A 46,403-nucleotide genomic window follows, 5' to 3' on the forward strand; every position below is an offset into this window, starting at 1 on the left:
TACCAAAACGATGGCTAGTTTAACTTAGTAAAGTAGAACTAATCTATCAATTCATTGCAGCGTTTAGAAAATTCAACAAATAGCCGAGGCTGACCAAGGAGTAGGTTATCAGGTGGATTTGATGTCTGCCAACCCCCAACAGACCATGCTCTAATGATGACCGCACCCTTGGTGCCTATTTACTTATCAGCACCAAAGGTGCAAAATCATTAGCCTTGGGCAACGCCCAAGGAAGCATGCGGATACGCCACCCAAGCGCCAAAGGCGCGGAATCAACAGCTTAAGACATCACCCGAACACCTTTCCGCTTTGGAAATCCATAATATCCAGCGCTTCCATTGAAATTTTGATGCATCTCGAACCGATTTAAACTAAGTTGGGATTTTTTTTCAGAAAAGTAATTTTATGGAACCCATGAATTTAGTACCTTAAATTCATGATTGACAAGATGTATCACTGCCGAATATTCCTGCTGGTTTTCACGTTGCTGACCAGTTCCATGCCTGTAATCGGCCAGCAGGCCCCGCTAATAGATCCGGAAGTGGAAACGGCCCGTACCGATGCCTATGAACAACAACTGGAAAACTACCTCCGCCATTACCTGGTAGAAGCATACGAAGACCGCACCGCGGATCAGTGGAATCGGGACTACAGTAGCCCTGCCGCCCTTGAGCGCAGTGTGATCCCCAATCGCATGCGTTGGGCAGCTGTGCTTAGCCCTCCGGCACTTCACAAGACAGGCCAACTCGAACGCAGGCCCCACCCCCTCGGGAATATACAGGCCGAATGGGTTACACTGCCCTTGGGCATGCTCACTGCGGAAGCGGTACTCGCATTTCCACAAGGGGCTAGCGAACAACATCCGGTCCCGCTGATCATTGTACAGCACGGCATCGCCAGTACACCGGAAACCCCGTTCTCAACAGGTGCCTACCACGAATACGCCAAGGGATTATTGGATGCCGGGTTTGCGGTGCTGCTGCCCATGAACCTTCGCTCTGTGGAGCGGCGCAATAACGTGGAACGGTATGCCCGGTTGGCAGGTACTTCCCTGCCCGGAATTGAACTGGTACGGGTACAGCATTTGCTGGACGTTGTACTTGCAGACCCACGTGTGCACGCGGAACAGGTAGGCATGTGGGGCATCTCGCTGGGCGGGATGGCTACCATGTTTTGGATGCCCTTGGAGCCCCGCATCAAAGCGGGTGTGGTTTCCGCTTGGTTTAATGAGCGAAGAAACAAAATGGCTGTGCCGGATGAGCGGTATTCAAGTTTTTCTCCCCGGGAAGACCACGCTTTCTTCAACGGGTGGTTGACCGAATTTGCCGACGAAGACCTTGTTTCCCTGATCCTGCCCCGACCGTTGATGATACAGCATGGAAAAAAGGACAACATCGCCCACTGGCCGCAGGTAGTGGACGCATACGAAAAAGCGGCCCTTCACTACCAGCGCTTGCGGATGCCTGAAAGGATTGATTTGATCCTTCACGAGGGAGCGCACGAGACTATCGTGGACGAAGGGGTGCAATTTCTGACCATTTGGCTGAAAAATTCAGGCAACGGAAATTAGTGCCCCCGACAGGTGTAGACTCGGCTAACCCCTCCTATTCCTACCCTCCCCTGCAGTCGTAGTCCCTTTTATGCCATTTGCAATGGCTTACTAAAGAACATCTTAGTAAAAATAAAACCATTTTTTGAGATCAGTCTGGATTAAAAATGAAAAGGCAGGCTAACCAAACGTCCGTTAACAAATTACAGTCTTTTTAACTAATTCGGGAATGCTACGCGGATACCCTATTTTCAGCTATGGGAGACAACATGTGTTCGAGCGCGAGAAATTATGCGGGATTAGGTGGTCTGATAGCCGTGTATTATTGGTAATTCCGTCCATTTCCAATTACAAATTGGAATTAATAGAAGGGTGTAGTTGCAAACTACACCCAGCTGCCGAAAGTATATACAACACCGAGTGGGGATTATTTGTGAATTTAGGATATATTCAAATCCATCCACGCTATCGGGATGGTTAGAATAAAGGGTGTAGTTTCAAACTACATCCAAGCTTCCGCCGGAAGCCTGAACTACACCTAGAGGATCAAACTGGCAATAACCTGAAGCAGTGGACTAAAGGAATTTTCTTCCAACATATTGGGAGGCTTTAGCAAGTTCTTATCCCAAATGGGAAAAATGGGTATTGCCTATGCTGTATTCCAAAAGCAGTTATTAAGCTTTAATCCTGTTACCAGTTTGGCTGCTTCTGCTGCATTAGATGCCATAGGTGGTGCCATGTCAGCACTTAGTTCAAATGTGGGTTCATATATGAACGGTTCAACCAGCGGTACTTATTCAGGTGGGGGAAGTGGTGCAGGAAACTATTCCGATTCCTTTATTGAAAGACGGATTAGAGGGGTTAACAGAAATGTTGGGCAACAGCCACAGGAAGTGGAATTTAAAATCAAGGGTGGCACCTTGGTTGGTGTATTGCAGACCAATAGCAGATTCAGACAAAGATTTTGAAAATTGACACATTTTGGCTCAAAAAGTGACTGATTTATTCTTATATTTCAAGCTGTTTCACATTTCAAAACACCAAATTCAAACTAGATATTTTTAACTATTTCAAGATTGTTAATACAAGCATGAAAAATTTAATTAAATATATCGCATTTATTTGTTTGATAATATTATTTTTATCTGAGTTTTGTATATTTTTCATGCTATTTAACGAAATAATCAAATTAATTTGGTTTATAATTATCCAATTATTAATATTTTTATTTTTTTCATATATAATTATGACAAAATTAGGAAGTGATTATTCTATCAGTAGAGAACTTTCAAAGAACTTTGCTGCGGGTGCCGTAGTAATTGTAATTTCAATAATGATGGCTTTGGTTTTTGAATGGAAGGATAATGTAAAGAAAAGAGAAATTAATTTTATAAAGGCTGCTTTAGAAGAACCAATAAGTTTAGGAAAAAGCATAATCCATGATGTTGAGTTTACCCTAAAAATGAAGCTTGAAAATGAAAATTTACAATACATTTTAATCGGTAAATTTCTTTCCGATCCATCTACCTTTGATGAAATCACCATTGAATTATTTGATAAAGATGGATTTAATATTGCGGAAATTTATGTTTATGATTGGAGCATGATAATTGACCGTACAAATAAGCCTATAGGTATTGAAAAGAATGGATATTTTGAATGGGATGACTACGAATCTTATCAGCAAATTAAATCATTTCGAATGAAAGTCAGCTATTGACAGATTGAAATAAAAGTATGGAATCAAAGACTGGGGTGGGTTTTTACTTTCCCTTTTTTTTGGATGCATTGACAATTTTTTAATTATCTATATGAAACACAACGTAGAATACAGGCTGGAATACACTTCCAAAGGCAACTATACCACTAAGATTGAAATATTGGGAAAGGCTTTGAAGGAAGCCCAATAGAGCTTACAGGGCAAGGAAATACCCCTGTTGAACTGGTCTATGAAAGTTCTGATAGCAAACAATTTTCAACCTTCATCAACAGTTATGCAACCCTGACTGTAAGGGAAACCCAACTGCTGACAAGGCCACAACCTGAACGCAAACACACTTTCAAGGAAGGGATTACCATAAACTACAACATTACCAACGTAAGAAGCTTTTGTGTAGACCTTGAACGCTGTGGTGGAATTACCTATCTGAAACCGGACATTGACAATATCTTGGAGGTGTGAAACAAAGCCAAATAGGAAATCTGAAGAATTTTAAGTAACTTTAATTCTAACTAACCAAACCAAAATTATGAAAAAAAGCAAAACTGAAATTGATGAATTTATTGACAGGTTAATATACCAAATAAAAAATGGTATAGAAAATTACAATTGGGAACTTACCAAAAGTGACATAAACTTAGAAATGTGGGATTTTGATATACTAGAAGGTGATTCTAACAAATATTATTTTTCGAAATACCCATTTGAAAAAACAAACAACAATGATAAGTCAAATATCAAACTGATATTTTTCAAAGAAAAACATGTTTTGGTTTTGATCCATGAAAGTAAATCCACTTTGGCCATTAAGGTTTTTGAATCTTGGACTATTGATGAGATTTATCAATTCATAGGAAAACACACAATGGATGTCCATTTTACGGATGAACATTTTCTACCATTTGGAAAGTGGCTGGTAAATCAAGTAAATGAAATAAAAAATTTTATTGAAAATTAAGGCACAAAACCAGATTAGATTTTGTGACTCATTTGTGACTACCCTAAAGAAAAAGCCCTGTAAAAGTTTGATTTACAGGGCTTTAATAACGTATTAGTAGAGAGTGGGGGATTCGAACCCCCGGTACGCTTTGACACGTACGACAGTTTAGCAAACTGCTGGTTTAAGCCACTCACCCAACTCTCTGTATCCACAGGCGGATTTGCGCTTAAGCGTTGCAAATATAAACCAATAATCCGCACTTAAACAAAACCGCCATCCAATAAATTTTGGGAACAGAACCGCCTTTCTTTACCCTCAACGATAAGCTTCTGTACATCAGCAGGAATTTTGGCGACCCAAAAACCCTGCCCTCCCCTACACCGGCTCGTTTTTTCGGAAAAATTCCCGCACAAAGGCCAAAAGCTGATTTGGGGTCATCTTGTCGCTGTTTTCCACGGCAACCCAGGCAGACCGGAAAGCCTTGTTTTCCTTCAGCCGGTTTCTTAACTGCTCCTTGGCCTTGCCCGGACCAAAAATAAGCACCTCGCGGTACCGTACCAGCTCCTGCTCCAACTGCTTCAGGTATTCTGTCGTCTCCTGCTGCTCGGTTTGGTGTTTGCGGTACTCATTGTTGGAGGTGTGCTCATGGTTGGGTGTAAAGCGGGTGCTGTCGTTACCCTCTCCCTCTTCCCGCCGGCCCTTCCCCAAGGGCGACGTGATGCGTTCCAACTCCCAGGCCTCACCCCCTGCATAGCCAATCAGAATGGCCTGCCCGTAATCTACCCATACTCCCAGTTGCGCTGCTTTTTCCATGGTCATCTTTTTGGTTTATCGTAATCGGTATACCCAAGATACAGACTTTATCCATAAATGTAAAATCCCTTTTTAAATCCCGGCCTATTCGGTTTATTTGCAGCCAAACAACCCGTTTCCATGAAGATTATCGCCATAGGCAGAAACTACGCCGCCCACATCGAAGAACTTAACAACGAACGCCCGTCCGAGCCGGTTGTGTTTATGAAACCGGATACCGCCCTGCTCAAAAACGGCGCACCGTTTTACCATCCGGAGTTTTCCGAGGACATCCACCACGAGGTCGAACTGGTACTGAAAATCAACCGGGAAGGAAAGTATATCAAAAAGGAGTTTGCCCACAAGTATTACGATGAAATAGGTCTCGGCATAGACTTTACGGCCCGCGACCTGCAGCAAAAATGCAAGCAAAAGGGCCTGCCGTGGGAGATCGCCAAGGCCTTCAACGGCTCCGCACCCATTGGAGACTTCCTGCCGGTGAGCGAGTTTCCAGACCAGGCGAATATCAATTTTCACCTAGATATCAACGGGGAAACCCGCCAAAAAGGCAACACCTCCCTCCTGCTCTTTGACTTTGGGGTCATCATCGAATACGTATCCCAGTTCTTTACCCTCAAGACAGGCGACCTTATCTTTACAGGCACACCCGCAGGCGTAGGAAGGGTAGCCATTGGGGATCACCTCGAGGGATACATTGAAGGGAAAAAGATGTTGGATGTTGAAGTTAAGTAAAAAGGTTCTCTGGGTCTTGCTCCTTGGCCTTTTGACACAGCTATCCCTGCTCGCCCAAGTGAATCCGGGCTATTTCCTCTTTCCCATCAAGCCCGGGGAACGAAATTTTTTGGCGGGCACCATGGGGGAAATCCGACCCAACCACTTCCACAGCGGGGTAGATATCAAAACAGACGGAAGGGAGGGGCTGCCCGTATATGCCGCGGCAGATGGCTATGTGCACCGAATGAAAATCTCCTCGTTTGGCTATGGGAACGTACTCTATATCAAGCACCCCAGCGGTAACTATACGGTATATGCGCACCTTCGGGAGTTTGCAGCCCCGATTGGTGATTACATGCGCACCAAGATGTATGCCTCCAAAAAAAACGAACTGGAATACTCCCCCTCACCAGAAGAGTTGCCCGTAAAAAAAGGCGAAATCATCGCTTATTCGGGGAATACGGGTTCTTCGATGGGGCCACATCTACATTTTGAAATCCGCGATTCGCTGGACAGGGCACTGGATCCCCTTCATTTTGGCTTTTCGGAAATCATCGACCGCACCCCCCCCTTTGCGCAGCGGGTAGCCGTAACACCTCTCGACATGGAAAGCCGCGTGCAGGGCATCTATGCGCGGCGGGAGTATCCCCTGGTCTACGCGGGAGAGGCCTACCACGTGATTACGCCCATCCCCGTAAGTGGCAAAGTGGGCGTTGAAGTACTGGCTTACGATCAGCTGGACGATATGTACAACCGCAACGGCTTTCCCACCTACGAAATTTTTGAGGGCGATACGCGGATTTTCCGCAGCACAGTGAACCCCATTGATTTTTCCATTGGCCGCTATATCCTGTCCCACACCTACCGAAACCGGTTCACCCGCCTATACAAACTGCCCAACAACCGCTTTGATTTTTACGAACCGGACACCGCGTGGGCCGGTGCCCTGCGACTGGCTCCTGAAGAAGAGCGGACACTTCGAGTTCAGCTCCGTGACACCTACGACAACGTGCGCTCGCTGCACCTCACGCTGACGGGAGAGATCGCATCCGAGCGCCTGTCCGGGGTGAATACCACCTCCGGGAATACCTCGATGGCCTACGAGGGCCATGTTCTCCTGCTGCACGATACAGGCAGTGGCGAAGGTGATTTGGCAACCTTTTTTGTGAACGGGTACCAAATGGAAATGCCCTACGCCTACAAAGGCTCGAACAGACGTACGTACCTCTGGGATATGCGTTTTGGACTTCCTGACTCGGTGCGGCTGTGCTCCCATACGATGTATCCACAGGTAAATGCCCTGATCATCAAAGGGCAGGAAACGCTGTACGCAGATGCCCACGCGGAAATCCTGTTTGAAAAAAACTCCCTGCTGGACAACCTATACCTGCGGGTCAATCCTCTGCGGGACGATACGATCCCGGGCATTGTGGTAAACGATCCCACGGAATACCTACGGGAACCGATTCGGATAGCTTTTGAAGCGGGTTCGTTTTCGGGAGACAGGGCACGAACACACGTGTACCTACGGCATGAAAATGGCTTCCGAAGCTTTCAGGGCGGGACATGGGACGGCAGCCGTATCCGATTCAACACCCGCAGCCTGGGCACCTTTGTGCTGGCCACCGACTCTGTGCCCCCTCGCATACAGCCCATGCGGGTAAACAGCTCCGAACTGCGCTTTTCGATCCGCGATGACTTGTCGGGTATTCGGGATTTTGAAGCCTATGTGGACGGGGAATGGATCCTGATGCGGTACGAACACAAGCAGTCCATGATATGGTCTGAAAAAGCAGTGGGCAGGCCGCTTCGGGGGGAAGTTCTTCTGAAAGTCCGGGACATGGCAAATAACGAGGCCATTTATAGGGGAAAAATTTAATTTATTGCGATATTTATGGCCCTAACCGAAACAAAGAACCAAACCATTTGACATTATGGCAATAGAAGTAGGTCAAGAAGCACCTGATTTCGAAACAAAAGACCAAAACGGCAATACCGTCCGGCTCAGTGACTTTAAAGGAAAAAAGGTTGTCCTTTATTTTTACCCCAAAGACAATACCCCCGGCTGTACCGCACAGGCCTGTGACCTTCGGAATAACTACGAGGCACTTCAAAAAGCCGGCTATGTGGTGCTAGGCGTAAGTTCCGATTCGGAAAAGTCCCATCAGAAGTTCATCCAAAAATACGAGCTGCCCTTTTCCCTCCTGGCCGATGAAGACAAGTCGGTGCACGAAAAATACGGCACCTGGGTAGAAAAATCCATGTATGGACGCTCGTATATGGGCACGGCCAGAACCACCTTTATCATTGACGAAACGGGTAAAATCAGTCAGATTATCGATAAGGTAAAAACAAAAGAACACACCAACCAAATTATCAACTAATTCCTATTCATGGAAAAGCTTTCAACGGAACAACTGCAAAACATCTGTTCACAGGTACGCCGTGACATCCTCCGGATGGTTCACGGGGTCAATTCCGGGCATCCCGGAGCTTCACTGGGCTGTACGGAATTTTTCGTAGCCCTGTACTTCCATCAGATGGCGCATAACAACGCATTTCAGATGGATGGCGTAGGCGAGGACCTCTTTTTTCTTTCCAACGGCCACATCTCACCGGTATGGTACAGTGTGTTGGCACGATCCGGTTACTTTTCTACCGAAGAACTGGCCACATTTCGTAAGATAAACAGCCGTTTGCAGGGCCATCCGGCTACCCACGAAAAGCTGCCCGGCATCCGCATTGCCTCGGGTTCATTGGGACAGGGGCTTTCGGTAGCTATTGGAGCGGCTTTGGCGAAAAAAATCAACGGTGACGACCACACCGTCTATGTTCTCATGGGAGATGGAGAGCAACAGGAAGGGCAAATCTGGGAAGCAGCCATGGCTGCCCCCCACCATAAAGTGGATAACCTCATCGCCACCATTGACCTGAACCGTCAGCAAATAGACGGCCCTACGGAGAAAATCATGAACCTACTGGATCTGAAAGCCAAATGGGAGGCGTTCGGCTGGCAGGTCATCGAAACCAAAGACGGAAACGACATGGCTGCTGTAATTGCGGGACTGGAAAAAGCGAAAAGTCTACTTGGCAACGGCAAACCAGTCCTCAACCTGCTGCATACCGAAATGGGATATGGCGTGGACTTTATGGTAGGCACCCACAAGTGGCACGGCGTAGCTCCCAACGACGAGCAGTTGGCGTCGGCACTGGGCCAACTGGAAGAAACCCTGGGAGATTATTAAGCAGATGCGCCACCCGCTTGGAGGGCTGACAAAAAGAAACAGATCATGGAAAAGACATTGGATTTAAAATTCACATATACTGAAAAGAAAGACACCCGATCCGGTTTTGGAGACGGTTTTTTGGAAGTAGGGCGTAAAAACCCGAACGTCGTCGGGCTTTGTGCCGACCTAATCGGCTCGTTAAAGATGGGCGCATTTCAAAAAGAGTTCCCGGACAGATTTTTTCAGGTGGGCATCGCAGAGGCCAATATGATGGGAATAGCCGCGGGAATGACCATCGGAGGCAAAATCCCCTACACCGGCACCTTTGCCAACTTCTCTACCGGAAGGGTGTATGACCAGATACGGCAATCCATCGCCTACTCGGATAAAAACGTGAAGATCTGCGCCTCGCATGCAGGCCTTACCTTAGGTGAAGATGGAGCTACCCACCAAATATTGGAGGACGTGGGCATGATGAAAATGCTGCCCCACATGACCGTAATCAATCCCTGCGATTACAATCAGACCAAAGCCGCGACCATTGCCATTGCAGACCATCAAGGGCCTGTATATCTCCGTTTTGGGCGGCCCAACTGGCCCATTTTCACACCGGCCGACCAAAAGTTTGAAATCGGAAAGGCATGGAAAATGATCGACGGAAAAGACGTCACCATCTTCGCTACCGGACACCTCGTGTGGGAGGCGGTAGTGGCTGAAGCCATGCTAAGAGAAGAAGGCATATCCGCCGAAGTGATCAACATCCACACGATCAAGCCGCTAGATACCGAAGCTGTGTTGGAATCCCTAGCGAAAACCGGCTGTGCCGTATCCGCAGAGGAGCACCAGTACAATGGTGGCTTAGGCGACAGCATAGCCCAGACCCTCAGCCGTTTCCACCCTGCTCCAATGGAATTTATCGGTGTAGATGACTCTTTCGGAGAATCCGGCACCCCTACCCAGTTATTGGAAAAATACGGCCTGAATGCCGCCAACATTGTGAAGGCCGCCAAAAAGGCCATTGCCCGAAAATAAGCATAAACCACGTGATTAAAAACCCTTGGACTGTAAACAGTTCAGGGGTTTTTTTATGTTTTTTTTCCTGTGCTGACAATTTTTCGGAAAATTTTATGTTAATTAGAAGGGTTTGTAAAAAAAAGCAACCAACCAATCCCACTGGTAGGCGAATGATTGCCACGACATTTCGCCACCTGTCCTACTATCCAACCTGTAACCTACACCGATGATTGAACCGACATTCCGTCACAAAGACCTCCTTGCATCCCTGTTAATTGGAATTTTATATTGCCTCAATTCCCCTTGCCTGATAGCCCAACAGTTAAGCTGGACAGCCGATGATCAAGGTTACGAATTGACGGAAAATGGAGAAACCCGCCTTTTTTACCAGCGTGCCACCAAAGATAAAGACGGCCAATACCCCCGCGCCAATTACATACACCCCCTTTACGACCTAAATGGAGATGTGATAACCGAGGATTTTCCGGAAGACCATCTCCATCACCGGGGGATTTTTTGGACCTGGCATCAACTCCTGGTGGACGGAAAACGGGTGGCGGATCCTTGGATCAGCGATGGGATCGTTTGGGAAGTAACACGGGTGGAAACCTCGGTACTATCGGAAGAGATGGCGGCACTGGATGCTCAAATCAACTGGGTGGTGGACGGTGAACCGGTAGTAGAGGAATCCCTTCGGCTTCATTACGAGCGGGTGGATCCGGAGTTGTACCGACTTACTGTAGAAGTATGGTTAAAACCGCTGGCGAAAAAGGTGCAAATCGGAGGGTCGGAAGATCCGAAGGGGTATGGCGGTTTTTCGCCGCGTATACGTCTCACCGAAACGACAGGCTTCTTCGACCAAAATGGACCAGTTACCCCGCAGGAGCTACCCGTAGCAGGAGGCCCTTGGATGAACATTACCCAACAGGGCCCGGAAGATCCCGGTGTCGTGATACTGGGTGAACCAGACCGGCTACCCTCTTACCAAGGGTGGATACTGCGCCGGAAAAACAGCATGCAAAACATGGCTTTCCCTGGGCGCGAGCCTATTACGCTGTCCGAGAAAGAACCTTACCTCCACTTCAGAAACCAACTGCTGGTACATCAAGGCCTACAAACGGCTGAAATAGACTTGTTTTACCGGGATTTTATCCAAACTGAGCCAACGACCGATCAGGCCTTGGCAGACTGAATTACCCGGAAGGTTAGGTTGATGCGCGGAGCTGTGCTGGCAGATACCTTCGGAAGTTGGTGTTCCCAGGCCTGCTGGCTTTCGCCTTTCATCAGCAGGAGACTTCCTGATGCCAGCATAAGGTCTATCTTGGGAGCTTTATTCATGTAATGGCGAAACTGAAACCTACGCTCCGCTCCCAAACTTATCGAAGCTATGACGGGATTATTTCCCAGTGACTTTTCATTGTCCCGATGCCAGCCCATGCTATCCCCTCCGTTCCGATAAAAATTCAACAAGACGTGTGAAAACGAAACACCGGCGAAAACATCCAGCCGTTGCTTCAATTCCAGGAGCTCGGGGGTAAAGGGGTAAGGCTGCATGGAAATGCCCGAATACCCATAGGGGATCGCCGGGTCGCCATAAAGTGCGGTTAACCTAGGCTGCATAACCCGTTTACCAAACATCCAAATAGTCTCTTGGTTCCAGCGTATACCCGACGAAAATTTTGAAAAAAAACGACTGCTTTCCTCGGAAGACAAAAACGAGGGGACATAAAGGGCTTCCCCTTCGTGGGGCAGTAGGTTTACAGGCGAGAAAATCTGCTTAGACAACATACCACGCTAACCACAAAAAATAAGCCTCTGTTTGAAAAAACCAGGAACAAACACGCATGGGGACCCAGGGTTGCCTATTTTTGCAAAAAAAACCATGCCCGCACCCAAGTTGTTTCATTTCGAAAAAAACTTTGAGATTCTCTCCTTTCAGGTAGACCCAGAGGGGAAACTCCGGTGGAGTGCTCTGGGAAATCTCTTTCAGGAAATCGCCTGGCAACATGCTGACAGCGGGAATTTTGGGCAAAACCTGTTCGATCTGGGCTTTCATTGGGTACTGTCCCGGTTCCATATTGAAGTTCAGAAACTTCCACATTGGGGAGAAGTCATTCGGATGAAAACAGCGGCCCGTGGCATTGATAGCCTGTTTGCCCTTCGAGAATTCGAAATGACAAGCCTATCTGCTGAAGTGTTGGCGCGCGGGATGTCCTCATGGCTCTTGCTGGACAGCAAAAGCAAGCGGCCAAAGCGACCCAATCAGTTTCTCCCGGGGGATTTATTTCCCGAAGTCGCCAAGGGAACCCTTCTGCCTGCCAAACTGCCTGTACCGACGGAAACCTCCCATACCAAGCTCTTCACGGTACAGCCATCCGACTTGGATATGAACAACCACGTCAATAACGTGACCTATATCCGGTGGATAGAAGACTACAGCCATGCGTTTGGGTTGGCATTTAGCCGACTGGAGATCAATTTCCTGGCCGAGGCTATTTTGCATCAGGATGTGGAAGTAACTGCCCAAAATTCCGAGGCGGGTTGGATCTTAGTTGGTAGGGTTAATAATGCTCCCATTTTTTTGGCACGGACCAGCGGATAAATCGGGCCCACTCCTCCGTTCCACAGGCCTCTGGCCTTTGCCAATCCTGAAACACAGGCCAAATTGGTTATGTTTACCCTTGACGAGGGAGAGATTAGTATACATTTTGTTACTTTTAAGAGAAGGACAAATCTACCATTGCCTTTTTTGAATAAAAATGCACCGTCCTAGCGATATAAAACCTGCCAGACGGTTCCAAACCGTCAGGCCGATGAACCTCTAAAAATCAATTATAGACACATGAAAGCATCCGACCTATTTATCAAAGCCCTGGAAAACGAGGGCGTGGAATACATATTTGGTGTACCGGGAGAAGAAAATCTTGACTTTCTGGAGTCGCTGAGTAATTCAACCATCGAGTTGATCGTCACCCGCCACGAGCAAGGGGCTGGGTTTATGGCAGCCACCTATGGACGCCTCACCGGCAAACCCGGCGTATGCCTCTCCACCCTCGGCCCCGGAGCCACCAATTTGGTCACCCCCGCTGCCTACGCCCAATTAGGGGCCATGCCCATGATGATGATAACAGGGCAGAAGCCCATCAAAAAAAGTAAACAGGCCCGCTTTCAGATCATAGACGTGGTAGACATGATGCGCCCACTGACCAAGTACACCAAGCAGATTGTCAACAGCAACGTCATCGCATCGCAAATCAGGGAGGCATTTCGCCTCGCCACGGAGGAACGCCCGGGAGCGGTCCATTTGGAATTTCCGGAGGATATCGCCCAAGAAGATTGCTCGGAAGAGCTCTTCGATGTGGTAGATTATATCATGCCCAAAGCAGATAGCAAAGCCATCGATGCAGCGGTGAAGATGATCGAGGAGGCCAAAAACCCCCTCCTACTGATCGGGGCAGGTGCCAACCGCAAAATTACCTGCCAGGCCTTGGCCCGCTTCGTGGACGAGACCGGCATCTACTTTTTTACCACGCAAATGGGCAAGGGCGTCATCGACGAACGCCACGAGAGGTACCTCGGCACTGCCGCGCTTTCCAGCAACGACTTTGTGCATGCCGCCATTGACGAGGCAGACCTGATCATCAATGTGGGCCACGACGTAATCGAGAAACCGCCCTTTTTCATGAACAAAGGTGGAAAAAAGGTCATCCACGTAAATTTTGCGCCAGCCGAGGTGGATCCGGTATATTTCCCCCAGCTAAATGTAGTGGGAGATATTACCAGTTCGGTCAACCTACTGGCCGATGAGCTTAAACCCCAGCCGCATTGGGATTTTTCCTTTTATGCCAAAGTGCGCGAAGAGGTACGTGGCCACCTTAGCACCTACTTTAAAGATGAGCGCTTCCCCATGCTTCCGCAGCGATTGGTACATATTTTACGGGAAAATCTGGGCGACAAGGATGTAATCACGCTGGATAATGGCATCTATAAAATCTGGTTTGCCCGCAACTATACGTGCTACCAACCCAATACCCTCTTGCTGGACAATGCATTGGCCTCCATGGGGGCCGGACTGCCCTCGGCGATGGCCGTAAACCTGCTCTATCCCGACCGAAAAGTGGTGGCTGTCTGTGGGGATGGGGGCTTTATGATGAACTCCCAGGAACTGGAGACAGCCGTAAGGCTAAAACTTAATCTGACTGTCGTTATCCTTAATGATTCGGCCTACGGCATGATCAAATGGAAACAGGAAGATATGGGCTTCAGGGATTTTGGCCTAGACTATAATAACCCGGATTTTGTGAAATATGCCCAAAGCTACGGCGCACAGGGATACAGGCCCGAAAACGATGCCGATTTCATAAAAATCCTGAACCAAACCCTTCACAGCGATGGCGTCCACGTGATAGATTTACCGGTGGACTATTCGCTAAACCACCCCATTTTGAACGTAAAATTGAAACAAAAAACCTCAGAACTATGAGCAATATGCTAAAAGTCACCTCCCCCTATGACCATCACCTCATCCGGGAACTCCCGATGATCGATGGCCGGGAGTTGGAAGCTACCATTCGAACCGCCTATACCTTATTTACAGATAGCTCCTCTTGGATTCCCGCCCACAGGCGGATAGCCCTACTTGAAAAAGTCCGCAACATCATGGAATCACGCGTGGAAGAACTCACCATGTTAGCAGCTGAGGAAGGCGGCAAGCCCTATCAGGATTCCAAAGTGGAAGTCCTGCGGGCCATCAATGGGGTGAAGATAGCCACCGAAGAAATCGCCCAACTGGCTGGCAAACAAATCCTTATGGGCCTTACGGAGGCATCTTCAAATCGTATCGCCTTTACCATCCGGGAACCCATCGGCGTGGTGGCATCCATTTCCGCATTCAACCACCCCCTTAACCTGATCGTCCATCAGACTATCACGGCATTTGCGGCAGGATGTCCGGTGATCGTCAAACCCGCGGGAACTACCCCTCTTTCCTGCCTAGCCCTAATGGAAATCCTCGACGAAGCCGGCATTCCGGAAGGCTGGGTCCAATCCATCATTTGCGATAATGAGCTTGCCGAAAAACTGGCCACTGATACGCGTATCAACTACCTTTCCTTTATAGGATCCGCAAAAGTAGGCTGGTACCTGAAATCAAAACTGGCCCCGGGCACGCGCTGCGCACTGGAGCATGGTGGTGCGGCCCCCGTCATAGTAGAAAGCGATGTGGCACTGGATATCATTGTCCCGTCGCTGGTAAAGGGTGCTTTCTATCATGCAGGTCAAGTCTGCGTGTCTGTTCAGAAAGTGTTTGTTCAGGAATCCCTCGCGAAGAGCTTGGTGGAGAAAATGGCGGAACAAGCCCAAAAGCTGAAGGTAGGCGATCCCCTGGAGAAGGACACGGAAGTGGGACCTCTGATCAAGACTTCCGAAGTAGACCGTGTACATGAATGGGTTAAAGAAGCGGTGTCCAAAGGAGCCGAATTGCTTTGTGGGGGCAAAAAAATAAGAGACACTTGCTACGAACCTACTGTCCTTTTCAACCCGCCCCACGACGCCAAGGTGTCCACAGAGGAAATATTTGGACCTGTGGTATGCATCTACTCCTACAAGGATCGCGAGGAAGCCATCCGCTTGGCCAACAGCCTGGATTACCATTTTCAGGCGGCTGTATTTACCAAAAACCTGGATATTGCCTTGGATACCGTGAGAAAACTGAACGCTACGGCTGTCATGGTCAACGACCATACGGCCTTTCGGGTGGACTGGATGCCCTTTGGTGGCCGAGATGCATCCGGTGAAGGCTTGGGAGGCATCCCCTACTCCATGCATGAGATGACGAGAGAAAAGCTTATGGTGATCAAAAGTAGGCTGCTGCCATAGACCAAGCAGCTCCTTCCCGGCCATAGGTAATGGCCAGGGATCTTTTTAGCCTTATTTGAAGGAAAAAAACCTCTTACGTCCGGAAAATTTTACCAAGGATTGATTAGATTTAACTGTGGAAAAAGAAAAAACCAAAGCCATAGTAAAGGAACCCGATCTGAGTTATGGGCATTATTCCTACGCCGACTACCTAGCTTGGGAAATGGAAGAAGTGGTGGAGTTGATAAAAGGTAAGATATTCAAACGTGCCGCAGCCGCTCCAAGTCGCATCCATCAAAGGCTGGCAGGGGATCTATACACCGAACTAAATCTGTTCCTAAAAGGTAAACAGTGCCAAGCTTATATAGCTCCTTTTGATGTGCGGCTGCCAGTCAAGTCCACCAAAAACGAAAAAATACATACGGTCGTACAACCCGACATCTGTGTCGTTTGCGACCTCGGAAAGCTTGACGACAGGGGTTGCATCGGTGCTCCTGATCTGGTGATAGAAGTACTTTCCCCCGGAAATAAGCAGCTGGAACTGCAACACAAATACGAAGTATATGAGGAATCCGGCGTGAAAGAGTATTGGCTGATGGATGCGCTGGGACAGACCCTCTTGATTTACACGCTGGTTGGAGGGCGGTATCAAAGTTCCCGATTGATGACTTGCGGAGATACGGCTAAGTCGACGGCAGTAGTAGCCTTCGAACTGGACTTAGCTACCTTTTTTGCTGACATCAAATGAATCCTATGTGCCTCAGGCATCGCTATAAACTGAACAAGCCCAAAGCGTATACCTAGGGCTTGTTTAGATTATACAAAGAACTGATAATTGATTAGCGTTACGCGTTATCTTTTTTCTTAATCACCAAGGTCATAATACCCTCGGGGGTATTAACCTTTCCGGTCAGCTGGGCACCCTTTTTTTCCAAGACGGTTTTGACCACACTTCCCTCCACATAGACATCAAACGATAAATTCCCATCCTTAATGGCTACATTTTTTCCCGAAACCGACTGCCCATTTTTAAGCGTTATTGTTACTAGCGTCTCCTTTTCCTTGCTAACGATAAGTACCGCTCCCTCGTGGTATGGATAGGGAGCATCATAGCATTCATACGTCCAACTTCCATCAAATTCCGAAGCAAAATCAACCGCAATTGCGGGAATGGTATATAGTGGGACAATAAATAAAAGGAACAAAACTAAGCTTAATTTTTTCATAACATTACGTTTTTAGGTTAAACATGATATTTCGAAAGTATAGCCTAAAAACCAAACATGGTAAAAAAAGGGGTGAATTTCCTTAAATAGGGCCGAATAACCGCGGCTAGGCGAATAGGTGGTCAAACTCAGGGATAAACTTACGTGATACCGGGACAACGGTGGTGGTACACTCCAGAATTAGGCTTACCTTTCCCGACGTCTTTTTCACCATCTTGACATTTTGTGTGTTAACCAGGTAAGATCTGTGGCACCGTTTTATCGGCAAATCCTTCAATTGCTCTGAGAGTCCTTTTAAGGAATTTCGCAATATTTCCTTTTTGACGGTACCGTCGTCTGCATAGTATATCGTGGAATAATTGTCCGCCGCTTCGATAAACAAAATACTGGAGAGCTTCAATGCCAACCTATTGTTTCCATACTCATCCTTAAAATGTATTAGACTACTGGAGAAAACCGGAGATTTTGGTTCGTTTTTTTCCTCTTCTTTCTTTCTGAAAATCCAAATAAAACATAAGGCCAACGTGTAAGGAATCAGCAATCCCAGAAAAGTATATTTAAAACTTATAAAATACTCCCGGAAAAAACCAGAATCACCGCTACCATATAGCACATGGAAAAGGAGTGCCAACAAGGTCACCTCGCAAAGCACCCAATACACAAAATGGATAATTCTAGTATTGCCTTTTACCAGCAACGGTTTAACAAGTAACTGTGAGAATGCCAGAAAAACACCTCCGATTACCCCAAAACCAGACAGACGCAAAAACTGGCTAAACCCCTGATCTGGCTCCCACTGATCGATGTTAAATGGGGTATACAGGTTAATAAAAAGTATGGTAAAAGCCGCACAAGCACCAATTAAAAGCACCTTTTCCCGGGTATTCTGAAGCAAATCAAAAGGCAAGGACAGGAATTTACTGATTTGATACATAAACCTAAAATTAAGAAAATACGAATTAGAACCAGGCATACACGCTGCCTAACCCTATCTGTATTCTCCAGACTGTATTTTTTGGCTAATTTAATCAATGGACTCCAAACCACCGCCGCTGTTGGCTTGCCGCTAAATAATTCAACCATTTTTCAAACGGAAAGCCTTGAAGGTGCCAAAATCAAAAAAGCATGAAGACTCTTGCTTTGTTCTTGAAGGCACGTATTCTTCTTAAAACCAATGGTTTAAAACATCCTAATCTTTCGTACACAGAAACGGGGGCACCCCAAACTATCTCTCCCAAATCCAGTCTAATCCAGCTTAAAATCCCTACTGGTAGATTTTTCGGCACTAGGGAAATCAGCAGGTATGGGAATGGTAACTTCCCCGGTCGCGGCCCATTCAGCACCCCTTACAAAAGAAACGATAAATCCCACGCTTTCGATGGAATAGTCATCGTGCCCGAGGGTGGTATGAAAAATCCTCCCCTCACCGTAGTCTATCACCATCAACACGGGTTCATGCCGATCGGTAGGCGCATTGCCCGAAATATCCTTTCCCGTAGCCAAAATGGTCATATTTTCCGCCGGCCCCCGCAATTTGGCATAGCATTCATCCTTGGTGGTCAACCACACTTCCGGCATTCCGGTGGTGATGGGGTGATCGTTTTCACGCACGGTAACGGGAAAAATATGGCTGGGTCCATGCGCACCACTTTTTCCGGGAGAGTGATCCCGTACCAGTTCCCCTTCGTTGGTATAGTAGACATAAGGCCCGTCCTTTTCGGTGCGGTCACCCCAGCCACCCAGGCCAATCATCTTGTTGTATGCCAGCCAATCGGGAAAGGAATTGTCAGCCGCATGCACGGACACAAAGCCTCCGCCAGAAGCAATGTATGCTTCAAATGCTTGCTGTGTACTCTCCGGCCAAGCAGCTGCCTTCCAGCCAAAATTGGAAATCACCACATCGTAATTACCAAAAATAGGCGAAAAATCCGGATCATGTTGCGGATCCTGCAGGTCGGTTGTTTCGCCGCCCCCCGCCAACGGCAGGTAGTCCGCTTCCCTTTTAGCGTTCCAAGTATACTTGGTTCTATGGATGTCCACCTCAAAAAGACCGGTTTCTTCCAGGTACTGCTTCATCATAATGGTAGATTTGGGCCAAACCTCGTGGTTGTTTTGGCCATCCACGATCAACGCCTTCAATTGGGGCGTACGCGTAGGCAAAGAACCATCGTTTGAGTCGGCTGTGCGAAGGTTATTCTGACGGTCGGATTGGGTGCCTGGGCAGCCACCCAACCCCAGAGAAACCAGTACCAATACAATAAAGGAGCGCGTTTTCATTTTTTTATTTCAAAGATGCCAGTATTATTTAATATCACTAAAAAACTCCTCGAGATCCAACTTAAACCCGGGAAGGACACGTGACTCCACCACATCCCCGGAAGTAAGCAGCCTAGAAGGGACATAGCGGCCATTTTCCAGCGTGTAGATCAGCAGGTCATGGGTTTCGGCATGAATGATCCAATATTCCCGAACCCCGTGCGACTCGTAAAGCTCGTACTTGTGCTTCAGTTCTGTTTTACTGTTACCCGGAGAAAGGATCTCTACGATCAGGTCCGGTACCCCCAGGCAACCCCGGTCATCCAGCTTTGCGGGATCGCATATCACGCAGATATCCGGCTGCACCACGTCAACTATTTGCTTGTCTTCCCTGGATGTTTTTGGAAACCGGACATCGAACGGGGCATCGTACACCTGACAGAGCGATCCTTCCAGAAAATTATAGAGTTTGGCGGCCAATTTAATTGAAATCTGCTGATGGATACGTCTCGGGGCAGCGGCCGCTTTCTTGAATACCTTCCCCTTTATCAGTTCTACGACTTCGTCCATATTCCAAGTAAGGTAGTCGGCATAAGAATACTGGCCGTACGCCATATCGGGTTCTTTGACGATTTCGGGCTTCGGATCATCCATAAGGTAAATATACTCATTTTGTTTCCGTTAAAAAAGTCAAAAGAACAGGCTATACTACTCAGATTCAGCCACAGACTAAACATCCCGCTCAATGGCATCCCTGTCCTGATAGCTACGTTTCCCCAAAAAGCATCCCGTTTACACCAACTATTGGTCAGAAAACGGTAAAGGGTCTAGATAAAGACAAATGCCTTTATTTCCAACAGACGTATGTTAGTTGATATGCGAAAAAAACTCTTCCAAATCCAGTTTAAGCCCGGGAAGGACACGTGACTCCACCACATCCCCGGAAGTAAGCAGCCTAGAAGGGACATAGCGGCCATTTTCCAGCGTGTAGATCAGCAGGTCATGGGTTTCGGCGTGAATGATCCAATATTCCCGAACCCCGTGCGACTCGTAAAGCTCGTACTTGTGCTTCAGTTCTGTTTTACTGTTTCCGGGCGAAAGGATCTCTACGATCAGGTCCGGTGCCCCCAGGCAACCCCGGTCATCCAGCTTTGCGGGATCGCATATCACGCAGATATCCGGCTGCACCACGTCAACTATTTGCTTGTCTTCCGTGGATGTTTTTGGAAATCGGACATCAAATGGCGCGTTATATACCTCACAGGTCATGCCCTTCAGAAAGCCAGCTATTCTAAGGGACAATTCGATAGAAACCTTTTGGTGAATCCTTCTGGGTGCTGCCGCAGCCTTTTTAAAAATTCTCCCCTTGATCAGCTCGACCACTTCGTCCATCTGCCAAGTGAGGTAGTCGGCATAAGAATACTGGCCGTAGGCCAGATCCGGTTCTTGAACGGTATCCTCTTCTTTCCTTTCCATGTATCAAATTTACCCATTTTGATAACCAATTCCCAGCTAAACAACCCAAAACCAACTCGGTAATGATCAAGCTAATCGTTATCGGCATTCTCGGGCTGGCGCTGCTCATTCCCACGGCTTTTGTCCAGGAAATCATCCACGAACGGCAAAGCTACAGCCAAGAGGTGGTGCAGGAAATCCAACGTCAGTGGGCCAACCGTCAAATCCTCGCCGGCCCGGTATGGTCTGTGCCTGTTTCGGCCACCGATTCGGAACTAGCCACTGCAAAACCTATTACAAAAAAGTACCTGAACCTAGCTCCCAAGACCCTAAGCATCCAAGGAACCGTGGAACCCCAAACCCTAAAAAGAGGGATTTATGAAACCGCCGTGTACAGCTCCCAGTGGGTGCTGACGGGGGTTATCCCCAAACCAGACATCGCCGGAGGTGGACGGTCCTTTGTACCGGACACTCCTTCCATGCTTTCCTTCGGTATCAGTGACCTAAGAGGTATTGAAGGCAACGTGGCCATTCAGGTGGATGGCATTTCCTACGAGGTAGAACCGGGATCCATGGTGCCCGAAGTACATGAAAGCGGATTTCATGTACCTTTGACCCAATTGGATATCTCTCAGACGACGGAAATCCCCTTTACCATTTCCTTTCGTCTCCGAGGCAGTGATCGTGTCAGGATCCTTCCGCTGGGAGCCACCACCGAAGCGTCTATCCAATCACCCTGGCAAGACCCCAAGTTTACGGGTGCTTTCTTGCCCCTGAAACGACACGTAGATGAAAAGGGATTTCAGGCCACCTGGCATATCGCAGAACTAAACCGAAATCTACCCAAATCCTGGATCAGTGGCGACCTCCAACTAAACCCCACCGATACGGAGTTTGGGGTGGATTTCCTCAGCCCCATCGATCACTACCGCAAGGCAATCCGGTCTGCCAAGTACGCCATACTCACCATTGGCCTGACCTTTCTCATGCTCTTTTTGGTGGAGACCGTCGGAGGCAAACCCATTCACCCCATCCAATATGGTATGGTAGGCTTTGCCATTTGCCTATTCTACCTACTCTTGGTATCCCTATCAGAGCATACCGCCTTCAATACTGCCTACCTTATTTCGGCCCTGTCGGTCATACTAACCATTACGTTTTACTCCCTTACGTTATTCAAAAACCGCCTGCTCTCAGTCGTATTGGGAACCGTACTGGCGTTAAGCTACGGATTTGTCTTCGTTACGCTGCAATCCCAGGACTATGCCCTGCTGATCGGAAGTTTGGGACTAACCATTGCGCTTATCATCACGATGGTGCTTACCAGAAACGTAAACTGGTATGCCGCATCCGAAACGGCATAAATCAATCGGGGAGCGGTAACTGGCTTTTCCCCAGCCTGCTGCCCCTCATTAACACCAAAAGTTGGTTGATTTCTCGGACACTCACCACTTACGTATGCCCGGGCAAACCATAAGCTACACTACCGGCAGTTTCCACCCACGGTGGTACTCCGGCACGATCAAGCTGTTTGCGGCTGCGTTGGACAAAAATTGTTGCCGGGAGGCATTCCATTCGAGCGAGCCGGATGCTGTTCGGGCCAATAGGTTCCCAAAATGGGCGTAAAGCGCTACGTTCCTGCCTAGCCCCACCGAACAGTTCGGCTTATCTCTGCTAAGCACACAGTCTATGAAATTATTGGCATGGAGCTCCATATCACTGCGGCCGCTTCGCCGTTTAAAGGCATAGGCCTGCTCGGTTTCTCCTTCTTTCCCCTCTACATACAGCGTCCAATCCTCCCGGTCCGCGACGACGGTTCCCTTGTCACAAACATATTCCACGCCATAGGATTTCCCATAGGGACCCCGCTCGATCCCTCCATTCTGCTGCCATTGGATAAGGAAGTCATCCATTTGGTACAAAACCGATTGGGTATCGTAGGTCTCACGGGCGCGGTCCAGTCCGCTGAGGTTCATGCCAAAACCGGTCACCTTGGTTGGTTCGTGGGTGACCTCCTTGGCCCACAGAGCCATGTCCAAGAGATGCACCCCCCAGTCGGTCATCAGGCCCCCGCCATAATCCCAAAAATGCCGCCAGTTGCCGTGAAAACGAGACGCATTGAAGGTCCGGTCGGGCGCGGGGCCCAGCCAAAGCCTAAAATCCACCCCCTCCGGCACGGCTGAGTCGGGAACCTTCGGTGCTCCTGCTCCATAGGCAAAATTCGCCCAGCAATTGACCCTGCGAAGGCCTCCCAGCGCGCCCGATTTTAGGTAATCCATCAACCCATTCCAAACATCTCCACTTCGCTGCTGTTGGCCCACCTGAACAACCCGGCCGTAACGCGCTGCGGCAGCGGCTATCAGGTTACATTCGTGGATTGAATTGGCCAGGGGTTTTTCCACGTACACGTCCTTGCCAGCCTCCATCGCATAGACGGCATGCAGGCAGTGCCAGTGATCGGGACTGCCCACAATCACCGCATCGATTTCCGGGTTTTCCAGCATTTTTCGGAAATCAACGTACAGTTTGGGTGATTGGCCCGTGTCCTTCTTTAATTCGGCAGCACGGCGTTGCAGGACCTCATCGTCCACATCACACATGCCAAGACACACTGCCCTACCCGTCCGCAGGATCTCCCGCAGCACGTTGTACCCCTTGTTGCGGCAGCCAATTACGCCGACCCGAATCCGGTCATTGGTGGATATCGTCGAACCGGCCCAAGCGACGGCACTACCGGCTTCCAAGGCCAGATACCCCAGCCCGGAGGCCTTTAAAAATGATCTCCTTGTAACTCCCATCGTATTTTATTTTTATATAGTCGGCCTCCCATACAGTATCTGGTCTACCTACCACCCAAACAGAGGCAATTCAGGCTATTCCCTTCTACGGTTCCAATGTAAAAAAGCCTTCGAACATCTTTACAGCGTTCCCCTTTAGGAGCACCCGGTCGTCCATTTTGGAAAGCCCAAGTACCCCACCCCGGCTACTTGCCTGGAAGGCCGTAAAATGCTCCCGCCCAGTTTTCCGGTGCCAATAATCTACCAAGGCACAGTGTGCAAAACCGGTTACCGGATCTTCCGGGATCCCGAGGTTAGGTGCAAAGTACCGAGAAACCATATCATACCCCCCTGCGGAAGCCGCCGTGACGATTAGCCCCTCCTCGCTGTGGTGGGTAAGCTCTGACCATACGGGCGTCACATATTCGACAGCCTTGGGGTTTGCCAATTCCAACAGCCAGTTACGGGCCAATTTGGCCGATCCAATCACCTGCTGTCCAAAAAACATATCCGAAAAGTAGGGGTGTACCGCCTCCTGGGTTGGAATTAGCGGAAAATCCAAGGCGATCGCATATTCTCCTTCCTGCCAGGAGGCCTTTAAGGTGCCACTTTTCGAGGAAAAAACAATTTCCTTTCCCTTGTCTGCAAGCTCTGCGGTATACAGCAAAAAGGCCGACGCCAGCGTAGCATGGCCGCATAAGTCCACCTCCTTCTCCGGCGTGAACCAACGGATGTGATAATTCTGCTCGTCGATGGTCTCCAGAAAAGCCGTTTCGCTCAGATTTACTTCGGCCGCGATACGCTGCATCCATTCCGGCGAAAGGGAACCCGGAAGTAAACAAATGCCGGCGGGGTTGCCACTAAATGGCTTATCGGAGAATGCATCGACGGTAACGAGAGGAAGTTCCATGAGATGTAGGTTTTTAGCTGGGCAGGATCGCACTGCTGCTTAGCGTAAGTTGGTGATTTTTTTGTTGAATTCCTATGCCCAAACGGTAATCGTAGGTTTTACCAACGGTAGTTATCTGTAACAACAGCATTTCTGAGCCAAAAAAATGGCAGACACAAATGGCCGGAACACGAAAAAATGACGGCCAAATTGCCACAACCATCTTGCTTGAAAGCCCCTCCCTTATTACCTTTCCGACTAATCATCTCGATTAAGGCCATGTACTTATCCCGCCATTCACTTTTGCTGCTTTGTGCGCTGTTCCTTTTCCCAAGCTTCTCGCAGGGCCAAACGCTCATAGAAACCCTCAAAAGGGAGCTCGCTGGCTTTAAGGGCACAGCAGGGCTTTATGCGCTGAACCTCCAAACCGGAGAAGAAATCGCTATAAACGCCGACACGCTGTTTCCCACCGCCAGCATCATCAAAGTCCCTATCTTAGTGGGCGTGTTCGATAAGATCGAGCAGGGGGAGCTGACCTACAACCAACCGCTCATGTACCGCGATTCCTTAAAATACGGTGGGTCGGGACTTATGCAGTTTTTTCAGGACTCCACCGAAACAGACCTGAGCGTATTGGTTTCCCTAATGATCACCTATTCCGACAACACCACGTCCCTATGGTGCCAGGCACTCGCAGGTGGAGGAGTCGCCATCAATGCCCTCATGGAAAACCTAGGATTGGTGCATACCCGGGTAAACTCTCGAACACCTGGACGGGAAGCCAATCGGGAGCAGTTTGGATGGGGACAGACCACCCCGAGGGAAATGGCCCAGCTGCTGGTAAAAATCCGAAAGGGTGAAGTAGTAAGCCCCAAGGCATCCGAACGCATGTACCGGTTGATGACCAATATCTATTATGATGAAAACGCACTTTCTGCCATTCCACCTTACATCCAGACCGCCTCAAAGCAGGGCATGGTCAATGCCTCCCGATCCGAACTGGTGATGGTGAACGCCCCTGGCGGCGATTACGTGTTTTACATCGCCACCAAAGACAACGAAGACCAACGCTGGGAAGAGGACAACGAATCCTATGTGCTCAAGCGAACGGTATCCCGGTTGTTATGGGAAGCTTGGCAATAGCCGCTTGGACATCGTCAATGTACTTCCTTCACCAAGCGGTTTAAGCCCGGGCTGCCTGATTTACATGAATGCCGGGATTCAGTGCAAGTAGGTCACGGACAAGCTCTTCGGTATTCATAGGAGCTACGAACAAATCGTCATACCGGTTGTATTTGATAAGTATGCCCCGGGTGGCAAGCGCAGCCCGCTCACCTACCCAACGGGTTATTCCAACATCAATTGATTTGATTGAATCAACGTCCACTTCCCCCTTCATAAAACCTGATCGGTAGAAAAATGTCCGGTCCTGAATCCAATACGTGGTGTTTAGTATATAAAATACAAGATAGGCACAGGGAAACAACAAAAAAGAGGATGATCCCAGAATATGTGGAAAATCATGATCGGAAAAATGCCACCGAACGAAAAAATATGCTAAAAAGCCCGACAACATCAAATAGACTAATACACCTTTTTTGGGTTTGTACTGCTTTTTCATAATGTTAGTATAAATGATGCAAACTTTCTACTAAAAATAACCACACTTTAGCTAGAAAACAATCTCACACAGCGCTAATTTACACCATTATACCATATTAATGATTAAAGAAATATTCTATTAAACCAAACCAAGACAAAACCTACCTCCCTTTGTCAAAGTAGAACGTATTCAACAGGAACGAACCCCAAATATCGACTCCTGTATCTGTCTGAAAAACCAAGTACAGATCCGTCACATCTTGAGCGTCATCTATGGGAATGGAAATCTCAAACCATTTACCAGCCTCACTTTCTGGTCTGAGTTTATCACTAAGAACTTCACTTTTACCTATAAGTGGCCCTTCGGGACTGTCCTTTCTGATTTCAAACCGGCCGGTTCTCCTGTTTGGATCAATGGACAAACGAATCTTTCCGATTTGGTTCAGATCAATTGCTTCAAAACCCACATAGGAACTGTTTTCCGTGAATTTAACCATCCTGGAATTTGCCAAATTCGCTTTGGCTGTACCCCGAAAAAAATCCGCATCAGCGGCAAGAACCAATGGATGTCTAAGAACCAACTGCTCTCTCCGCACTATCGGAGCAATCCCATTTGCACCCCTGTCTTTGTAGCTGATGGTAAGCAGATAGGTCCCTCTGTTCGTATGCCGATCCAAAAGGACATTACCGGAAGAGGGTAGCCGGTTTTTCCGGCTGGATAGTGAATTAGGGTTCAGCGAAAGGATATAATCTACCATTTGGGCGATGTCGGTGGATTTTAGGTGTGCATGGGAGGGCATTAGCCTTTCACCCCATACTCCCCCACCCCCATGTATCACTTTTTGGATCAAAGCCCCGGAAGCCTCGGTATCGGTGACGTATCGCTCAGCAATGGCCTGATAGCTAGGGCCTACGGAGGCGTTTTCCATGCCGTGACATGCATTGCAGCCACTTTTCACCAAGAGGTTCTGCCCCAAAAGCTGGGCACTGTTTTCCGTCTGTTGGTGGCCCATCTCTGAAATGGCCTTATCAAACCCTTCTTCCAAAAAATCCCAAGTAACCACCACATCGCTTTCTGAAATGTCCCCCGCCTCAAGGCTTCCGTCTTCCTTATCATCCACATCGGCTTTATAGGCAACGGAGGGCCTACCCCAATAGAAGCTCCTGTTTCCTTCCCAACGAAGATGGATTACCGGAGGCTCGTTCCCCACGGCTATAGGAATAACCGATCGGCTTTCTAGGCCCTGATTGTCCCTTACCGTCAGCACGGTATTGAATTCACCTACCCGTTCGAAAACAAATGCCGGATCGGCCTGATTCGACAGACTGGTCCCATCCCCGTAAAAATCCCATTCGTAGGTAAGTCTATCTCCATCCAAGTCCTCGCTTCCTGCACTGCTGAACAGAACCCGAAGGGGTGCCGCGCCCTGCCGGACGCTGGCAGTGGACCGGGCAATAGGCCTTCTGTTTCCGGGGTTAAATTCGATGCGGTAGATTCCGGAGTCATCGTTTTGGGAACCCCAATAGGTGCCATATTCCAGTACATAAAGGGCCCCATCGGCTCCAAACTGCATATCGATGGGCTTGTCAAATTTGGTGTTTGGCATAAACTCCTCCAAGCCCGCAAAATCTCCGTCCTCTCCGAATTTTACGGTAAATACCCAGTTTCTCATCCAGTCATAGATAAAAAGCTTCCCGTGGTAGTATTTGGGGAACTTGACATCAGAATCCGGGAAGAGGTTGTGATAGTACACTGGACCAGCCATGGCATTCCTACCGCCGGAACCAAGTGCTGGAAACTCCTCTGAATCTGCATATGGATACCAGATCATAGCCTTCTGCGCGGGTGGCAACACATTTATCCCTGTATTGTTGGGGGAATTATTGACCGGAGCACTCGGATCATAGGCAAAGGAGCTTTCCTGGCTCTCAAAATCATAATACCAATACGGCTTGTTATCGCCCACAAAATAGGGCCAGCCAAAAAATCCGGCCTTCTTTGCCTGGTTGACCTCATCGTGCCCTCTGGGACCCCTGCCCAGGCTATCAGAATGCGCATCCGGCCCCACCTCTCCCCAATACAGAAACCCATTTTGGGGATCCACGGAAATCCGAAAGGGGTTTCGGTTGCCCATCACGTAAATCTCTGGTCGGGTATTGGGTGTGCCTACCGGAAAAAGATTACCCGCCGGAATGGTATAAGTGCCGTCCTGCTGTGGGGTAATCCGAAGGATCGCGCCCCTGAGATCATTTGAATTGGAGGAACTTCGCTGGGCGTCCACGTTTTCAGGTCGTCCGGGCCGCTCGTCTATGGGATTATAATTGTCCGATTCGAAGGGCGTGGTATCATCTCCCAGGGATAGAAAAAGGTTGCCCTGACCATCAAATTCGATGGATCCTCCACTATGGCAACAGCCCCTGAAATGGGGGATTTCCAGCAAAACGACCTCTGACTCCGGATCCATGATGTCTGACACCAGCGTAAACCTGGATAGCCTGTTGATGCTTTCATCCCCGGCGGGAGAGTAATACAAGTAGATCCATTGGTTGTCGTAAAAACCGGGATCCTTGGCCAGACCAAGCAAGCCGTCCTCGGCCTCAAAATAAACCGGAAGAAAGCCTACTTCCTTGACCAGCCCCGTTGTAGGCTCAAACATCCTGATTTTGCCCTTCCGCTCGATAAACAGTATTTTGCCATCCCGTAAAACCTCCAGTTCCATCGGTTCATCCAATCGCTCCACGAGGGTGACTTTGGTGAACCTGGTCTCCTCGGGTTTATCAGAAACAAACTTCTCCGGTTCCGTTGTGCACGAAACAAGAACAATGCCCAGAAGGCAGATGGTAAAACGGTTAAGGTTCATGTCTTTTGAAGTGCTGGAAAGATAACAAAAAAAGCTAATGAATGGAAAATGAAACCTCCAAATACAACTTGCAAGAAGTGAGAGTCACTCTCGGTTTCGTCGTTCTTATCTGCCTTCGCATCGCGCTATTTCATCTCTCGATATTGTTCAAAAAATGTCATATTCGGTTCATAAATGGTTTTTGGAATGACCCCTAGTTCTACCTTTTCAAACATTTCAACTAGTTTCTCACCATCAATTAACTCAAGTTTAATATTAGCTTTTTCAATTTCATGCGAATTTTTTGCAAACGAACCTGTTGTAATCATCAAACCTTTTTCTACGCTTCTTCGGTTGGTTTCCATCACGCCAATAAAAGCCTGTACTTTCTCGGTTGGTACTGTTCCTTGGTACCTTTTACATTGAAAAAACACACTTAGACTCACAAACGGGTTAAGTTTTAATGTCGCGTATCCATCAATTCCACCATCATTTGATCTTTGGGTAATCTCCACATTCTCAAAATTATATTCCTTCAATAATCTACCACAAAGATGCTCGAATCCTGTTGGAGAAATACTTTGCAAAACTTCAATTAATGAAGGTTTAACTAAAGCCTGTCCTTCTTCTGGCTCCGTAGATTCCAAAGCACTTACAACTTTTTCCGCTTCACCTTCTGTTGAATGCTTATTTTCCCTCAGATCCTGAAAAATCCTAACCCATTTAAGAAATATTTCTCTAGACTGCTTGTCATTTAATTTAGTTGACCAACCTTTCGTTGTCAATGCCCATACTCCATGTTTTGACGAATCCAATAATTCTTCCCAAACGAGATATTGTCTTGCCCAGGCTATCTGATTAGGAAATTTCAACTGGCCTGATTTCTCATATCTAAAATTTAATATTTCGTCAGGAATACTAAGATTTTCACCAATCTTCTCTGCTATTTCTCTGGGTTTGGCAGAACCTCCCAAATCTCTTAATGCATCAAGCACAGGCCCAAACCATTTAACAAACTCAGCCTGTCCATTCTTTTTCTTGCTCATTGATTTCCTATAAGTCCAAATAACAATTACCTGCTAGCAACCACGCCCGATGGAGTTTAGCTGCCATGTATTCCCGGAAGAATGTTAAATGACCTTTCCTAAAAGGTGTGGCCCAAACCATTTTCCAAACGCCCAAGTTTTTCTACTTCCTAAAACTAACTCTTTCCATTTTATAAAAAAACTTTTACCCCCATCCCTAGTTCCTACCAAAATGGAACAGGTCAATATTGTTTGGTTCAAGCGTGATTTGAGGCTGGGCGACCATGCGCCGCTCAAAGTGGCCATAGAAGACGGATTGCCGGTCATTTTGGTCTATTGCGTTGAACCTGAGCTCATAGCGTCTCCGAAACACGACCTAAGGCATTGGCGGTTTGTATGGCAAAGCTTGATGGACCTAACCGCTCAATTGGAACCCTTCCAAGCCAAACTCCATATTTTATACGTGGATCCTGTGCTGCTTTTTCAAAAATTATCCCAATCCTACCGGATAAAAACCGTGTTTTCCCACCAGGAAACGGGAATCCAACTTACCTACCAACGGGATAAGCGGGTAGCGGCGTTTTTCAAGGCCAATGGAATTCTCTGGCGGGAGTTTCCCCAACAGGGCGTAAAACGCGGCAGAAAAGACCGAAAAAACTGGTCGCAGGACTGGTATGCCCTGATGGCCTCACCACAGGAAAACCCGGATTTACGGAAAGGGGATTTTTACGCTCTCTCCAATAGGTTCCTGGAAAGCTTACCCTCTCAGCGAATACCCGAGGAATGGAAAACATCCCAACCCGGCATGCAAAATGGTGGGGAATCTACCGCGAAGAAATACGCGGATTCCTTTTTCAAAGAACGAATCAAAAACTACAACCGACACATATCCAAACCCTTGCTCAGCCGAACAGGGTGTAGTCGGCTATCACCCTACCTGGCCTGGGGCAACCTATCCATTCGACAGGTATACCAGGCCGCGGAGAAAAAAAAGAAGGATGGTTTCCAGGCCAAAAACCTGACGAATTTTCAATCCCGGCTGCGGTGGCATTGCCACTTCATCCAGAAGTTCGAAATGGAATGTCGGATGGAGTACGAGCATGTCAACAGGGGTTTTGATGGTTTTTTAAAGCCAAGGGATACGGGGAAAATCACCGCATGGGAAGAGGGGAAAACCGGATACCCCCTGGTAGATGCCTGCATGCGCTGCCTGCGGGAGACCGGATACCTGAACTTTCGGATGCGGGCCATGCTGGTGTCCTTTTTGACCCATCACCTTTTTCAGGATTGGCGTACGGGTGCAGACCATCTGGCCCGGATGTTTCTTGATTTTGAACCCGGAATCCATTATCCCCAATTGCAGATGCAGGCCGGAGTTACCGGTATCAACATTGTCAGGATCTACAATCCTGTCAAGCAATCTTTAGAACATGACGCCGACGGGACATTCATCAAGAAGTGGGTTCCCGAACTGGCTGCATTGCCGCTTCACCTCCTTCACGAACCTTGGAAAATCACGGGAATCGAGTCGTCATTGTACGGATTTCAGCTGGGCAAAGACTACCCTTTTCCAATCGTAGATCTGGATGCCTCTGGAAAATTCGCCCGAGATCATATCTGGAAGGCCCAAAAAATGGAAAGTGTACAGCACGAAGCGAAGCGAATCCTGGGCACCCATACGGTACCTGATCGATGGCCTTAGAAGTTTTATTGACTATCTTTTTCAAATTCGATTATTCGTGTCGGTTACTCCGACGAAAGGCCAGCACAGTTGCACCGCCTACTAAAAGCCCCAAGGCCGAAGCAGTGACGGAAAAAACCAGCAAATGGTCACGCTCCCAATTGAATCCGCTCCTACCAAAATGTGCCAAACAAATGCCCAGCAATGCGCCTAGAAGCACAAGTATCGTTAATATAAATTGACGGTTGTTCATGCTCTATCCTGTTACATAATATCCTCCTGGTCTACATCGTCAGTACGTGAATACCTGCCGTAAACTGTATTTCACATCTGATCTTCAAGACATTGAAAATACGGGAATTGGAGTGAAAAATAATTCAGTAGGCGATATTTTTTTCACTACCTATTGGGTAGCCACCATTTAGTACCTCTGATGGTTGGAACTATTCCCCCAATGCGGAAAAACGCCACCTGGGATTGGCCGCCGGTACGTGGGCCTCGGCGACAATTTCCGTAACCTTGGCGATTAACTCGGGATATTCCCGCGCCAAGTCCACCTGCTCCATCGGATCACTTTCTAGGTTAAAAAGAGCCCACTCGGACCCGTCGTTATCCATATTTAATCGAAGTGCTTTCCATTTTCCCATCCTCACGGCCATTTGTCCCCCATAGGATGGGAATTCCCAATACAAATAGTCGTGCTTAGGTTGCTTTTGCTCTCGAAGTGCTGGAAGAAAACTGATCCCATCGGTATCAAAACCCTGTTCTACACCCGCTATCTCGGCCAGGGTAGGCATGACGTCATAAAAAGCCGAAATATGGTCACTCCTCGAGCCAGCTTGGATCATGGCTGGCCAGGAAGCGATCATCGGCACTCTGATCCCTCCCTCGTATAAGTATCCTTTACCAAACCCACGCTCCTCTCTAAAAGGACCGGCACTATTGAACCACGGGGAATCGGTGCCCCCATTGAAGGTGGGGCCATTGTCCGAAGTAAAAATAATAAGGGTATTGTCGTAAATCCCCTGATCTTTTAGCTGCTGCACCAAGCGGCCTACCTGCTCATCCAGGTAACTGACCATGGCCGCATAGGTCGCTCTCGGGTAGCGGGCAGGAAAGTAGGAATCGTTGCCCAAGTAGGGCTCTTCGTCGCCAAATTTCTCTACATAGTAGTCTATCCACTTGCTCGGAGCCTGTAGGGGTACGTGGGGGATGGGGGTGGCCCAATAAAGGAAAAAAGGTTCCTTCTGCCGCTTGCTGACAAAATCCGTGATGCGGTCAAACATTATATCCGGAGCGTAATCAGACAAAAAATAATCAGAATAGCTTTCCACCGCATAGGGATCAGCCCCATCGGGCAATCTTTTATTTGGAGCGATGGTATCGTTTCTTAGGTAAACCCGACGGTCGTTTTCCCAAAGATGAAGCGGATATAATGTATGCGCTTGTCGTTGGCAATTGTAACCAAAAAAGTAATCGAATCCCTGCATATTGGGGACACCTACGGTGTGAGGTGCTCCCAGACCCCACTTTCCGACAATAGCAGTCGTATAACCGATTCCCTGAAGCAAGGTTCCCAGCGTGACGGTTCCCTCTGCAATCGGACGCTGGCCCTCCAGGGTAGAGTCAGCAAGCATGGCCAAGTAATTCCACACATCTCCCCGCTCGGCCCATTCGTCGTTGCCTCGGACCTGCACCCTGCCGGTATGCTGCCCCGTAAGCAACACAGCCCTTGCCGGAGCACATACCGGAGAGCCGGAATAGTGTTGGGTAAACAACATACCGCCTGCCGCTAACGCATCAAGGTGGGGTGTTTCTATTTTATCCTGCCCATAGCACCCCAGATCTCCATAGCCCAAGTCATCGGCCAATATGTAAATGATATTTGGCGGACTTATGGGTGGTTGCCTTTCCGATGAACAAGCAACCAAAAGAAGTGCGAAAATTGAAATGGTAATGCATTTGAATGTCATAAGGCGGTGGTTTTTTCAAGGATCACAACCTGTCCCATATAGGATGCAGCGGTAATCCCTACAGCTAGGATATTTATTATTGTCAATCGTAGGTAAACCAGCTTGTTGCCTCGCAATCGCTGTCTGCTACAAGCCTTACCCAGCGCGCCTCCAAGCCCTTCGGAAACTCAAGATGCGCTGTCTCTCCCGGTTGTACCGTAATCTCTTTCCATGTGAGCCATGGCCCGTGGCCCACGGGTTCAAACAGGATACTGAAGGTAACCGCCTTGGCAGCTGAGTGCTTTAGTTCCACCCTTTTCTTATCGTAAAAGCCAAAAAGATACGGATCGGAAGGAACTCCCTTGGCCACCCGGGAATTGACCCAAGGCCCGCCATTGCCGGTGGGCTTGCCGAGCTTCCATAGGTCGTCTATGACCCCTGCCCATACCGCGAGCTGCTTATCTTTGGACCGGATCACATGCGGATTCGAATCGGCCATGTCGGGATCCACCCCGGAGATCACCAACATACCCCTGTACGACGCATAATCGGTAACCAGCAAATCATGAGAGGCCACCGGACGAATCTTCGCGTAGCCATCGGCATTCTCGGCCGGAAGCTCGTAGAATGTACCGTGGCAGTTAAACAGGTCACGCTCCGTTGCCACTTCCCGGCAGATGCGCATCTGACCATTCATAGACCAACTGTCAAACTTCCTGTCCCCCAGAGGTAATCGCCAGCGTCGGTTACGGTCGTCCACCACCAACACAGATCCTTCCTCGACGGTGACCACCTGCTCCGGAATGGCAAACTTCGTGGTGATGAAAGTCTCCATTTCCGGATCCTCCACCCGTTCCAGCACCATCGATGCATCCAATTCGTAATAGCCTGCCTCCACGTACTTCCCATCCTCCATGCGCTTGGCGGCAAGGCCAAGTTTGCGTCGATTGTCTCCCAATCCATATAACAAGGCCCCGGTTGCCGGTTGGTCGCCCACTTTGTTGACCCCTGCGAAGAGGCCATCCCGTTGGGTTCCACGATTATCTTGGGTCACATAGGCGAGGTGGGCGGTGGCTTTGGTGGCTGATTTGGGGATGATCCGCATCCACTCTGCCTGTTCGTCCGCACCAAACGTAATGGCCTCTGACGCACCCGGACGGATATCCAGACTGCGGTAGTCCTGCCATTCACCTTTTCCCGAGGGGTCAATTTGCAAGGTAAACTGGGCTGATTTGGAACCCTGATTCTGAATCCATAGGGTAATGTGATCCCAACCGGTGAAAAGCACAGGTTCGGAAGATATCCCTGCGCCTACTTCTTCGTTTAGCCATACCGCAGCGTTGGCGGTAGCGGGTCCGAACCGGTCGAGCATGTCCTGCGCTACAAACCATAAATTGGAATTGGATTGCCCGGGGCCTTCCAGGCTGCCCTTTGCGCGGCGTTTGTTCAGGAATTCCTTGTTCGCCGAGTCGTCGGCACCGAATACCACCCAATCCTGCCAACGGGCAAAATCCCCGATTACTTTCAGATAGGCCGACCGGGGACGGATTCCGGAGGTGCTTGTCCGCGTAAATCCAGCCGGAAAACGCCAAAACATCCCGTGCATGGTCATTAGGTAGTCCGGATTTTGCTCCGTACCCACATCACGGATTCGAGGCCATTCAGTATTCCATCCATGAGCACCATCGTAGCTGTGGCTGGCTTTGGGAAGCCGGAAAAATTCCCAGCCCGCATCCGCATCCCGTACACCCAGCAAAACCGATTTATGATCCCATCCCGTCGCCCAAATCGGGTCGGTTTCGGGGTTTTTATTGCCATGAATCCCGCCCGGCCCGCTCACCTCCACAAACTGGTTTCGTCGCACCAGTTTCCATTCGTTCCCGTCCCACTCATAAAGCGATCCGGCTTCGATGTCAAATTCATCGCGGGCGCGCTGACCGGATTCACCGTTGTTGGAATAAACCATGACCCCCTGCCCGGAATAAAGGCCCTTGCCATGGGCTCCGAGCAATAATTTGGTATCCAATGGTTCCCCGGGCGGACGGGTCACATTGCCGTCTACATAGAGCGTGTTGACTTCCAAGGTAGTCACGTCCACTTCGTAAAAGCCTTCCTCCATGGTACCATAATAGATCTTTCCGCTGGGATCGGTAAGGTGGCGGGCGTTTCCGGTATGCCTACCCGGCATTTGTTCGTAGGGAATGACCCGCACGTCGCGGGATTGGGAGATGGCATAAGGGCCTATAAACAACTGCCGGCTTTCGGTGTGGATCATTCGGTTGGCCGGGGTGCCGCCAATACTCTCCGGTCGAACAATCTGCTGTAGGTCAGGGGTGATCTCATACAGTTTATCCGAAGATCCGTAAGGCAAATGCGCCCCATAGGTAATCACCCACAGCCTGTCAGCCCATGGCACAACAGCCCCCGTACCACACTCAGACTCTTCGTTGTAGTAGGCCAAATGAGGATAAATACCACTGAAATTCGGGTAGCTTGACGCTAGGTCATTGTTTGTAGAGGGGGCAGAACAGGCCGCCGCTATAATTAGGAAAATAGCGGGAAATAGGTGATTGATCTTTAACATAAGGAAAATGGGCCTACCAACCAGTGGCTAGCAGAGGATTTGGGCGATTGGTTTATTTGTTTTTTTCATTCGAAATCTAAGACTAATCCCAGCTATTTACAATTTCTGACCACCCTTTTTCCCTTTGGAAATCATGGATGAAAAGATCGTCGATTTGCAAACCCAGTCTTTCGCCAACCCACTATCCGTTCTTCAGAATATTGGCCCCTACATGCATGGCGTTTTGTTTCAGAATTTCCCCTGCGATGTGCTTGGCTGCCTCCGTATTCCCCAATCCCGCTTCTGCCAGGGCAATCAGATAGTTTGATTCCGACTTGTTTCTTGCATTCAGATCCTCATCAAAAACCAACAGCAACGGTAGCGAGGTAGCGAAATAATCAATTTTCACCTCCTCATTGAGCTTTCTAATTCCGTATTCTTTCAACTCCCTCAAAACCAACTCCGCTTGATCTACAAGCCCTAATTCCCTCAAGGACATCGCTACGTAGTAAGTCATCTCGGAATGTGCACTTACCGCCATGTCTACAAAATCGCCCTGTTCGGCAGCACTACGCTTAAAAAGCACCTCAGCCTCTTCGGATCTACCCAGTGCCTTATACACCAACCCCATCCAATAATGGATTTGCGCTTTTGCTTGAAGTGGGTGGTATTTTTCCCCAAGGTTGTCTGGCGTATCATCTGCCATCTCAACGTACCTAAGTGCCTCCTCGGCGTTGCCATTTCCAAGGGCTATTTCAGCCAGCTTCAAACAGGCATACGAATACTGACGCAGCACTTGACCTTCACCGCCCTCCCACGGATGAAAACGCTTGCTTTCCAAAAGTTTCAATACCTTCTCATACTGCCCGGTAAAATTGTAAAGAGCGGCCAATTCCACACTGAAGTCATCGCGTTTCCGAATGGCATCCTGAAATGGCTCCAGATAACTTAACCGCTCCAAGGGCGAATCATTCATTTTTTTTCGCAATTGGTCGTATTCAAACAAGATGCGTACATCCGTAGGTGCCAAATGAATGGCCATTTCAAAGGCCGACCGGGCCTTCACCCCATCATTTCGTTGGTTCCAGTAGGCAATTCCAAGGTTACGAAACAGGGTGCCGTAAGCCATCTTTTCCGCGGCCCTTTCCCACACATCAATCGCCTCTTCCTGTCTCTTTTTATCGTAATAGTAATTTCCCAACCCGTAAGCGGCCACTGAGAAATCACCACCTAAGGAAAGTACCCATTCCAACACCAGTTGCTCGCGAATTCTCGAGGGAAAGAAATAATCAGGATTTGACGAGGAAGCTACCCCCAAGGCTTCTATTGAACTCTCCTGTTGACCGGTTTTCGCGTATAGCCAAGCCAGCAGGTACTGGGTCATGGCACTGGTTTTTAGGGGATTGGACACGGCACTCTCCCCCACTTCCGATCGGTGGTGCAATTCGATGGCTGCTATTGCGTCGTTGAAAAATCCGGCCTCCGCGTAATCAAAGGCTATATCAATCAGCGTCTGTGCATCGTTTCGGGTGCCAACAAAAAATTCCTCGAAGTCTCCTGTCAGGATACTTCGCTCAAAACGCGCCCATTGATCCAGTGGATCAATCTTCAGCAAGGAATCCAACTCCTGCAAGGCTTCCGAGGTTCTATGTTGATATCTTTTCAAAATTGCCTTCAAAATAAAGGCCCTATTATTTTGCCGGTTGGTATCCAAAGAAGCCTCAAGGTGAACCAGTGCCTGTTCAACCCCCCCTCTACGACAGTCTATCGCAGCAAGTAGATAGTGTGCGGCGGATCGCCATGCGTAGTTCCAGGTAGCCTTGTAAAGGTAACCATAGGCTTCGTCCGTTCCTTCCTGAAACAAACAGCAAAGTCCCAAAAAGTAATGGGCCTCTCCTGTTTCGGGATTGGGATGGTAACTGGTTAGGATTTGAACCGCCTCCCTAAATTTTCCGGTTGCTTCACCCAACAATCCGCGCTTCAGTGATTCCTTTCCCAATGCGATGAGTGCATGGTAATCTCGGGGATTACGGCGGATCGCTTCCTGCCAGTAAATTTCCGGATATCGAGTGGGATGGCGATACTGTTCCAAATGCTCTCCGATCAGATTCAACTCCGATGAATTTTTCGTTTCGCTAGGGAGGGACGGCTCTTTGGCAACCGAGCGCGTTCTAACCGCCGTATTTTCCTTTCTGTGGTATGACAGCAATTCCCTGCCGCTCGCATCTGCAATACGTAAAGAGACTTCGTTTTCTTGCCCCGCTTCAATCATCAAATCGGTGCGTCTCCAAGGTGCACTCGGAGAAACATCCACCTGATCAAAAACAGTATCTTCTTGTCCCCGCTTCAAAATCAGGCGTAATCCACTCCTATTTCTGGAGGAAGCTACCCCCACATCCAGTCGGTTGCCGGCTAGTAGTTCCAACCGAATGGCTAGGTCTTGGTTGGCTTGTTGCACCGGACCCAACTTTTGATAAGGCCACCAGTACTGGGAAAATGTTTTGGTTTCATAGGGAACCAAGTACGAAAAATCCGGCTGATTATCGGTATAAACCCCGGCCATGAGCTCAAAATAGGGGCCACCCCGATCAGTCAGCTCTCGATCCCAAGCCTGCCCAAACTCCGCATTCCCCCATGTCCACTGTTTTTTCCCAGGCGCAATATGGCGGTCGGCCACATGAATAAACCCTCCGCCGGCTTGGTGGTCGTATCCACCAAAAAAATCAAAGGCGGTTTCACAAACCATGTAACTCGTGGGAACGGGAATGTTCTGGTATCGCCGTAAATCATTACGCCCTATTCGTTCGTGGTAAGGTATCCCATAGTAGTAGTTCTCCGCATATGGAAAACTGCTCATGGCCCGCACTGCGTGATCGGCTACGTAATGGACGTCCGTAGGGAAAAAGCTCTCGTAGTCTTCATGTACCTGTACCGCCACGTTGACCCACCATAAAAATGTCTGAACCAAAGGAGTACGGTTATATAAACGGGCACGAAGTTCAATCAATGCACTTCCCGGTCGCAGACGGATCCCGTGCATGCCTTTCATACGGTTCATGGGATCGTATTCCGACATCCAGACCGTTTTTGCACCGTCAGGTTCATTTTCTATGTAAACATCGGTGGGCAGATAGGTACCCGGGCGGTGGTGCTGTGGCCAGTTAAACTCCACCCCTCCGCTGATCCAAGGCCCCGCCAACCCGACCAAGGCCGGCTTGATTACCTCCTGGGGATAAAAAAAATCATAGCTGTTGTTTGCCTTATCCTGAGCCCTGAATATCCTTCCACCTATCTCCGGAAGCATTTCCAGTTTTACAAATTCATTTTCCAGACTGGCCACCACGTAATCCATCTTTTCCTTTTCATCGAACACCTTATCGATAAACGGTACCGGATACACCTTTCCGGAAGAGCCTTGGTAGACTCTTTTTTCAAAAAAAACAGGATTAACCTCCGGTTTCCCCAGTCCATAGGTAGGGATTGACTGCGACCCTATTGACGCGAATACTTCCTTCATTTCGATTTTTATAGTATGCAATTGAGCAAATTCAGACTCTTCATTTCACGATTTCCAGTTCCAGTTGTTCCAGCGACTTTCCTTTGGTTTCGGGTAGTTTTCGGTAGATGAACAACAAGCCAGCCACACAGATGGCCCCGTACAACCAGAAAGTACCGGAGGTTCCAAAGGTCGCATTGAGCCATGGAAAGGTATAGGTAAGTAGAAAACTGGCCACCCAAAGCGTAGCCGTGGCCAGGGACATGGCCGCACCCCGGATCCTGTTGGGGAAGATTTCCGCTAGCAGTACCCAAGTGACTGGTGCCAATGACATGGCATAACACGCGATTCCGGCAATGACCAAAAGCAATAAAGGCCACCCGGTAACCTGAAAATAGTATCCTGCACCCATCAATAGATAGATACCTGCCAGCCCGGCCGATCCAGCTATCATCAATGCCCTTCGCCCCAGCTTATCAACGGTATAAATGGCAACAAACGTAAAAACAAGGTTTACACTTCCGGTTACTACGATGTTGAAGAGTATGTCTGAGACTCCGTACCCAGCCGCTGCAAATACTTCCTGTGCGTAGTTAAATATCACATTGATGCCGCACCATTGCTGAAACGCCGCCAATACTACTCCTATTAACAGGATTTTTCGCATCCCCCGCACCTTAAAAAGACCAACACCACTCTTTCCTCCATCAGCTGCCAAACTCACGCGAATGCGTTCATATTCCAACTTGGCAAATTGCTGTCCACCGATTTTTGATAAGGTCTGCATGGCTCCGCTTTCATTGCCTGCTTTTGCCAACCACCTCGGGCTTTCCGGAACAAAAAACATAGAAAGAAGAAATACACCGGCCGGGATTACCTCCGCCCAAAACATCCACCTCCAACCCATTTGCCCGTTCCAGGATATGAGAATCTGCGCTTCCGTAGCCTCCGGGGCTACGGGATCCGCGAGTTGCCAGTTCACGACCTGTGCCAGCAAAATACCGATCACAATCGTCAGTTGGTTTAATGAAACAAACCTACCGCGCATGGCAGCCGGTGAAACCTCCGCGATGTACATAGGCGAAAGATTGGAGGCCAGTCCAATGCCCACTCCACCCACGATTCGGAATAGGATAAACACCGTGAAATCAGACGTGGCCCCAGTTCCGATGGCAGAAACCGTAAACAGAAAAGCAGAAAAGATCAACAATCGCTTTCGCCCCAGTCCATCACTGAATACCCCGGATACCATAGCGCCGAGCAAACACCCCGTAAGGGCACTGCTCATGGCCCAGCCTTGCAGGGCAGGCGACTGGCTGATTTCAAAAAAGGGCTCGTAAAACGGCTTCGCCCCTCCTATCACCACCCAATCGTACCCAAACAGAAGGCCCCCCATGGCAGATACCATGGAAATGGTGAAAATATACTTTTTGTTGAATTGTCCCATCGGATTTATTTAATTAATGCTACCTAGTTTAGGGCTTATGATTCCACACCATAAGGAGCCCGGCAGGTGCGTGAACAGCAACTTAAGGGGATTCTCCGGGAAACCGATAATTGAGATCGCTGGGCAGAAGCTTCTAACTCTACCAACTGCTAATTACCTTGTTTTTCCATCTCCCGCACGATCGCGTCAAAGGCTGCCGATTTTACGGCATCCAGCTCGGCGAGCTGTTTCCACTCCTCCGACCCATACACGCCGGCTTGGGAATAATCAAACGGCTTGAAACCAATCTTACGGGCTACAGAGAGGGATTTCAACCGGAAATCTCGGTTTTCTGCGTCCACAAATCCAGGATCCGCCAGGATGGAGTTTTTATCCTTGTGCTTTTTCCACTGCTTGAAGGGCATCTTTTGAAACAACGGATCCCTCGTACGGGTGTCCCAATAGCAGTTGTTCTCCATCATAATGTCGGCATCCTTTACGTTGCCCAATAGCATAACCCCGCTGCTTGCATATACGATGTTTTGGACAAAGTCAAAAGAACGATGCCCTTCTACCCGGGTAAACTGCAATTGTCCCTTGAGATTAAAGGCAAAAATATTGTTCCGTATCGTGTTTTGCTTTCCGTAGTGCTGATGAAAGCCAGCGTTCTTGCAGTCATATACCAGGTTGTTCTCCATGGTAACGTGGGTGGCACCCTCGTCGGTGTACAGGCCCCAGCCACCATAGGTAGCCGAGTAAACGTGGTGGATAACATTATGGTGCACATGGGTACCAAATGCTTCGGATAAAATGTAGACTCCACCCATATCGGAAAGCTCTCCCCATCCCAGGTGATGGATATGGTTGTAAGCGATAACGTTGCCCGTAGCGGGACTTTTTAGGTGATCCTCCCGCCATTTCGGTAGGCCATGTCTATCTGGTACGTTGGTGACCACCTTCGTGGCTTCATAGCCCCACATCCATCCCACCGAAATGCCGGAATACCTGAAATCTGCAATCTCGTTGTGGGAGATTTCGTTGTCGCGGGCATGGAAAACGATCACGCCCACCGCACTGGGAAACAAATGGCCGCCGTCACGGATGATACTGTTATGAACCAAATTGTTGGCCGATACCTCTTTATCCTCCTCATGATAGAGGAAATCACCGATCTTCACCCCGCCCGCCCCCAAGTCGTGCAAATACGATCTATTGATTTTGCTATTGGTGACTTGTTTCCTAAACCAAACACCATACAAGCCCGTGTGTGCAATCTCACAGTTTTCAAATACGATGTGATCCGCATAATCCACCATGATGCTGGCCTCCAGGGGCGCGGCTGCCTGCAACGGATCATCGCCCTGCTTGGGCAGTTGGTATCCCGCTACTTTAAAGCGGATGTTCTTGAATAGTTTGTTCTTGACCGGGCTTGCATTTTCACCACTAATGATAATGAATTTGTCCGTGATGGGCACAAAAGCCGACAGAGACGCAAGCTCCTCCCCTTCTCTGGGAATGTAATACACGTAGCCGTCTTCCTTAACCAACCACTCCCCGGGTGCATCCAAGGCTGCCGCTATGTTTTCGATCCTGTACTTGGTAATGCCATCGAGCAGGTTCCAGGGCTGCATTCCCTTTCCCCGGATGTACACCGCAGACGAATCGGAATCATAATGGTCTATGTACTTGCGCGTGACATCCCATTTATGGTAGAACGTGATCACCGCATCTTTGATGTCAACAGGACTCTCCCCTTGCAGAAAGGCTGCATCTTCGGGGTCTAGGAGGATTTTTTGAACGGCAAATTCCGGCAAACGATCCTGCCCCCTGTCGACTATCGTCTCTTCTACAGCCTTTACCTGGAAAAACCCCGAATTGGGCATTCTGGCACGGGTGGGCCGCTCACCATTTACAAAAAGCTGCTCAAAGCCAGCTCTGCCGTGATAGGGCAAAGGGACCGGTGCCCTCCACAATCTGTCGCTAACCTTTTCCCAACCGGAAATGGAAACCCCTCCATAAAAGGTAACCCGATCGTTCATCCCCTCAAACACGATCGGTGTCGCATCGGCGGATGTGAGCTCCAAGGGCCTCGTCAACTGGTAATCCCCAGGGGCTATCTTCACATAGACCGTATCGGAGGTTTGCAGCTTCCGGATCAAATCCCGGGCTCCCGTCAAGGATAAAAGCGGGGCTTCCTGGGTACCAGGATTGGTATCCGCCCCGCCCGGCGCAAGGTATAGGGTGATTGGTTGGGACAATGCTGTGGCCCAAAATACAAAAACATACAAAATCAGCGCGAGTAGATTCATAGTATCAAGCGATAGCAACTAATGTAAAACTTCCAAGAAAAAGGATTCCCAAACAATAACCCCTATTTGAAACTAAAATAGGCGTATCCCTTCTTGGGCAGGCTGACCTCAAGAGGCAGGTAGTAATCGCGGCTTACTTCTACAGAGGTTGTTTGGCCCCATTGGTCCTCTACCAGCACCCTATCATGCAGACCGGTGTAATATACCGGTACTTGAATGGTCCGTCGGATATCCTGATCCAGCGGATTATACAGCATCAGCAATCCCTTTTCCTGCCCGGAGGGATTTACGTGTAGAATCCCATCCCAGTCCCGTCCATCAGGTCGGCGGAGGTGAACAATATCGGCATCGAGCACTTCCCGGTGTTTTTTGTAAAATCCAACCCAATGCTCCACCAGCTCTTTGGTTTCCGGTGCGTCGTACAGCTGCGGCCCACGGTAGGTGGCCTGCACCCCTGCCCCAAAGAGATTGGCCATGCGTTGTCCATAATGCGGTAAGTGGTCTCTCAGGGGTTCGATGGTAGCGGCTTTTCCCCCTCCATGGTATTCTACCAACGGCACGAACATCCAGCCCATACTGGGGGTTTTGGTCCAGGTACCGTCAAAGATGTTCTGCCGTTCGATGATTTCCTGCTGCTCCCGTGGCAGGGACCAATTAGTCTCCCGGTATCCCATGGCCGTCTTGTTGCTGCCGGCCATGAAATAATAATCGGGAATATTGAGATAAATGCCTTCCGAACGACTCCACTGGTAAAAATCAGCAATACGGCTGTACTGATTCCATTGGGAGTCGGCCAATCCCCGGTGCCCCGGATGGTGCTCCGCCGCACAGACGTCCCCCGGATAGGACCCATCGTGTTCGAACACATCCATACCGGTTTTTTGGTAGAGATTGTACAGCTTGCGAAAATAGGCGTGCCCCCATTCACTTTCCAGACAGGGGGAGTTCCCAAATCGGGGCGTCATGCCCTCCGGCATCACCACATCGTGTCCGCCGCCGATGCGGCGGCTGGCCAACAACGAATAACCTCCCAAGGCCACTCCTTTGCTGTGGGCATACTCAACCAGGCTTTTGATTCGGTTGATGTTTTCCTCGCTGTCATCTTCGGCATTAAACCCGCTTCCAAAGGTCATGATGACCATCTCAAAACCTACTTCGGCACTTTGGTCGATGGCCTTCTTTACGGCCTCGGTCTCGGCACTCCGCACATGCATCAGTATGGGGTTTTCGGTTACCCAAGGAGCCATCGCCCGAATCATTCTCCGGTGTTCCAATCCTTTTCTCTCCCGCTCCCACGAATCGTGAATGAGCTCCCAGGCGCGATAAGAAGCAAATGTACTTCCGGGTAGGATTTCCTGCTCGGGGCCGTATTTCGGCGCGACCTCCAAAAGAACCGGTGTGGTGCGCTCATAATTCACCTGTGTCAGGTACAGCGGATCGGTCTTCCAAGCAATACTGGAGCGAAAGATGTTTTCGGCAGTCATACCTCCAAAATTATAGTCCGTCTCTACGGTGATATTGGGGTAAAGCCATTTTTCCGTCGGATCCACGTGACTTTCCGGCTCGGTTACGGCCAGAATTTCACTTTTGAAGGTGTTTAGGGTAATCGTTTTTCCGGAATGGTTCTCTACCGTGATCCACTTGCCAAACACCGGCAAACCATCATAGAGTTCGTAGTGAACATTTACCGTAATGTCTTTCAAATAGCGGTATGCTTCCAATGGCGAAACGTCGCCATCGCTCTCGCCGAGCATGTAAAACGCCTCTATTCTACTTCGCTCCAATTGGCCTTTGGCGGTAGGATGGTCACTGTTTTTTCCGGTTGGATCCATCTTTCCTACCCGGACGGATACGGGAGACTGCGTATACGCAACCTCTCCTGCCTGTGTCCACACGTTGTTATCGTAAGACCAGGAGGCCAGCAGCTTGTTGTCGCGCAGTTCCAACCGTAGCCATACCGAAACTCCCGGTGATAAACCATTTACAATCAACTCTTTATACCCATCAAAGAATCCAATCGCCTCATCTCCCGGACGTAGGTTAAGCTTCACGACCTGGTCGGAAAAAACAAGCCCAATACCCGGCCCCCAGGAGCTGCTCTTATCCGTCCCCGGATTGATGCGAGCGATGAAAACCGATGCTTGCGGCAACACCGATTGCTCGGCATATACCGCCGTATTGGCCAAGGCCATGATTTCGCCCGCTTTTCCTTCGTTGATAAAAGAACTACGTTCATCTGCATCGGATTCAACGCGTTTCCATTCGTTGCGTAGGGATTCAAAGGTATCATTCACCAACCGCTCACGCCCGTCATCAGAGTTCAGACGCTTTCCAAGCTCCTCCAAAGCAGCCTCATCCAGCTTATACGAAAACACCAGCTCTTTTCCAGGTACCGGCCAAGGCATGTCTTTGGGCATCCAATCCTCGCGCTTTTTCCACGGAAAGCGCTCTTTGGTTTCCGCCATTCGATACCCTTGCAATTTAAAGGATCCGGGATCTGCCTCCATGGATTCCAACCACTCCGGAAGCAGGTAATTATGAATGGGCTGTCCGACCAAGCCGCCTACTTCGAATACGATGCCGTCAATCTGCACTTCTGCTTCGGGCCGCACCGATCGCAAAAACGATTCTCCGGTCTGTAGGTGATCCACACCGATGGTGGCCCCATTGGGAGCAATAGAAAACGAGCGGCTAACCAGGCCGTTGCCTAGAACCAGGTGTCCGTCCTGAGTCGAGTAAAGCGCAGCAGGTTGGTTGGCCTGATAAAGCAGCCAATCCCCCGAGGCCTTGACCTTCGTAGGTTCGTAAAGCGGGAGGGCTTCCTGGGCGAATGAAAACGAAAGGATGTAAACAAATAGGTAGGTCAGGATGAGTTCTTGTCGCATAGTCGTTGAAAAACAGCTTGTCTAGGACAAAAAAACAAAACCCCGCCAACTATACCGCAAAGGAGCCCAACTATTTTTGACAAATGGCAAAAACCTGCGTCAGCTAGTTCGAACTCGGTCCGGCTTGGTCTTGTTAAAGAAGTCTGGATATTTCGGTCGGACCATGCCAGCGTTTTCGGTCAAATGGT

The 46,403-nt window shown here is 49.0% G+C and carries 36 protein-coding genes and 1 tRNA gene; 17 read left to right on the forward strand and 20 right to left on the reverse strand.

The features are described from left to right. Positions 1-436: 436 nt before the first annotated feature. From ADIS_RS19055 to ADIS_RS19070, 4 genes are all read left to right on the forward strand, one after another. On the forward strand, positions 437-1,570 hold the full coding sequence (locus ADIS_RS19055; RefSeq protein WP_035807038.1) for a dienelactone hydrolase family protein: 1,134 nt from the start codon (positions 437-439) through the stop codon (positions 1,568-1,570). Between the two features lie 608 nt (positions 1,571-2,178). Continuing rightward, complete coding sequence (locus ADIS_RS19060; protein WP_010856321.1) at positions 2,179-2,517, forward strand: hypothetical protein; 339 nt, start codon at positions 2,179-2,181, stop codon at positions 2,515-2,517. 278 nt (positions 2,518-2,795) lie between these two features. Beyond that, positions 2,796-3,269 carry a hypothetical protein gene (locus tag ADIS_RS19065; RefSeq protein WP_162141589.1) on the forward strand — a complete coding sequence of 158 codons (474 nt, stop codon included), beginning with the start codon at positions 2,796-2,798 and terminating at the stop codon, positions 3,267-3,269. A gap of 529 nt (positions 3,270-3,798) precedes the next feature. Further along, complete coding sequence (locus ADIS_RS19070; RefSeq protein ID WP_010856323.1) at positions 3,799-4,227, forward strand: hypothetical protein; 429 nt, start codon at positions 3,799-3,801, stop codon at positions 4,225-4,227. A 97-nt stretch (positions 4,228-4,324) separates the two neighbouring features. Here ADIS_RS19070 and ADIS_RS19075 read toward each other — a convergent pair. Beyond that, a tRNA-Ser gene (locus ADIS_RS19075) sits at positions 4,325-4,413 on the reverse strand. 171 nt (positions 4,414-4,584) lie between these two features. Beyond that, on the reverse strand, positions 4,585-5,022 hold the full coding sequence (locus ADIS_RS19080; protein WP_238325460.1) for a hypothetical protein: 438 nt from the start codon (positions 5,020-5,022) through the stop codon (positions 4,585-4,587). 120 nt (positions 5,023-5,142) lie between these two features. On the opposite strand from ADIS_RS19080, the gene ADIS_RS19085 reads away from it, so the two are divergent. The 6 genes from ADIS_RS19085 (at position 5,143) to ADIS_RS19110 (ending at position 11,169) form a co-directional block, all read left to right on the forward strand. Beyond that, positions 5,143-5,754 (forward strand): fumarylacetoacetate hydrolase family protein, encoded by a 612-nt coding sequence (locus ADIS_RS19085; RefSeq protein ID WP_010856325.1) that lies wholly within the window; start codon positions 5,143-5,145, stop codon positions 5,752-5,754. Further along, positions 5,738-7,615 carry a M23 family metallopeptidase gene (locus ADIS_RS19090; protein WP_010856326.1) on the forward strand — a complete coding sequence of 626 codons (1,878 nt, stop codon included), beginning with the start codon at positions 5,738-5,740 and terminating at the stop codon, positions 7,613-7,615. Before ADIS_RS19085 ends, ADIS_RS19090 begins: the two co-directional genes overlap by 17 nt. Positions 7,616-7,670: 55 nt before the next feature. Beyond that, on the forward strand, positions 7,671-8,120 hold the full coding sequence (bcp, locus tag ADIS_RS19095) for a thioredoxin-dependent thiol peroxidase (protein ID WP_010856327.1): 450 nt from the start codon (positions 7,671-7,673) through the stop codon (positions 8,118-8,120). A gap of 9 nt (positions 8,121-8,129) precedes the next feature. Then, positions 8,130-8,981, forward strand: a complete 852-nt coding sequence (locus ADIS_RS19100) for a transketolase (protein ID WP_010856328.1) — start codon at positions 8,130-8,132, stop codon at positions 8,979-8,981. Positions 8,982-9,026: 45 nt separating this feature from the next. Next, a complete protein-coding gene (locus ADIS_RS19105; RefSeq protein WP_010856329.1) occupies positions 9,027-9,995 on the forward strand; it encodes a transketolase family protein in 969 nt (322 codons plus the stop codon). Positions 9,996-10,203: 208 nt separating this feature from the next. Continuing rightward, positions 10,204-11,169 carry a DUF6807 family protein gene (locus tag ADIS_RS19110; RefSeq protein ID WP_035807044.1) on the forward strand — a complete coding sequence of 322 codons (966 nt, stop codon included), beginning with the start codon at positions 10,204-10,206 and terminating at the stop codon, positions 11,167-11,169. Here ADIS_RS19110 and ADIS_RS19115 read toward each other — a convergent pair. Then, a complete protein-coding gene (locus ADIS_RS19115; protein ID WP_010856331.1) occupies positions 11,151-11,765 on the reverse strand; it encodes an alpha-ketoglutarate-dependent dioxygenase AlkB family protein in 615 nt (204 codons plus the stop codon). The two genes, ADIS_RS19110 and ADIS_RS19115, sit on opposite strands and share 19 nt — an antisense overlap. Before the next feature lie 94 nt (positions 11,766-11,859). On the opposite strand from ADIS_RS19115, the gene ADIS_RS19120 reads away from it, so the two are divergent. The 4 genes from ADIS_RS19120 to ADIS_RS19135 all read left to right on the forward strand — a co-directional run bounded on the left by ADIS_RS19120 (position 11,860) and on the right by ADIS_RS19135 (position 16,581). Further along, the gene (locus tag ADIS_RS19120) at positions 11,860-12,579 is read left to right on the forward strand and encodes an acyl-[acyl-carrier-protein] thioesterase (protein ID WP_010856332.1); all 720 of its coding nucleotides are present in this window, start codon (positions 11,860-11,862) and stop codon (positions 12,577-12,579) included. Positions 12,580-12,819: 240 nt separating this feature from the next. Further along, positions 12,820-14,460 carry an acetolactate synthase large subunit gene (locus tag ADIS_RS19125; protein ID WP_010856333.1) on the forward strand — a complete coding sequence of 547 codons (1,641 nt, stop codon included), beginning with the start codon at positions 12,820-12,822 and terminating at the stop codon, positions 14,458-14,460. After that, complete coding sequence (locus ADIS_RS19130) at positions 14,457-15,854, forward strand: aldehyde dehydrogenase family protein (protein ID WP_010856334.1); 1,398 nt, start codon at positions 14,457-14,459, stop codon at positions 15,852-15,854. The genes ADIS_RS19125 and ADIS_RS19130 overlap by 4 nt, the downstream gene beginning before the upstream one ends. A 115-nt stretch (positions 15,855-15,969) precedes the next feature. After that, a complete protein-coding gene (locus ADIS_RS19135) occupies positions 15,970-16,581 on the forward strand; it encodes a Uma2 family endonuclease (RefSeq protein ID WP_010856335.1) in 612 nt (203 codons plus the stop codon). Positions 16,582-16,678: 97 nt separating this feature from the next. On the opposite strand, the gene ADIS_RS19140 is transcribed toward ADIS_RS19135, so the two are convergent. The 5 genes from ADIS_RS19140 to ADIS_RS19160 form a co-directional block, all read right to left on the reverse strand. Then, the gene (locus ADIS_RS19140; RefSeq protein WP_010856336.1) at positions 16,679-17,059 is read right to left on the reverse strand and encodes a hypothetical protein; all 381 of its coding nucleotides are present in this window, start codon (positions 17,057-17,059) and stop codon (positions 16,679-16,681) included. Between the two features lie 106 nt (positions 17,060-17,165). Further along, complete coding sequence (locus ADIS_RS19145) at positions 17,166-17,993, reverse strand: LytTR family DNA-binding domain-containing protein (protein ID WP_155907621.1); 828 nt, start codon at positions 17,991-17,993, stop codon at positions 17,166-17,168. A 311-nt stretch (positions 17,994-18,304) separates the two neighbouring features. Next, positions 18,305-19,336, reverse strand: a complete 1,032-nt coding sequence (locus ADIS_RS19150) for a ThuA domain-containing protein (RefSeq protein WP_010856339.1) — start codon at positions 19,334-19,336, stop codon at positions 18,305-18,307. 24 nt (positions 19,337-19,360) lie between these two features. Further along, complete coding sequence (locus ADIS_RS19155) at positions 19,361-19,969, reverse strand: Uma2 family endonuclease (RefSeq protein WP_010856340.1); 609 nt, start codon at positions 19,967-19,969, stop codon at positions 19,361-19,363. Positions 19,970-20,182: 213 nt separating this feature from the next. Beyond that, positions 20,183-20,791 (reverse strand): Uma2 family endonuclease, encoded by a 609-nt coding sequence (locus ADIS_RS19160; protein ID WP_010856341.1) that lies wholly within the window; start codon positions 20,789-20,791, stop codon positions 20,183-20,185. 62 nt (positions 20,792-20,853) lie between these two features. Between ADIS_RS19160 and creD the strand changes: the two genes are divergently transcribed. Then, a complete protein-coding gene (gene creD, locus ADIS_RS19165; RefSeq protein WP_010856342.1) occupies positions 20,854-22,134 on the forward strand; it encodes a cell envelope integrity protein CreD in 1,281 nt (426 codons plus the stop codon). 114 nt (positions 22,135-22,248) lie between these two features. On the opposite strand, the gene ADIS_RS19170 is transcribed toward creD, so the two are convergent. Further along, entirely contained in the window at positions 22,249-23,568 is a 1,320-nt protein-coding gene (locus ADIS_RS19170) for a Gfo/Idh/MocA family protein (RefSeq protein ID WP_010856343.1), read from the reverse strand. Positions 23,569-23,653: 85 nt separating this feature from the next. Beyond that, complete coding sequence (locus ADIS_RS19175) at positions 23,654-24,457, reverse strand: PhzF family phenazine biosynthesis protein (RefSeq protein ID WP_010856344.1); 804 nt, start codon at positions 24,455-24,457, stop codon at positions 23,654-23,656. A 258-nt stretch (positions 24,458-24,715) separates the two neighbouring features. Here ADIS_RS19175 and ADIS_RS19180 point away from each other — a divergent pair, with 258 nt between their 5' ends. Next, positions 24,716-25,579 carry a serine hydrolase gene (locus ADIS_RS19180; protein ID WP_010856346.1) on the forward strand — a complete coding sequence of 288 codons (864 nt, stop codon included), beginning with the start codon at positions 24,716-24,718 and terminating at the stop codon, positions 25,577-25,579. Between the two features lie 40 nt (positions 25,580-25,619). On the opposite strand, the gene ADIS_RS23590 is transcribed toward ADIS_RS19180, so the two are convergent. The 3 genes from ADIS_RS23590 to ADIS_RS19195 form a co-directional block, all read right to left on the reverse strand. Further along, positions 25,620-26,057: a PH domain-containing protein gene (locus tag ADIS_RS23590; protein WP_010856347.1), complete on the reverse strand. Its 438-nt coding sequence runs from the start codon at positions 26,055-26,057 to the stop codon at positions 25,620-25,622. 142 nt (positions 26,058-26,199) lie between these two features. After that, positions 26,200-28,899, reverse strand: coding sequence for a PQQ-dependent sugar dehydrogenase (locus ADIS_RS19190; protein WP_010856348.1), 2,700 nt, complete (start codon positions 28,897-28,899; stop codon positions 26,200-26,202). Positions 28,900-29,024: 125 nt separating this feature from the next. After that, positions 29,025-29,924 carry a restriction endonuclease gene (locus ADIS_RS19195; RefSeq protein ID WP_010856349.1) on the reverse strand — a complete coding sequence of 300 codons (900 nt, stop codon included), beginning with the start codon at positions 29,922-29,924 and terminating at the stop codon, positions 29,025-29,027. A gap of 211 nt (positions 29,925-30,135) precedes the next feature. On the opposite strand from ADIS_RS19195, the gene ADIS_RS19200 reads away from it, so the two are divergent. Then, entirely contained in the window at positions 30,136-31,605 is a 1,470-nt protein-coding gene (locus tag ADIS_RS19200; RefSeq protein ID WP_010856351.1) for an FAD-binding domain-containing protein, read from the forward strand. A gap of 31 nt (positions 31,606-31,636) precedes the next feature. On the opposite strand, the gene ADIS_RS19205 is transcribed toward ADIS_RS19200, so the two are convergent. The 7 genes from ADIS_RS19205 to ADIS_RS19235 form a co-directional block, all read right to left on the reverse strand. Further along, the gene (locus tag ADIS_RS19205) at positions 31,637-31,837 is read right to left on the reverse strand and encodes a hypothetical protein (protein WP_010856352.1); all 201 of its coding nucleotides are present in this window, start codon (positions 31,835-31,837) and stop codon (positions 31,637-31,639) included. 190 nt (positions 31,838-32,027) lie between these two features. Then, positions 32,028-33,557 carry an arylsulfatase gene (locus ADIS_RS19210; protein WP_010856354.1) on the reverse strand — a complete coding sequence of 510 codons (1,530 nt, stop codon included), beginning with the start codon at positions 33,555-33,557 and terminating at the stop codon, positions 32,028-32,030. 82 nt (positions 33,558-33,639) lie between these two features. Then, positions 33,640-36,120, reverse strand: coding sequence for a hypothetical protein (locus tag ADIS_RS19215; RefSeq protein WP_010856356.1), 2,481 nt, complete (start codon positions 36,118-36,120; stop codon positions 33,640-33,642). Positions 36,121-36,301: 181 nt separating this feature from the next. Further along, entirely contained in the window at positions 36,302-39,616 is a 3,315-nt protein-coding gene (locus tag ADIS_RS19220) for a DUF5107 domain-containing protein (RefSeq protein ID WP_010856357.1), read from the reverse strand. Positions 39,617-39,656: 40 nt separating this feature from the next. Then, complete coding sequence (locus tag ADIS_RS19225; RefSeq protein ID WP_010856358.1) at positions 39,657-41,042, reverse strand: sugar porter family MFS transporter; 1,386 nt, start codon at positions 41,040-41,042, stop codon at positions 39,657-39,659. 149 nt (positions 41,043-41,191) lie between these two features. Beyond that, on the reverse strand, positions 41,192-43,330 hold the full coding sequence (locus ADIS_RS19230) for a right-handed parallel beta-helix repeat-containing protein (protein WP_010856359.1): 2,139 nt from the start codon (positions 43,328-43,330) through the stop codon (positions 41,192-41,194). Between the two features lie 62 nt (positions 43,331-43,392). Next, entirely contained in the window at positions 43,393-46,215 is a 2,823-nt protein-coding gene (locus tag ADIS_RS19235) for a beta/alpha barrel domain-containing protein (protein WP_010856360.1), read from the reverse strand. Positions 46,216-46,403 lie beyond the last annotated feature (188 nt).

Origin of the sequence: Lunatimonas lonarensis, from assembly GCF_000390185.1 — a bacterium.
Lineage (GTDB): Bacteria > Bacteroidota > Bacteroidia > Cytophagales > Cyclobacteriaceae > Lunatimonas > Lunatimonas lonarensis.

Excerpts from the sequence above, each read along its gene's own strand:
- ADIS_RS19055 (WP_035807038.1), top strand. The coding sequence starts at position 437 with ATGATTGACAAGATGTATCACTGCCGAATATTCCTGCTGGTTTTCACG.
- ADIS_RS19060 (WP_010856321.1), top strand. The coding sequence starts at position 2,179 with ATGGGAAAAATGGGTATTGCCTATGCTGTATTCCAAAAGCAGTTATTA.
- ADIS_RS19065 (WP_162141589.1), top strand. The coding sequence starts at position 2,796 with ATGACAAAATTAGGAAGTGATTATTCTATCAGTAGAGAACTTTCAAAG.
- ADIS_RS19070 (WP_010856323.1), top strand. The coding sequence starts at position 3,799 with ATGAAAAAAAGCAAAACTGAAATTGATGAATTTATTGACAGGTTAATA.
- ADIS_RS19080 (WP_238325460.1), bottom strand. The coding sequence starts at position 5,022 with ATGGAAAAAGCAGCGCAACTGGGAGTATGGGTAGATTACGGGCAGGCC.
- ADIS_RS19085 (WP_010856325.1), top strand. The coding sequence starts at position 5,143 with ATGAAGATTATCGCCATAGGCAGAAACTACGCCGCCCACATCGAAGAA.
- ADIS_RS19090 (WP_010856326.1), top strand. The coding sequence starts at position 5,738 with ATGTTGAAGTTAAGTAAAAAGGTTCTCTGGGTCTTGCTCCTTGGCCTT.
- bcp (WP_010856327.1), top strand. The coding sequence starts at position 7,671 with ATGGCAATAGAAGTAGGTCAAGAAGCACCTGATTTCGAAACAAAAGAC.
- ADIS_RS19100 (WP_010856328.1), top strand. The coding sequence starts at position 8,130 with ATGGAAAAGCTTTCAACGGAACAACTGCAAAACATCTGTTCACAGGTA.
- ADIS_RS19105 (WP_010856329.1), top strand. The coding sequence starts at position 9,027 with ATGGAAAAGACATTGGATTTAAAATTCACATATACTGAAAAGAAAGAC.
- ADIS_RS19110 (WP_035807044.1), top strand. The coding sequence starts at position 10,204 with ATGATTGAACCGACATTCCGTCACAAAGACCTCCTTGCATCCCTGTTA.
- ADIS_RS19115 (WP_010856331.1), bottom strand. The coding sequence starts at position 11,765 with ATGTTGTCTAAGCAGATTTTCTCGCCTGTAAACCTACTGCCCCACGAA.
- ADIS_RS19120 (WP_010856332.1), top strand. The coding sequence starts at position 11,860 with ATGCCCGCACCCAAGTTGTTTCATTTCGAAAAAAACTTTGAGATTCTC.
- ADIS_RS19125 (WP_010856333.1), top strand. The coding sequence starts at position 12,820 with ATGAAAGCATCCGACCTATTTATCAAAGCCCTGGAAAACGAGGGCGTG.
- ADIS_RS19130 (WP_010856334.1), top strand. The coding sequence starts at position 14,457 with ATGAGCAATATGCTAAAAGTCACCTCCCCCTATGACCATCACCTCATC.
- ADIS_RS19140 (WP_010856336.1), bottom strand. The coding sequence starts at position 17,059 with ATGAAAAAATTAAGCTTAGTTTTGTTCCTTTTATTTATTGTCCCACTA.
- ADIS_RS19145 (WP_155907621.1), bottom strand. The coding sequence starts at position 17,993 with ATGTATCAAATCAGTAAATTCCTGTCCTTGCCTTTTGATTTGCTTCAG.
- ADIS_RS19150 (WP_010856339.1), bottom strand. The coding sequence starts at position 19,336 with ATGAAAACGCGCTCCTTTATTGTATTGGTACTGGTTTCTCTGGGGTTG.
- ADIS_RS19155 (WP_010856340.1), bottom strand. The coding sequence starts at position 19,969 with ATGGATGATCCGAAGCCCGAAATCGTCAAAGAACCCGATATGGCGTAC.
- ADIS_RS19160 (WP_010856341.1), bottom strand. The coding sequence starts at position 20,791 with ATGGAAAGGAAAGAAGAGGATACCGTTCAAGAACCGGATCTGGCCTAC.
- creD (WP_010856342.1), top strand. The coding sequence starts at position 20,854 with ATGATCAAGCTAATCGTTATCGGCATTCTCGGGCTGGCGCTGCTCATT.
- ADIS_RS19170 (WP_010856343.1), bottom strand. The coding sequence starts at position 23,568 with ATGGGAGTTACAAGGAGATCATTTTTAAAGGCCTCCGGGCTGGGGTAT.
- ADIS_RS19175 (WP_010856344.1), bottom strand. The coding sequence starts at position 24,457 with ATGGAACTTCCTCTCGTTACCGTCGATGCATTCTCCGATAAGCCATTT.
- ADIS_RS19180 (WP_010856346.1), top strand. The coding sequence starts at position 24,716 with ATGTACTTATCCCGCCATTCACTTTTGCTGCTTTGTGCGCTGTTCCTT.
- ADIS_RS23590 (WP_010856347.1), bottom strand. The coding sequence starts at position 26,057 with ATGAAAAAGCAGTACAAACCCAAAAAAGGTGTATTAGTCTATTTGATG.
- ADIS_RS19190 (WP_010856348.1), bottom strand. The coding sequence starts at position 28,899 with ATGAACCTTAACCGTTTTACCATCTGCCTTCTGGGCATTGTTCTTGTT.
- ADIS_RS19195 (WP_010856349.1), bottom strand. The coding sequence starts at position 29,924 with ATGAGCAAGAAAAAGAATGGACAGGCTGAGTTTGTTAAATGGTTTGGG.
- ADIS_RS19200 (WP_010856351.1), top strand. The coding sequence starts at position 30,136 with ATGGAACAGGTCAATATTGTTTGGTTCAAGCGTGATTTGAGGCTGGGC.
- ADIS_RS19205 (WP_010856352.1), bottom strand. The coding sequence starts at position 31,837 with ATGAACAACCGTCAATTTATATTAACGATACTTGTGCTTCTAGGCGCA.
- ADIS_RS19210 (WP_010856354.1), bottom strand. The coding sequence starts at position 33,557 with ATGACATTCAAATGCATTACCATTTCAATTTTCGCACTTCTTTTGGTT.
- ADIS_RS19215 (WP_010856356.1), bottom strand. The coding sequence starts at position 36,120 with ATGTTAAAGATCAATCACCTATTTCCCGCTATTTTCCTAATTATAGCG.
- ADIS_RS19220 (WP_010856357.1), bottom strand. The coding sequence starts at position 39,616 with ATGAAGGAAGTATTCGCGTCAATAGGGTCGCAGTCAATCCCTACCTAT.
- ADIS_RS19225 (WP_010856358.1), bottom strand. The coding sequence starts at position 41,042 with ATGGGACAATTCAACAAAAAGTATATTTTCACCATTTCCATGGTATCT.
- ADIS_RS19230 (WP_010856359.1), bottom strand. The coding sequence starts at position 43,330 with ATGAATCTACTCGCGCTGATTTTGTATGTTTTTGTATTTTGGGCCACA.
- ADIS_RS19235 (WP_010856360.1), bottom strand. The coding sequence starts at position 46,215 with ATGCGACAAGAACTCATCCTGACCTACCTATTTGTTTACATCCTTTCG.